A 56,481-nucleotide genomic window follows, 5' to 3' on the forward strand; every position below is an offset into this window, starting at 1 on the left:
TTGACAAGCCCCGGCGGACCACCGCGCGGGAACGAATAGGCGTGTGGGATTCGTAAGAAACTTCCACCCCACTCAATGGAAGGCGCGGCCTCACGATCGACCTCCCATCTACAAGAGCAGGAACGACGAGACGACAGGAGATCAATCAGGCTTGCGAATGCCGTCCGGAGTTGAAGACGTCGACGCCCAGTTCGCGAATTTTCTTGCGCAGAGTGTTTCGATTCAGCCCCAGCAATTCCGCTGCCCGGAGCTGGTTTCCCTGAGTTGCCGTCAGTGCGGCAAGGATCAGCGGATATTCCACTTCCGATACGATTCTCTGGTAGAGGCCCACGGGCGGGAGGTCGTCACCGAAGCCGCGGAAATAGCGCTGGAGATACTGCTCGACCGCTTGCCCCAGCGGCAAATCTTCCGGAAGGGTTGCGGCGTTCGGCTCCAGGTCGGAAAATCCGGAGCCGCTCAGCTCGTTGACGACGATTTCTTCCGAGATTTCTTCCTGCGGATAAAGCGCGGCAAGCCGCCGGACGAGATTTTCCAGCTCGCGCACATTTCCCGGCCACGAATAATGCATCATCGCATCGAGGCCCGCCCTGTTGATGCGCTTGGCCTGAAGGCCTTCCCGCTCCGCCAGACCGAAGAAGTGGCGGACCAGGTCCGGGATATCCTCCGCGCGCTCGCGCAGCGGCGGCAGGCGCAAAGGCACGACGTTGAGCCTGTAAAACAGATCCTCGCGGAAAAGCCCCTGATTGATCAGCGTGCGCAAATCCTTGTTGGTCGCAGCCACGATGCGCACATCAGTCTTGATCGGCGTGCGTCCACCCACGGTGGTGTATTCGCCCTGCTGGAGAACGCGCAGAAGTCGCGTCTGGGCCTCCATCGGCATATCACCGATTTCATCGAGGAACAGCGTGCCGCCATCTGCCTGCTCAAACCGGCCGGAGGAGCGATGCTGAGCGCCGGTGAAAGCACCTTTCTCGTGACCGAAAAGTTCGGACTCGATGAGGTCTCGCGGGATCGCCGCCATATTGATCGCCACGAAAGGACCGTCCTGCCGCCGGCCGAAATCATGCAGTGCCCGCGCCACAAGCTCCTTGCCGGTGCCCGACTCGCCATTGATCATGACGGTCAGATCCGTCTGCATCATGCGCGCAAGCATGCGGTAGATGTCCTGCATGGCGGGCGAACGGCCGATAAGCGGCATGGAGTCGGGAGCGTCCTCCGCCTTCGGCTCGGACTTCCTGGCTTTCTTCGGCTCCGAAAGCGCCCGGCCAACAATGCCCAGAAGCTCAGTCAGGTCGAAGGGTTTGGGGAGATACTCATAGGCCCCGCCCTCCGAGGCGCGGATCGCCGTCATGAACGTGTTCTGCGCGCTCATGACGATCACCGGCAGATCCGGCCGCGTTTTCTGGATGCGCGGCAGCATGTCGAAGGCATTCTCGTCCGGCATCACGACGTCGGTGATGACGAGATCGCCCTCGCCCGCCGCAATCCAGCGCCACAGCGTGGCGGCGTTGGAGGTCACGCGGACGTGATGGCCGACGCGCGAAAGCGCCTGGTTGAGAACCGTGCGAATGGCCGCGTCGTCGTCGGCGACGAGAATGCTGCCCGTTGTGCTCATGACCTGGAATCCGCTCGTTTTCGGTTAGCGGCGCGGGGGCCGGCGGGCTCATGCCAGGCGGGCATCAGAATGCGGAAAGTCGTGCCGCGCGAGGACGAGTCGCATTCCACGATGCCGCCGTGGGCGCCGACGATCTTGGCGACCAATGCCAGGCCAAGGCCCGAGCCGTTCGTCTTGCTGGTGATGAAAGGATCGAAGATGATCGATCGGATATCCTCCGGCACCCCCGGCCCGTTGTCGTGCACGCAAAATTCCAGAGGCAGCGAGACGCGCTCGCTCGTACCAGGCACCGAGAGGCGAATGCCAGGACGGAAAGCGGTGGTGAACCGGATTTCACCATCGCCTTTTCTTCCAATGGCTTCCGCCGCGTTCTTCGCCAGATTCAGGAAGACCTGGATAAGCTGGTCCCGATTGGCAAAGACCGGCGGCAACGAGGGATCGTATTCCTCCACGATCTCGATATCGCGGGCGAAACCGTTCCGCGCGATCGCCTTCACGTGGTCGAGAACGACATGGATGTTGATCGGCTCGCGCTCAACAGGTCGCTCATCCGAGAACACTTCCATGCGGTCGACCATCGCGACGATGCGGTCCGTTTCTTCCGTGATCAGCCGCGCCAGGCCTCGGTCCTCGTCCGAAACCACATTGTCCAAGAGCTGTGCCGCGCCGCGAATCCCCGACAGCGGATTTTTGATCTCATGCGCCAGCATGGCGGCAAGCCCCGTGACCGACCGGGCTGCACCGCGATGGGTCATCTGCCTGTCGATCTTCTCCGCCATCGTGCGCTCCTGCAGCATGATGACGGCTGCATCGGGTTTCTCGGTGACGGGAGCGACATAGATGTCGACGATCCGATCGGGCCCGAGACGCGGAGAGGAAAGGTCGACCCGGTACTCGTTGAAGGCCGAACGCTGTTCGCGCACCTGCTCCAGGAGCGATAGCAGCGGGCTGCCGAAAGGCACGAAATCGGCCAGTCGGCTGCGTGCTAACATCGTCGCCCCGAGTCCAAAAAAGCTCTCGGCCTCCACGTTGGCAAAGACAATATGCCCCTCGCTGTCCACCATGATCACCGGGAGCCCGATTGCGTTGATCACGGCCTGCGCGAGTTCCGTTTTGGCGCTGCCGGCTGCCGGCGTGCCTGCCATCATGCCACCAACCTTTGTTCGCCGGAGATTTCATCAAAGGCCTCCGGCAACTGCCGCAGAACCGCAGCAGGCTCCGTACCGGTCATGATCGCGCGGCGCACTTCGGCATCCGCACGGCCGAAACGGTCCATGTACCAGCCCAGATGCTTGCGCGCGTGGCGCATGCCCTGGCCGGGGCCGTAATGGGAAAGCATGTCCTCGTAATGAGCGGAAATGTAGTCGACCAGCGCGGCGGAATCCTGCGGCACGCCCGGTGCATCGTTGCCGGCGGCAAAATGGGCGAGCATGCCGGCCTTCCACGGCGCGCCATAATGAGCCCTGCCGATCATCACCGCGTCGGCGCCGGACTGGGCCAGCATAGAGGCGGCCTGCTGTGGTCCATCGCCATCGCCGTTGGCGATTACGGGAATGGAGACCGCCTGCTTGACCCGCGCGATCGCCTGCCAATTCGCCCTGCCCTTGTAAAACTGGCAGCGCGTACGTCCATGGATCGTCACCATCTGCACGCCGGCCTCCTCCGCCCTCTGCGCGATCATCGGTGCGTTGAGGCTATCCTCGTCCCAGCCGAGCCGCATCTTGACGGTGACCGGTACCCGAACCGCCTTGACCACCGCCTCGATGAGCGAAAGCGCATGGTCCGGCTCGCGCATGAGTGCCGATCCCGAGTAGCCGCCCGTTACCTTCTTTGCCGGGCAACCCATGTTGATATCGACGATATCTGCGCCGGCATCGACTGCGATCCTCGCCGCTTCGGCCATCCAGCGCGCTTCCCGGCCGGCGACCTGCACCATATGCACGTCGATGTTGGGCCGGCGGATGCGGCGTGCACTGTCCGCCCTGCCCTTCGCCAACTCGCCGCTCGCCACCATCTCGGAGACCACGAGCCCGGCGCCGTGAGCATGTGCCCGCAGGCGAAACGGCAGATCGGTGACGCCCGACATTGGAGCCAGAAAGACGCGATTGCGCAGTGTGACCGGGCCGACCTTGAGCGGCCTCGCGAGCTTTTCCACATTCTGATTAAAAGAAAGGCACCCGTTCATTGTGCCCAATTTCTATACACTATGGATTTGCAACGCAACGTCTTTTCCCGCTGTTCCCTGCCTGTAAGCCCCAGGCGGTGCTTTACGTGGCGCACCCGCTACGCTATTGCGATCACCGCTTCAAACGGAGTCTTGATGTCCAAACAGTCGGAGACCTGCTGAGGCCCTGATCCCGAAGGATCAGGGCGAAAACCGGAGCCCCGCGCAGCCTTGGCTGACGCGGCATCTGTATTGGCGCGCCTGCGCCACGGTTTTCCAGGACTTCGAACGAATGGATATCTCACGCGCGGAACAGCGCATCCTCCACATTCTCGCACAAGGGGGCCGCATCGATGTCGAGAAGGACGAGCGCGGCCGGATAGCCCAACTCCACTGCGTAACGCGTGACGGCTGGTACTTTCCCGGCCTCAATGTGAGGCTCTTTCGTAAAATCAAGCGAAAGAAGGCCATCGTCTCCCAGAACGGCGGGCCTTATCGAATCACGCAACGCGGGCTGAGGCTCGTGCGCTCCCAGCTCGACAACCGCTGAAAACGTGACGAGGTCGCCGCCCAAGCGGCGGCCTCCTTCACTCAGGCGCTGGCTATGTAGGTGCGAATATCCTCGGCCTCGCGTTCCACTTCTTGGATTCGGCGTTTGACCACATCGCCGATCGAAACGAGGCCGGCAAGTCGTCCGTTATCCTCTACCGGGAGATGTCGGAAGCGGCCTGCCGTCATCATCTGCATGACATCGTTCACAGTGTGGCTTTCACGGCAAACCTGCACGTCAGCCGTCATGATCTTTGAGACCGGCTGCTCGAGCACGATAGCGCCTTTCCGGCCGATCGCGCGCACAATATCGCGTTCCGATAGAATGCCGTCGATGCGCATCTTGTCATTCGTGACGACTACGGCGCCAATGCCGTGGTCGGCAAGAAGCGCAGCGGCTTCTGCTAAGGTCTTGTCCGCGGGGATGGTGGTTACCGCGCGGCCCTTTTCATCCAGGATGGCCTTCACCGTCATCGCGATCTCCTATCGCTTCCAATTTCCCGGTGTCCGGGATGACCGATGGTGCGCCGAGCCGACCGGCTTTGCAAGATGTCACACGGGATAGTGGTGTTCGGGCCGTTTACGGTCGAAAGCGTGAATAAAAAAGAAGCCAACGAGAAAACCGCCGATATGGGCCTCCCAAGCGATCCGCGGGCTGTCTCCGATGCCGGAGGTAAGGCCGACAACAAGATTGACCGCCATCCATACGACCAGGAACACCACCGCTATGCGCGAGCGGAACACCATTGGCAGCGGAAGAACCGGGCCTGCGAAGGCTGCTCTCCCCTCTGTGCGGTCGATGCGGAAGCCGAACCGGGCGGCCGCCCCCATCATTCCCGAGATGGCACCGGAAGCGCCCACGAGCGGCAATATATCATACGGATGAAGGATGAAATGAAGAAAGACGGCGGCAAGCACCGTCGCTCCCCAGAAGAGCAGGAACCGTGCCGTGCCGATTCGATTTGCCAACGGAGAGCCAAAGGCGGCAAGCCAGATCATATTGATCGCCAGGTGAGCCACTCCCCCATGCAAAAAGGCGTAAGTAAGCGGGCTGAGAAACGCATAAATATCGAGTGGCAGGCCACTGGTGTAGCGCATGGGTATGAACGCAAACCGCGCCAGCACCTCCACGTTGCCGGACGGGCTCAAGACATAGACACGCACCAGGTGAACGGCCACGCAGACCGCGATCAGGAGCGTCACCACCCCCGGCATGTTGAAGATGGGTTCGCGGCGGCGCGGTTCGGTTTCTAAGTCCGTCTCTTCGTCGTGGGAGGAGTTGGTCTCGGTCATTCGGTCTGCCGCCTGCGGATTTGTCAGAGTGCTGCGGTAACAGAGATAGGGACAAAACAGAAGCCGCCCAGCGTTTCCGCTGGACGGCTTTCGGTCGAGCCCCACTGCTTAACCTTGGAACCGCGGGCGCTGCCGTCGGTTATCGTTTTGTTTACCGTAGTATGTGGCAGCGATTATCCGTTCATGCAACGTCAACCTTTTGTTAACCCTAACAAACCGTTCCCGTGCAAAAGGCGGATCAAGACTGGCACAGAACCTGCTTCTTCGGTCATCTAGAGTGAGTGGGACCTCTCCTGTTCGCTTTTGAAACGGGAACGCAGTCACAATGGACAGGCAGGCATGAATCAGGACGGATCAATGGCTCTGTTCCAATATTGGAACAGGCTACGCGGCAGGCGGCCCGCGCCGCTGCGAACAGAGATCGAACCCGCCGAGATCAAGCAATTGCTCGCAGACACATTTATTCTGGAGCGCGGGGATCATGGCGAGACAGCTTTTCGCCTGGCCGGCACACGCATGTGCGCAATCTATGGCAAAGAGCTAAAAGGGCATCTCTTCCCGTCCTTGTGGGCTCGGAAAGATACACAAGCAATCAATCGGCTTGTCGATCACGTGTCGAAGGACAACGCCGTTTGCGTCATTGCCTACGAGGGTGCGACACGTGACAGCCGGATCAACAACTTTGAAATGATTTTGTTGCCGCTCGCGGGCAAGGGTGAGCGCCCACGCTTTCTGGGCACCGTTCAGCCGCTCATGAAACCGTTCTGGCTCGGCGCCGATCCAATCGTGGAAAACAAGATCGGTAGCTTTCATTTTGTGAACCCGGAAGAGATGGTGGCTGCACCCCTCCGTTCGACCATCAATAGCCCTTCCCTTTCGCCGGATGGCGAATTGATGGCCGCGGAAACTGAACAAGGACGTCGCATTCGGCATCTGGTCGTCTACCAGGGCGGACGAGCCGGATAGATCTCGGCCGAGGTTGAATATCGGATTTCCACGCGACCTTCCTCTCATGAGGCTGGTGCGAACCTCCCGTTCAGACCAGCGCATTACGCGATCTTAACCGTTGTAAAGATAGGCTGCTGCCGATTGCCAGTGGACAGGCTGCGCAATCGGAAAGTGGAACGTTACGGTGAATCCTGCGGTCATGAACCCGATCCCCCCACGCCCGGAAAGGCGCAGATTTCAGCGCGTAGAGGTCACGATTCACGGTCGTTACATGTTGCAGGACCGCTCTGAGTACCCCTGTCGGGTGACGAACATGTCGCCCGGTGACCTCTCAATGACAGCTGAAAAGACCGGTGCCGTAGGTGAGCGCGTGGTAGCCTATCTGGACCATGTCGGGCGTATCGAGGGTGTCATCACGCGTATGACGGATGATGGCTTCGCCATGACCATAAGCGCCTCGGAACGAAAACGGGACAAGCTTGCGGCTCAATTGACCTGGCTTGCCAACCGACATGAGTTGAACCTTCCGGAAGACCGCCGCCACGAGCGTATTATCCCGAACAATCCGCTCACCACTCTTCGACTGCCGGACGATCAGCAATATCGCTGCCGGATCGTCGACCTTTCCGTCTCCGGCGCGGCAATCCAGGTCGATGTCAAACCGGAACTCGAAACCCCTGTGTTTCTCGGGGCCGTGCGCGGCCGGGTGGTCCGACATCTCGATAACGGTATTGCCGTCGAGTTCGCTGTCATCCAGGAACACGACGCGTTGCAGGACGGCATACCCGTCTAATCCAACAGCCCAACACCTCGTTCGACATATTCCTCCCACTTCCATGGCCATCCATGGTGGCAGGCGTCGATCATATCGCGCTTTCCTTAAATTTGATTCCCATATGGGATTCAGGAAAGATTTACCATGGTAATTCGCAATAACTATTGCAGTTAATCCACCGTTTAATCTCGTTTTCCCGAATGGTTATCAACTTGTATAAAATTTGATCTTATTTCTACTTCTGTTTTTTGCGCGGTATAAATTCAGAGATGCCATTGTCGCTTCCGAACGGGGAGACGACAATGAATAAAGCGAAGACCAGTCCGCGAGTGGCGACGTTTGCGTTTCTGCTTTCAGCCTTTGCGGCAAATGCCCAAGCGGGTACGGATTTCATGGCCACAGGCGGAATTACCTCGCAACCTGTAGGCCATTACGAATTTTGTCAGCGTCATCCCGAGGAATGCAGTCGGACTACGTGGCGTGTATCGCCCGTCAACCTGACGCCGGCGCTGTGGGAAACGATTGTCGAGGTCAACAACGCGGTAAACAGATCGGTGATGCCGCGCACGGACATGGAACTTTGGGGTATCGAGGAGTACTGGTCCTATCCCGATATCTACGGCGACTGCGAGGATTATGTTCTGGAGAAACGTCGTCGGCTGATGGAAGCCGGCATTCCAGGCAGCAACCTGCTGGTTACCGTGGTTCTCCAGCCGAATGGCGACGGGCACGCGGTCCTTACCGTCAACACGCATATGGGCGACTATGTGCTCGATAATATGGAGGCGCGCGTCCTGCCATGGTCCGAGACGCCTTACGAGTATCTCAAGCGCCAGTCAGAGCACCATAGCGGCAAATGGGTAAGCATCGAACACGGTCGCGACGTGCTCGTCGGCAGCGTATCCCAATAGGAACATCGGAAAACCCGGTCGAGTCCCCACCTCCCCGTCCCCAACGACCGGGTCAGGAGCCGGCCCTTCCCCGGGCCGGCTCCGCTTATTTCAGGTAAAGGAGCTGTGCTTACGACCTGAGGGCAAGGCCCCGGCGAAAGCGCCGGTCGTTTTCGACATAATGGGTGGCAGAAGCTCGCAGGTTGGCGATTGCCGCATCGTCAAGCTCGCGTATCATTTTGGCAGGTGAACCGACGATAAGAGACCGGTCTGGAAACGTCTTGCCTTCCGTCACCAGTGCGCCCGCACCAACCAGGCTGTCACGGCCGATCCGGGCGCCGTTCAAGACAATGGCGCCCATTCCGATCAGAGAATTGTCTCCGACCGTGCAGCCATGCAGCATTGCGCGGTGCCCGATCGTGCAACCCCGCCCGACCGTAAGCGGGTAACCCATGTCGGTGTGCATGATCGTGTGTTCCTGCACATTGGTTTCATCGCCGATTGTGATCGGCTCATTGTCGCCGCGCAGGACCGAGCCGAACCAGATGCCCACAGCGCGACCGATATGAAGGTGCCCTATGAGCGACGCGTCCGGCGCGATCCAGACCGTTTCCTCATCTGCAAATTCCGGAGCTACATTGTCGAGTGTATAAATCGGCATGGAAACGGCCTCTCCCGAGTGTCAAAGACCAGGATACGGCGCGATGCACAATCGCGGCAAGGCGAACGGACGTTTGATCAGTCGAGATCGATGTCCAGGATCGCCATGGAGAAATTGTAGGAAAGCTCGCCCTCCTCCTCGTCACGAAAGATGATACCAAGGAACTCGTCACCAAGGTAGAGCTCGCAAGAATCGTCCTTGCGCGGGCGCGCCTTGACCATCAGGGAGGCGTTCTGGAACGTGCGTTTGAAATACGCGTCGAGCTTTCTGAGTTCTTCCGGCTTCAACAAACTTCTCCGCTGTTCGGGGGGTGGCCGCAGCGCTTCTGACACGGGGGCGGCGCGGCTGTAAAGTCCGCTGGCTGCCCTGCCCCACGAAAACCCCGGCTTTCCACCGCTAGGTCATTCTCCTCCCTGCAAGAGCTGATCCATCGCGCGTGAGGGTTCCTCGCATCCAGCTTCCCCGATAATGCGCGCCGGCACGCCGGCCACCGTCTTGTTCGCCGGCACCGGTTTGACCACCACTGAGCCGGCGGCCACCTTGGTGCAGTGGCCGATCTCGATATTGCCGAGGATTTTCGCCCCAGCGCCGATAAGCACACCGTGGCGGATCTTGGGATGGCGGTCCCCCATTTCCTTGCCCGTCCCACCCAGGGTCACATCCTGCAGAATGGAAACATTATCCTCCACCACGGCGGTTTCGCCAACCACCAGGCCGGTCGCATGATCGAGGAAGATGCCTTTGCCGATCTTTGCTGCCGGATTGATATCCGTCTGGAACACGGAGGAAGAGCGGCTTTGCAGATAAAATGCGAAGTCGTGCCGGCCCTGCTCCCAAAGCCAATGGGCCAGCCGATACGTCTGGATGGCGTGAAAGCCTTTGAAATACAGAACGGGCATGATGAACCGGTCACAGGCCGGATCGCGGTCGTAGTAAGCCTGGATGTCGACGCGCACCGTCGTGCTCCAGTCCGACGTGTCGTCACGCATGGCCTGGAAAGTCTGCCGGATGAGATCCGCGCTGACATCCTGATGGTCGAGACGCTCGGCCACCCGGTGGATCACCGCATCTTCGAGCGCTTTATGATTGAGGACCGTCGAATACAAAAACGCGGCGAGGAGCGGATCTTTCTCCACTGCCTCCTGAGCCTCGGAGCGGACGGCGGACCAGATGGGATCCATCTGTTGCGGCGCATCGGGGCGAAGGGCGTGTCTGGCCGTCATCAGGCTTCTCCATGCTGCGAACGTACCGGCTCACATGAACATAGAATACCCGGCCGCTCGATTGAACCGCAAATTACTTGAACAATCATCAAGCGAAATTGATTTCAGGCCGCTTTATCGCCCGTGAGAAAATCAAGCACCGCCTCGGAAAAGGCGTCGTTGCGGTCACCGGCGACCATATGGCCGGCGCCGCGAACATCGACATAGGAGGCTGTGGGAGTGCGATCGACAAACTCGCGCGCGTACTCCTCCTGGACCAGCTCCGATTGGACGCCGCGCACCAGCAAGACTGGAAGGGCGAGATTCGGAAGGGCCGCCATGATCCTCTCCATGAACGGGGCTGAGCCCTGATCGATGTTCTGTTCGCCCTTGATGAATGCAGGATCCCAATGCCAGCGGTAGCGCCCGTCCGCATCCAGGCGCAGATTCTTGCGCAGTCCCTCCAAAGAGCGCGGCCGCCGGCGGTGCGGAAGATAGGCGGCAACCGCGTCGGCAGCCTCGTCCAGCGTGGCAAACCCCTCCTCCATTCGGGCCCCCATGAATTCCTGGATGCGCGCAACGCCCTCCGGATCCATGCGAGGCGTGATGTCGACGAGGACGAGAGATTCCAGAAGGTCTGGCGAACCGATCTGTGCCGCAAGGGCGGCAAGCCCGCCAAGGGACGCGCCGACAATCGATGGGCGTACCCTGAAATGCTCCTCTACTTGCAGGGCGACGGCGTTCGCATCTTCTGCAAAATGGGCGAATGTGTAATTACCGCTCACGACCCAGGCGCTTTCGCCGTGGCCGCGCTGATCGACCGTGATGGCGCGCATACCGTGCCCGGCCAGGCGCTGGGCCGTGGTGTCCCATGCGCGGCGGGTCTGGCCGCCGCCGTGGAGGAAGATGACGGGGTGGCCCTTTCCATCCCAGATCGTGCCCACCAGGCTGTTGTCTTCGGCCCCGGTAAACGCGATCGTTTCCGCGGCAATCATAGCGGATTCTCTTCCAGGAACTGGAGTGCCCGTTTCTTGAACGACTTGTCGCCGACCGACAGCATGTGATCGCGGCGCTCTATGGCGAATGCCTCGCCGTGCGGCAGGAGTTCGGCGAGCGTCTCCGGCGCGCCGGCAATGTCGTCCTTCGTGCCGACGGCGACGAGGGCCGGCTGGGTTATGCGACCCATCTGCTCCGGCGTAAGAAGTTCGCGCGAGGTGGATATGCAAGCGGCGAGTGCGCGGCGGTCGCTCTTCGTCTGGTCCGCGAAGTCGCGGAACATGCGGCCGCGCTCATCCGGGATAGTCTCGGGATCTTCCGCCAAGAGCGCGTCGGCGATCGTGTCCCAGGCGCCAACACCCTCGACCATACCCGCCCCCAAGCCGCCAAAGATGGCCGTGGCAACGTTGCCGGGGTATTCCAGTGCGAGAAACGCGGTGATACGCGCGCCCATGGAATAGCCCATGACGTGGGCTCGTTCAATCTTGAGGTGGGCGAGGAGTGCGGCCGCATCACCGGCCATTCTGGATGGGGTGTAGTCGTCGGGTTCGTGGCTTTTCGAGGACTGTCCGTGACCGCGATTATCCAACGCGATCACCCGGTATCCGGCATCCGTCAATGTCTTCACCCAACCGGGCGTGATCCAGTTGACGAGGTGGTTTGAGGCGAAGCCATGGATGAGAAGAATCGGATCGCCCTTGCCCTCATCAATGAAGGCGATGTCGAAGCCCTCGTTCGTAAAAGTCTGCATGCTCGCCGGTGTCCCCTGCCAAAACAGTCAATCAGTCGCCCCGGCAACGGCATCGATCAGCGGATGGCGCAAGCGGGTGCCGACCTCGATGCCGGATTTCTGCGCGGTTCCGGCCTTCAATTCAAGGACAAACTGGGCCTCGACCGGCGGAGCAATAGCATCGGTCGAAAATGGCTCGCCCTGTTCGATCGCCCGGACCATCCCGTCCTCGCCGATAAACAGGAGGTCGAGCGGCATGGGCGTATTCTGCATCCAGAAGCTGCGGCGCCGGCTGTCATCGAAGAAAAACAGCATGCCGCGATCATCGGGCATGTCGCGGCGGAACATCAGCCCCCTTGCTCGCTCAGCCGGTTCCCTTGCGATTTCTATCGAGAACGCCTTTCCGTCATCCGCCGCTTCGGCGACCAAGGGATCGGGATGCACCGGCAGGCGCATTGGCTCTTGCGCCTGCGCGCTCGCCGTCAGCAAGGTGAAGATAGCAACAAGATGAAGGATGTAGCGCATTGCCAGCTCCGATACGGGCAGAGAATGCTTCTGATTACCCGCTGCAGAAGGAATATGCCAGCCCAGCACTGTGCGCGGGGACTTAGTGTGAGACCGGCAATGTTCCCAAGTCAGGATGGACTTCAGCCGCCATGAGACCTTTCTCACCACGCCCATAACGCACGAGCACGACCTGGCCGGGGCGCAACTCGGTGACGCCGAAGCGGCGAAGCGTCTCCATATGGATGAAAATATCTTCCGTCCCTTCACCGCGCGTGAGAAAGCCGAAACCCTTCTCGCGGTTGAACCACTTGACGAGCGCGCGCTCCAAACCGCTTTCAGGAGTCACGCTAACATGGGTGCGCTGTGTCTGGTCCTCGGCGGGGTGCGTTGCCGTGGAATTGTCCATCGACAACACTTTGAACGCCTGCATCCCCTTCTCGCCCTGCTTTGCGAGGCAGACGACGCGGGCGCCGGTCAGCGCAGTCTGATATCCGTCGCGCCGGAGGCAGGATACGTGAAGAAGAACATCCCCTGTTTCCGGCCTATCGGGTAGAACAAACCCGAATCCCTTGGCGACATCGAACCACTTGATGTTGCCGGAGACCTCGATCAGCTCCGACCTATCCTCCGTCTTCCCAGCTCCCCGGGCCAGTTCACCCCCAGCAAGCTCACGCGCTGTCGAGGAATTATCCCCCATCAGATCTTGCCTTCCCTAGTCCGCCGGACTGATTCTATTTCCGAAGGATAGCATCGTAGGTTCATGAGTTAGCAAGACCTGTCCGGGGGGTTTTCAACAATACCCGGATTCATCTCCCGGTTTCGGTCAAGGGAACCGTTGCCGGGAGCGGTATTTGCGCTCTATCTTGCCGCAGACCGAAATGAAGGAGCTGTTATGCGTTATCTGCACACAATGGTCCGTGTCCGCGACATCGACGAATCGCTCGATTTCTACTGCAACAAGCTCGGACTCGTGGAAAAACGGCGGATCGAAAACGAAAAGGGCCGCTTCACACTGATCTTCCTTGCTGCACCAGAGGACGTGGAATCCGCCGAGGCCAACAGGGCTCCCCTGGTCGAGCTAACCTATAACTGGGACCCCGAGGAATATCAGGGCGGACGCAATTTCGGCCATCTCGCCTATGAAGTGGACGACATTTACGAGGCGTGCCAGCGGCTGATGGACGGCGGCGTGACGATCAACCGGCCGCCCCGGGATGGCCACATGGCATTCGTGCGGTCGCCGGATGGCATCTCCATTGAGCTTCTGCAAAAGGGCGAAGCCAAACCCAAGGCGGAACCGTGGGCCTCGATGGAGAATACCGGGGCATGGTAGGGGATTAGGATAAATAAAGGACCAGGCATTAGGGCGTGGGGCCACCCTTTCTCTGTTACCCTACCGCCCTGTTGCCATACTGCCTTAACCCGGGGAGGAACATGAAAGAGGTTCTGAAGGAGCTTGAAAGGCGTCACGCTGCCGCACGCATTGGCGGCGGAGAAAAGCGGATTGAACAGCAGCACGCCAAGGGAAAGCTGACAGCTCGTGAACGGCTGGAGGTTTTTCTTGACGAGGGCTCCTTCGAGGAGTTCGGCATGTTCGTCGAACACCGCTCCAGCGGTTTCGGCATGGAGAAGACCAAGATCTCGGGCGACGGTGTCGTCACCGGTTGGGGAACGGTCAACGGCCGCACCGTCTTTGTCTTCGCGAAGGATTTTACCGTCTTCGGCGGCTCGCTGTCGGAGGCACACGCCGAAAAGATCATGAAAATTCAGGATATGGCGCTGCGAAACCGGTCGCCGATCATTGGGTTCTATGACGCCGGCGGTGCGCGTATCCAGGAGGGCGTGGCCGCGCTCGGCGGCTATGCAGAAATTTTCCAGCGCAATGTGCTTGCCTCGGGCGTGATTCCGCAGATCTCCGTCATCATGGGCCCGTGTGCTGGCGGGGATGTCTACTCTCCGGCCATGACAGACTTCATCTTCATGGTGCGTGACAGGTCCTACATGTTCGTGACCGGACCGGATGTGGTCAAGACGGTCACCAACGAAACAGTGACAGCCGAAGAACTAGGTGGCGCCCGCGTCCACACCACGAAATCTTCCATCGCGGACGGCGCCTATGACAATGATGTCGAGGCGCTTTTGCAGATGCGCCGGTTAATTGATTTCCTGCCTGCCTCGAATACGAGCGAGATTCCGCAAATCGAATCTCACGCTCCCGTCGAGGACATGGACCGGTCCCTCGATCGGCTGGTTCCCCCCAACGCAAACCAGCCCTATGATATCAAGGAAGCGATCCTGAAGACCACGGACGAAGGCGATTTCTTCGAAATTCAGGAAAGCTTCGCCAAAAATATTGTTACCGGTTTTGGCCGGGTGGAAGGCCGGAGCGTGGGGTTCGTTGCAAACCAGCCCATGGTGCTTGCGGGCGTGCTCGACTCGGACGCCTCGCGAAAGGCGGCGCGCTTCGTACGCTTTTGCGATTGCTTCAATATCCCGCTCGTTACCTTTGTGGATGTGCCTGGATTCCTGCCAGGGACCGGCCAGGAATATGGCGGCCTGATCAAGCACGGGGCCAAGCTCCTTTTCGCCTATGCGGAGGCCACCACACCCAAGATTACGGTGATTACGCGCAAAGCGTTCGGCGGTGCGTACGATGTCATGGCATCCAAACACCTGCGCGGCGACGTGAACTATGCCTGGCCGACGGCGCAGATTGCCGTAATGGGCGCCAAGGGCGCGGTTGAAATCATTTTCCGCAAGGACATCAATGATGCGGAAAAGATTGCCGCGCACACACGCGATTATGAATCGCGCTTCCTCTCGCCTTTTGCCGCCGCCGAGCGGGGCTATGTGGATGAAGTGATCATGCCTCGCTCAACCCGCCGCCGTATAGCGCGCGCCCTGCAAATGCTGCGCAACAAGGACCTCCACAACCCCTGGAAGAAGCACGACAATATTCCGCTTTAACGACGGATAGCGCCAAGGCCGCTCCACTTGCGGCTTCACTCAAGTCCATCGGCTTCGAACATTTCTCGGGGCTCGTTTTCTATCCGCTTTTACCGTTCGCGGTGGAATCCGGGCGGTCGAAAACAACCGGGGCATTGAGCGCCAGAGCAGTCGCCAAAACCTGGCCTTCCAGTTCCTTCAGGCTAACACCTTTCTGGCCATGTTGCTCGTGCATCTTCATGGCAATGGCAGACACGTTGACAACGCCTTCGCGTTTCAACGCCTCTTTTACGGTCGCGTGAAGATCGAGCGCCAGTTCGCCCGAATGCCGCCTTGCCATGAAACCTCCATACCCGTGCCGCGAAGAGCATAAGACAACATAACGCGGGGCGCAATTATTTTTCTTTTATTTTCAATTATTTAGCCATTTTCTCACGTCGCGTCGTTTGATGAGCATGAGGCACTTACTCATTTTGATGTCTTGACTAAATATTGAGACATGATCATCTTCTTTCGTTGCTCTTAGCCTGACGGTAGAAAGCGTCTAAAGGAGGGGTAAGTGACCGCACTTGAGCGCGCGGAACGTTTGCAAGTAATGCTCAACGAGGATGAAATGCAGGCTCTAGACGATTTCCGGTTCGAGAATCGGATGCCAAGCAGAGCGGCGGCGGTGCGCGAACTGCTACGTCGCGGTCTCTCGTCCGGGGGCTTTCTTAAGGCGGCCGCCGGCGCGAAATCTCAAGACTTCGGGGTTATAGGGTCAGCAGTTTATACGGAGAGCTCGAACGACTGAAAACAAGCGGGCGCCAATGCCCGCTCGCAGCATTTCCGGCAGCTATATTGCGATAGCTCAATCGGGTTCAGAAGAGACGCGGCGGCACGAAGAGACAGATCGTACGCGAGTCGTCTTCTCCGGCTATCGAACACCAATGATAGATGCCATCCGGCGAAATCCGAACACGGCGGTCATCATAGTCTACCACTTCACCAGTTGGACCAATCTCATATCCCTCTGGGCCCTCTTTCACCATACTCGCCGGAACCTCCCGGCAATCCTGATTGGAGCAACAGGCGTGAGGGTACACCCAGCCGGATGCCGCCTGGTGCGCGCCTGCCACGGACGATATGGCAGGAATGACAAACGGTATAAGAAAAACCACGGCGACGCCGCGGGACGACCGTGTTGAGCAGGAGCCTCGCATGGCTATCCCTCAAGGTTGTCCTCCCATCGTGATCTTGTCCGACGATCTATAGAGAATCCGGACCGCGCGGCAATTTAACGCACCCTGGTCCGCTTTGTTCCACTGCCCGCGGGAATGCCGTCCGGTTGTTCATTGACATTTTGCGTCGGCGGGTGTGGGTTTCACCAGCAGAGAGCCGATGGCTACAGCCGGTCCGGTTTCTACTGGCCGGAGCGGATCAACAAGCCGGATGAGTCATGACAAAAACAGACATTGCCCGCCGGGTTTATAACCACACCTGGAAGCTGGACCCGATCATCCGTAGCCTTCTGGACACGGATTTTTACAAGTTCCTGATGCTGCAGATGGTCTGGGGGCTTTATCCTGACGTCAACGCGACATTCTCGTTGACGAACCGCAATAAGCAGGTCCGGCTGGCCGACGAGATCGATGAGGGAGAGCTGCGCGAACAGCTCGACCATGCGCGGAACCTGCGATTTACCAAGAAGGAGATGATCTGGCTGGCCGGTAACAGCTTCTATGGCCGCAAACAGATCTTTCAGCCCGAGTTCCTGAAGTGGCTTGCTGATTTCCGCTTGCCCGAATATGAGCTTCGCCGGCGCGACGGTCAGCTCGAGCTGAGCTTTCACGGAAGGTGGATGGAAACCACAATGTGGGAGATTCCGGCGCTGGCCATCATCAACGAATTGCGTTCACGCGCCGCGATGCGCCATCTCGGACCGTTCGCGCTGGATGTTCTTTACGCGCGCGCCAAGGCCAAGGTCTGGTCGAAGGTGGAGCGGCTGAAGGAATACCCTGATCTCAGGATTTCCGACTTCGGCACCCGCCGCCGGCATTCATTCCTATGGCAACGCTGGTGCGTGGAGGCGCTGAAGGAGGGCATCGGTGCCTCTTTCACCGGCACCTCGAATGTGCTGCTCGCCATGGACTCGGACCTGGATGCTCTGGGTACCAATGCGCACGAGTTGCCCATGGTTCTCGGTGCATTGGCAGAGAATGACGATGAACTGAAGGAGGCCCCGTATCGGGTACTGGAGGATTGGCAGAGCTACTATGGCGGCAATCTGCTGATCGTTTTGCCGGATACCTTTGGGACCGACGCCTTCCTGCACAAGGCGCCGGATTGGGTGGCCGACTGGACCGGCTTTCGCCCGGATAGCGCCCCCCCGATCGAGGGCGGAGAGCGCATTATCGAATGGTGGAAGGAGCGCGGCCGCGATCCCCGGGAAAAACTGCTGATCTTTTCCGATGCCCTGGATGTCGAGACCATCATCAAAGCATTTCAGCATTTTCAAGGGCAGGTGCGCATGGCCTTCGGGTGGGGCACCAATCTCACCAACGATTTCGAGGATTGTGCGCCGGAGAAAATCGACCGGCTGAAGGCAATTTCACTGGTCTGCAAGGTCAGCGATGCGAATGGCCGGCCGGCGGTGAAACTTTCCGACAATCCCGAGAAGGCAATCGGACAGCCCAAAGACATCAAGCGTTATCTCGATGTGTTCGGCCAGCAAAATCGTGTGCGTCATCCGGTAGAGGTGTAGCACGGGCGGCCGGCTCACCCCTCTTTTTCAAGCATCTCTTTTACAACGGTTGCGAGCTGCTTGAGCGAGAACGGCTTTGGCAGGAAGCCGAAGATCGCGTCTGAAGGCAAGTTCTTGGCAAAGGCGTCTTCCGCATACCCGGAAACGAAGATGAATTTGATGTTCGGCTGGACCTTGCGCAACTCCCCGAGAAGCGTGGGACCGTCCATCTCCGGCATGACCACGTCGGAGACCACGATATCGACTTTGCCATCGAGCTCATTGAAAATTTCCAGCGCTTCCGTGCCGGAGCTCGCCTCGTGCACCTCATAACCGCGGGAGGACAGCGCTCGCACGCCACCCATGCGCACTGCATCCTCGTCTTCCACCAGCAAGACGCGGGCCGAGCCGGACAGATCCCGGTTGGGGCCGGCAAGCTTCTGACCGTTCTCCGCCTCCTGGTTCGCCGCCTCCTGCTCGGCCTCGGTGGGAATATAACGCGGCAGGAAAATGCGGAATGTCGTCCCCTCGCCCATTGCGGAGTCGCAATAGATGAAACCGCCGGTCTGCTTCACGATGCCGTAAACCATTGAAAGACCGAGGCCGGTTCCCTTTCCGATCTCCTTTGTGGTGAAGAAGGGTTCGAAGATTTTCTTCTGCGTCTCCGCATCCATGCCCGTGCCGGTGTCTTCCACCTCCACGACCGCGTAATCGGTCGGTGCCAACCCAGGATAATCCAGCTGCACGGCCTCGTCAGCCGTCACGTTGCGCGTGCGGATTGTCAGCGCACCACCTTCCGGCATGGCGTCGCGGGCGTTGACAGCCAGATTGACGATCACCTGCTCGAATTGGCCGAGATCCACTTTCACCGGCCATAGGTCACGGCCGTGCTCGACCTGGAGCTTCACCTCGTTGCCGACCAGGCGTGAAAGCAGCATGCGCAGATCGGCAAGCACGTCCGTCAGGTTGAGCACTTCCGGCCGCAACGTCTGTCGCCGCGAGAAAGCCAGAAGCTGGCGTACGAGCGAAGCCGCGCGATTGGCATTCTGCTTGATGTTCATGATGTCCGGGAAAGACGGATCGGACGGCCGATGATTGGTGAGCAACAGGTCCGAGGCCATGATGATGGCCGTCAGCACGTTGTTGAAATCGTGCGCAATCCCGCCGGCGAGTTGACCGACCGCCTGCATTTTCTGACTCTGCGCCATCTGCGCTTCGAGCGCTTTCTGCTCCGTCGTCTCAACGGCGTAGACGATCGCGGCTTCCTCAGCGCCCTCGCTCGCTCCACCGCTGTGGTCGGCCACGGCGTTGACGTAAAAGCGCATGTGGCGCTCTTCGTTGTCCGGCAGAACAGTGTCTATCGGCGCAATCTCGGCCTGGTGCTGCTTGGCCTTCTCCAGGGCAACGGCAAAGCCTTCGCGGTCACGCTCATGCATGACGGAATCGAGGCGGATGCGACGGTCGAGCGCGTCGCGGTCGACGACGCTGGAAAACAAGGAGAGGAACGGCGCGTTAGTGCGCAGGATGCGGCCATTGCTGTCCACGCTCGCAATCGCCATGGGGGTTGAGTTGAAGAAGCGTGTGAAGCGGACCTCGGAGGCGCGCAGATCGGCCGAGGCATCCTCGCCCTCCGTGCGGTTGAGCACGATGGTGCGCGTCGGGCCCGGCGTGCCGTCGCGGGTTGCCGTGACCCGGTGCATGAAGCGCACCGGCAAGATCTCGCCGTTGATCGTGGCGAGATCGAGATCGATGACAGCGTTGCGTGTCGTGCCCTCTTCCGCCTTGACCGACTGGATCAACGCCATGCCGTCGCCAGCGATGATATCGGGGAGCTTCAGCGCGCCCGGCACGAAACTGGCAAGGTCGACCCCAAGCCACTCTGCAAGCGTTGCGTTGATGTATGTGACACGGCCATCGGCATCGGCCGCGAAAAAGCCGGCGGGCGCATGATCAAGGTGATCGATCGCCTTCTGCAGGTCGAGAAAGAAGCGCTCCTGCTCGGCACGCTCGTCTGATATATCCGTGATTGACCAGGCGGAAAGCGGCTTGCGTCGGCCCGGTACCTTGAAGCTGCGCGCCCAGGCGCGATACCAGCGCGCGCCCGGCTCCGCGCCGGGGCGGATGGGGCGGGAAAGGCGAAATTCACCGTCGCCGGAGCGCCCGTCGCGCAAACCGGCGGCCAGCCGTTCGATTGTGGGTGCTGCTTCGGAATTGTCGGACAGCATTGACTCGACCGTCTTCACGTCCGCAGCGGAGGTCGCACCGGTCAATTCCGCATAGGCGCGATTCGCATAGAGCGGCCGGCCCTTCCTATCCGTGACCAGAAGCCCCTCGTCCATCGAATCGATGAACGCCCTGGAGAGTTCGTCGCCGGTGGAGCGCGGGGCAATCTGTATGAAACCGATTGCGCTGGCGAAAAGATACCCGACCCCGATCATTGCCAGAACACCGAGAATCCCGAGCAGGAAGTCCTCACCCAGCCTGTCGTGGAAAAGCGCGAACACGAGTGCCGAGCCGGTAAGTACCGCGATGAAGATGATCAGCCGTGTGATAACACCGGGCCGCGTCCCCTGATCGATGACGGGTGCAGAGTCCATTTCGCCGCCATTTTGATTGGCCATTCGCTTTCTGCCTGTCATGCCACCGCAAGGAGGCCCCAACTCTCTTCCCGCATATATCAGGGCTGTCACAGTGTGCAAGTTCGCGAGACCGGCCGGCCACAGCTCATCCGCGCGATGCCTTTTTATTTCCGTCTTGCCGTGTAACAAGCCGCTCCGTACTCTTTTATACAGCTGTTTGGAGAACCGCGATGAGTGAACTGTTGGCGGGTGAAGGATATCTGACCGCGCTGCTTTGGACATTTGGCGCCCTTGCCCTTCTCGTCATCCTTCTTGTTGCGGTGCGCAGGATGCGCGGGTTCAACACAGGTTCGTTGATCTCCGGCGGGCGCGGGCGGTTGCCCCGCCTCGGTGTCGTCGAGGCCGCAGCCGTCGACAATCAGCGCCGCCTTGTACTCGTGCGGCGCGATAACGTGGAGCATCTGATTCTGATCGGTGGGCCGAGCGACATAGTCGTCGAGCCACAGATACAGCAGCCGCAGCCATCCCGGCAGGCGCCCAAAGCTGCCGCACAAGTTGCACCTCCGGTTCAGCGGAGCGACCCCGCACCCGCTCGGCCGGCGCAGCCCCCCGCCCAGCAGTCTCCAGCTGCGCCTGCAGCCACTGCGAATAGTCCCGAGCGACGGGAGCCGAGCTTTACGGGTCAAACGCAACAGCGCGAGGCGCCCGTTACCCGCTCATCGACCGCCGCCCAGGCGGCGACACCCTCACAAGCACAAAAACGGGTCGGCATGGAGCAAGAGCCTGCCGCTCCCGAGAGCAAAGAGGAGGTTTTGTTGAGGCACGTCGACTTGTCGGTTGACGAGATCAAGAGCGTCGCGTCGAACGGAGGCACAGAGCCTTCGGTCGACGACGAAATGAGCCGGCTTCTGGACGAGATCTCGGAGCTGAAGGACAGAGGCTGACGCCCTGCCCTACTTCCCGGCTTTCTTTGCTGCCTCGAGTTTCTCGCGCATTTCGCGGCCGCGCCCTTCCTTTGTCGCCTGGCGCGCCCGGCCAAAAACGAGCGCGTCGTCCGGAACATCGTCGGTAACGACGCTGCCCGATGCCACGTAGGCCCCTGCGCCGATCGTCAACGGCGCGACCAGAGATGAATTCGTGCCAATAAAGGCTCCGGCTCCGATTTCCGTGCGATGTTTGTTGAAGCCGTCATAATTGCAGGTGATCGTGCCGGCGCCGATATTCGCTTTCTCGCCCACCACGGCGTCACCGATATAGGCTAGGTGGGGCACCTTCGCGCCCGGCTCGATTCGCGACTTTTTCACCTCGCAGAAATTGCCGATCTTGGCGTTCTCCATGATCCGGGCCTGCGGCCGCAGCCGCGCGAACGGACCGATTTCCGCGCCCGCTTCGATCACCGCACCTTCGAAATGGCAAAATGCGTGGATCTGCGCACCTTCGCCGACGCGAACGCCCGGCCCGAACCAAACGTTCGGCTCGACAACGGTATCGGCGCCGATGTCTGTGTCATAGGAAAGATATACGGTTTCCGGCGCGATCAGCGTCACGCCATCGAGCATCAATTGGAAGCGCCTTCTTGACTGCCAGATGGCTTCGGCCTCGGCCAATTCGGCGCGGTTATTGATGCCTAGCGCATCCTCGAAGGAGGCTTCCACCGCAGCGACCGACAGCCCCTTCTGATTCGCGACTTCCACAATATCCGTGAGATAATATTCACCCTTGGCGTTCTGATTGCCGATGCTATCCAGCAGGTCGATCGCATGCCTGCCGGCAATAGCCATCATGCCTGCATTGCAGAATGTGATCCGCCGCTCTTCTTCCGAGCAATCCTTGTCCTCCCGAATCGCCGCCAACACACCCTTATTCTCGATCAAGCGCCCATAGCCATTCGGCCGGTCTGTGCGGAATCCCATAATGGCAACATCCACGCCGCCGGAAAGACGCGCACGCAAGGCGGAAAGCGCTTCCGGCGCAACCAGAGGCGTGTCCCCGAACATGACCAACACATCATCATAGCCGCGTTCGATGGCGGGCCGTGTGGCAAGTACCGCATGCGCGGTGCCAAGGCGCTCTTCCTGGGTAAACGCTTCAGGTATTTCATCACCGTCCGAGAAAGCCGCCACGGCCGCGCGGACGTGCTCAGCGCCGCTGCCGATTACAACGGCCAGCGCGTCGGCGCCCGCCGCCCTTGCGGTGTTCATCACATGGCCTACCATCTCCAGCCCGGCGATTTTATGCAGCACCTTCGGCAGGTTGCTTTTCATGCGGGTGCCCTCGCCGGCGGCGAGAATGACGGCGAGGCAGCTACGTGTCGTCATGAGTATCTGGTCCGTACGTCTCTTGCAGAATCAAGTTGATCTGTAGCACTGCGCCGCGCAGGCTCCAATCAGCCAAGCCGGCCGAGAGCGGGAAATGCCTCCAAAAGCCAGAACGCCATACTCTCCATTCCTCCAGTCAGGAACAGGACACCGGCGAGGACCAGAAGGCCGCCCATTACTTTTTCCACCCGGCCCAGGTGCACCCGGAAACGCTTCAAAAACCGCATGAACGCGTCGGAAAACATTGCCGCAATGAGGAAGGGTATGCCTAGCCCCGCTGAATAGACACCCAGCATCAACGCCCCCTCACCCACTGTGTCGCGCCCGCCCGCCAGCGTCAGAATCGGGCCAAGGACCGGGCCGATGCAGGGCGTCCATCCGAAAGCAAAGGCAAGCCCCATGACATAAGCCGCTCCCAGACTGGCTGGATGGCCGCCAGCTTGAAAGCGTGCTTCGCGCGACAGGAACGGGATTCGTATGATCCCCAGGAAGTTAAGCCCCATCAAGATGATAACGACACCGGCAACCATCGCAAGCTCGCGCTGCCAAGCGCGCAAGATCGCACCCATTGTGGAAGCCCCTGCCCCCAAAGCGATAAAGACGGTCGAAAACCCGATCACGAACGCAAGTGCTGCGGCCAGAAGGGCCAACCGCGTGTTGCCCGGTGTCTCGGCCTTGCGGAAATCATCCACCGAAACGCCCGCCATATAGCAAAGGTATGGCGGGACCAGAGGCAACACACATGGGGATAGAAATGAAATCGCACCCGCAAACAGCGCGCTCGTATAGCCGATATCAATCGCCATATACCCTTTTCCTGCCGTCGTACTCTCGGCTCACATATAACCGCGGGGCGGCACATGCTCCAATCACCATCTCGTGGCATACCGCCGCAGCGCCATCGTCCTCCCAAAAAACCTCAACCGACCGACAATCCGCGCCTTTTCCAGTTGACCAAAGAAATCCACCTCACTATGTTCCGCCGCACTTCAAGAGGCCGACACGCCTTGCTCGAGCGCGTAGCTCAGTTGGTAGAGCAACTGACTTTTAATCAGTAGGTCCAGGGTTCGAGCCCCTGCGCGCTCACCAGAAGATCGAGAAATACAACATTTTGGCTTTGGGAGCGGCGGAGACAATCTGCCCGCTGCTCATCCGTGCTAAGCCCGCCATTGCGAGCGCCTGGGCACGGTCGCCCATTGCCTCCGCCTAGCACAACCAATCTCTCTCCCATGACCCTAGTCGCTGTTTGCGATCGGAACTCTGCCTTTCAGGAGCCGTTTTCATTCCTTTAGCAAAGGGGCTCATGATGACGGATCCACTCTTCTTCGACAGTTGGATGGGGCTTCTGCGAACGCTGATTGTCGGTTCGGCCGCCTATTTCCTGCTCATCCTGTTGCTCAGGGCTTCGGGCAAGCGCACCTTGAGCAAGATGAACGCGTTCGATTTTGTAATCACCGTGGCATTGGGCTCGACGCTTGCGACGGTGCTTCTCAACAAGAGCGTTCCCCTCGCGGAGGGTGTCATAGCACTTGCGCTGCTTATCTATCTGCAGTGGGCCATCACGTGGAGCTCGGTGCGTTTCGATCGAATCCAGGGAGTGGTGAAGGCTGAGCCAACTCTACTGGTCAGGGATGGAGAATACCTGGAAAATGCAATGCAGCGTCAACGCGTGACACGAGAAGAGATATTGGCCGCGGTGAGGCAAAGCGGCAAAGCTGAAATTTCCGCAGTCGATTTGGTCGTGCTTGAGACCGACGGGTCGTTGAGCGTCATTCCGCGTTAGCCGCTGCGCCAGATGCTCGCCTCGTATTATCGATGTACAGCCAGCCCAGCGAGAGCGACGGGACGGCCACTTTCAGTCAGCAAGGTTCAGAGGCGAGCCCCTGCGCGTTTTCGAGAGCTTCGGGCTGGGTTTCTTCTGAACTCCCCAGTATCGCTGGAACATATGCATGGACCCGACGTTCGCTTCGTGGAGCCGGCGGCGCCGGTTATAAATCGGAGATTGGGATGATACGCGGACTGATTCTTTGGCTTCTGGGTGTGCCACTGGTGGTCATTATCTTGCTTTATCTGTTTGTATTTTAGGCCCGTGGACGGCGGGTAGAGCTTCACGGCTCGCCGAGACAGCGCCTGATCGCTTCCGGCAATTTTTCCGGCAAATCCTCTGCAATGAGTCCCGGACCGACAGTTCCTCCGGCATCAGCGTGCAGAAAAACTGCGGCGCAGGCGGCCTCGAATGCCGGCATGCCCTGACCGAGCAGACCGGCGATCATGCCTGATAGAACGTCGCCGGAACCGGCGGTCGCGAGATAAGGCGTGGCGTTGGCGTTGATAGCGGCGTGTGCGTCCGGCGCGGCAATGACGGTATCGCTGCCCTTCAGCACTACGATAGCCTTCGTGCGCACGGCAGCCTGACGCGCCTTGTCCAACTTTGAGAGCTGTTCGTCGGCCGCAAGATCCGGAAACAGCCGTGCAAACTCGCCCATATGCGGCGTCAGAACCAGTTTTGCCGTGCTGTTTTCAGCGGCCGCCGTCAGCTGCTCGGGTGCGGCGGCGTAGGCCGTAATTCCATCGGCATCGAGCACGAGATGCGCAGGCTTATTCTCTCCGCCGGGTTTCAGTGTCATCTCGGCAAAGACGCGCACCTTTTCGACCACGCCAAAACCGGGGCCAAGTACAATCGCGGCGGGGTGGCGCTCGCGCAGGAAAGCCGAAAAGTCGTTTTGGTCCTCCGTTCGGTGCAACATGATTGAGGTGAGATGCATCGCATTCACCGCAAGCGCAGCGGATGGGGAAAGCAGGGTGACAGCCCCGGCGCCGATCCGTGCCGCGCCAAGTGCGGCAAGGCGAGCCGCTCCGGTTGTCGTCGGGCCTCCCGAAAATACGGCGACATGCCCACGCTGATATTTGTGCGTATCGGCCGCGGGGCGCGGAAAGGATGAGCTCCAGAGCGCCGGTGTGTTTTCAAAGCAGGTCGGGCGGGCCGACGTCAGAACCTCCGCGCGGATTCCGATATCAGATACAACCGTTTCGCCACAGAAGTGCCTGCCAGGCTGAAGGAGGTGACCGGGTTTCTTGCGGAAAAAGGTAATCGTAAGCGTGCAGGGTGCGGCGATGCCGAGCACGGCCCCGCTCTCCCCCGAAATGCCGGATGGAAGATCGACCGCCACGATCGGGTCTTTGCTCGCACCCGCCTTCTCCAACGCCTGCGCGTACCCCCCCTCCACAGACCGGGACAACCCGGCGCCGAAGAGCGCGTCGACAATAACTCGGCCTGCTTCCGGTTCGAAGGTTTCAAGCGCGCGAGGTTCAACCGGGCAAGCAGCGGCGGCGCGCCCGGCGTCTGTGCCCTGGCGGGGTTCTGCCTGACGCCAAAGGCGAACATTCACGCCGCGCTCGTGCAGCATGCGCGCGACCACGTAGCCGTCACCGCCATTATTTCCAGGACCACACAGAATATCGCAGCCTGCCGCCTCGGGATAACGGGCGAGAATCTCCGCTGTCACCTCGGCGCCGGCGTTGTGCATCAGCCCGTAACTGTCGAAAGGGCCCGTTTGCGCGGCGAAGCGATCGGCCCAGCCCATTTCCCGAGGGGTCAATATCTCGTGCATGGTCATCTCCCGAGCACCATATTGCCGGCTAGATGGGCGGCCGTAAATGCGAACGCCACTCTGCCTATTATTTTTGCATGATGCACATATTATGATCAGGCGTTAGACTGCGCTGTCCGCTACCGGTGCCATCCAGGCATCCAAGAACCAAACCGGTTGCCCCGCCGGCGCGGAAAGAGAACGGGACAATGCGCTCAACCGGCCAGTGAGCCGGTTGGCATGGTTCCTGCATAGGAATGAACGAAGCGGGATCGAACCCGCTTTTCTAGCAATCGGAGGCCGCCGGAAACATGAAGAAGATCGAGGCGATCATCAAACCGTTTAAGCTCGACGAGGTGAAGGAAGCCCTGCAAGACGTTGGCCTGCAGGGTATCACGGTTACCGAGGCGAAGGGTTTCGGACGCCAAAAGGGCCACACGGAGCTCTATCGCGGCGCCGAATACGTCGTCGACTTCCTGCCGAAGGTGAAGATTGAGGTGGTTCTGTCGGATGATATGGCCGAAGCCGCAATCGAAGCCATCCGCAAGGCCGCACAGACGGGGCGGATCGGTGACGGCAAGATCTTCGTCACCAATATCGAGGAAGTCATTCGCATCCGGACCGGAGAAACCGGTCCCGACGCAGTTTAACCCGGCCAACCGACCGATTGCCGAAAGAATATCAGCGACAGGGGTTTTTAATACATGACCACAGCACAGGACCTGATCGAGAAGATCAAGGATGAAGAGATCAAGTTCGTCGATCTGCGTTTTACCGATCCCAAGGGGAAGATGCAGCACGTGACAATGGACGCCGGTGAGGTTGACGAGGACATGTTCGCCGACGGCGTCATGTTTGATGGTTCCTCAATCGCCGGCTGGAAAGCTATTAACGAGTCCGACATGGTCCTGATGCCGGACACGGAAACAGCGCATGTGGACCCGTTTTATGCGCAGTCCACATTGGCCATCGTCTGCGATATCCTCGATCCCGTCTCGGGCGAGGCCTACAACCGCGACCCGCGCGGCACGGCCAAGAAGGCGGAAGCCTATCTGAAGGCCGAAGGAATTGGCGATACGGCCTTTTTCGGACCAGAGGCCGAATTCTTCATCTTCGATGACGTCCGCTACAAAGCAGATCCTTACAACACGGGCTTCAAGCTCGATTCCACCGAGCTTCCCTCCAATGACGATACGTCTTACGAAACAGGCAATCTGGGCCACCGCCCGCGGATAAAGGGCGGATATTTTCCGGTTCCGCCGGTCGACTCCGCTCAGGATATGCGTTCCGAAATGCTTTCCGTCCTGACCGAAATGGGCGTGACGGTCGAGAAGCACCACCACGAGGTGGCGGCCGCGCAGCACGAGCTAGGCATCAAGTTCGATACTTTGACGCGCAACGCCGACAAGATGCAGATCTACAAGTATGTGGTTCACCAGGTCGCGAACGCCTACGGCAAAACGGCCACCTTCATGCCCAAGCCGGTCTTTGGGGACAACGGATCGGGCATGCATGTGCACCAGTCGATCTGGAAAGAGGGCAAGCCGACTTTTGCCGGCAACGAGTATGCCGGGTTGTCCGAGTCCTGCCTTTACTATATCGGCGGCATCATCAAACATGCCCGGGCACTCAATGCCTTCACGAACCCGACCACCAACTCCTACAAGCGTCTGGTGCCCGGCTTCGAGGCGCCGGTGCTGCTCGCCTATTCGGGGCGGAACCGCTCGGCTTCCTGCCGCATTCCGTTCGGTTCTTCGCCGAAGGCCAAGCGCATGGAGGTCCGCTTCCCCGATGCCACCGCGAATCCCTACCTTGCTTTCGCAGCCATGCTGATGGCCGGCCTCGACGGCATCAAGAACAAGATCCATCCGGGCGATGCCATGGACAAGGATCTTTACGATCTGCCACCCAAGGAACTGAAGGACATTCCGACGGTTTGCGGCTCGTTGCGCGAAGCGATGGTAAATCTCGACCAGGATCGCGGCTTCCTGAAAGCCGGCGGCGTATTCGACGATGACCAGATCGACGCATATATCGAGCTCAAGATGGCCGAGGTGCTGCGCTTCGAGATGACACCGCATCCGGTCGAGTTCGATATGTACTATTCCGCGTAAGCGATCCGAACTCGATTTGAAAGCAAAGGAGAACCCCGGGGCTGTCCCCGGGGTTTTCTCTTGGATGACCTGTTGCTGCAGGACGCAGATGCGCTTGGGGCTCAGAGCCGAGAAACCGTGGCCGGGCCTTACATCACCTCAATCGACCAATTGACGATTTGCGCCGCGGCGATCCTAAAAGCCCGGTCAAGCGCCATGATGAAGGCCTGATCGCCGTTTCCGGTGACCGGCGCGGTGGCAACAAAATCACGAGAAGCGCGCAGGACACCGTTGCGGTCGTTCAGGACTCGCGCAAAGAGTTCGACATGGGCGTATCCACTCTCGACCTGGATTTCGAACGCGCGGATATCGATGATGACCTGGTAGTCGATCGCCAAGCCCTCGCCGGGTCTGCCGACGCCGCCGAGACGATTCGAGCGTTGATAGGTCTCGATAAGGCTGCTCTGCACCAGGTTCGGCAGCCTGTCCGACCAGCGCGCCCCTCTGAGAAGTTGAATAGACCCACTCGCGGTGCGTATCGCGATGTCCTGGCCGTCTAGAATTTGCAGGGCCTCGGGCTCCCGCACGAGAATCTGCGTGCGGGTGAGCCGCCTGCCCTCCTTTGAGGGCGTCGCGGCTGTGATGTCGTATGCGTCAACCGGCGGCGGCCCAAAGCCTGGGATGGCGGCGCATCCGCTGAGCAACAGTCCCGCGAGCATCAATCCGCAACTTGTACTCTTCAGACTCAAACTTCAGATCCCCCAGGAAACGGATCGTCGCCCAACGTGCCCCACATCTTCTTGCGAGGCTGATGCGACCTTGTCAACGCCGGTTCCGGCCGTCGTAACGGCGGACATCGCCTTCCCCACCCGTAATAATTCTTTGCGGATTTTGCTCGAATTCAGTAATTGCGCGTTCAATACGCATGATCGATCGGCGACTCTGGTTCACCAAAGCCTCAACATCGCCCAGGCCCTGGCCGGAGAAGCGCTCGAGATTGTCTGCGATCGTCCCCACCCTTGCGTTCAGCGTCTCAGCGACATTGCGAAAAGCAGTCAATGTCTCGCGCGCCTCGGTCATCAGGTCGCCACCGTCACCCGAATCCATCATGTTGTCTACCTTCGCGATCACGTCGTTAACGCGAACGGAAGCGCGGTTAAGCTGCTCCGCGAGTTGCTCCGCATTGGTGATGAACTGATCAATATCTTCGGATCGCCCGCTCACTGTCTGGCTGACTTTGGCAATATCTGTCGAGGCGCGATTGATCTCCGCACTCGCCTGCTCGAAATTGCGCACGGCCGTCGAGACGCTTTCCGGGTCCACCTCCCCGATCAACGTATCAACCCGGTTAAGCGTCTGGTTGGCGTTCTGCGAGAATGAATTGATGGAGGTTACGGTCTCCTCCACGCCGGTCATGACCGCTTCCAAACGTTCGCTTGTCGTGGACATTTGCCGGGTAAAATTATCCACGTTATCCACAATCTCCGAAACCTTATCGCGATCGACAGCGCTTACCAACTCCTCTGCCACCTGGAGTGTCGAATCAAGCCGGTTCGAAACTCCGGTGATCGTGTCGGAGAGGTCCCCCACGCTTTTAAGGAAGTCATCGATGCCGTCGGAGTTATCCGCCAGCGCCTTGGTGACCTGCTCGACGTTGTCGAGCGTGGCCGTGAGCGGACCCCGGGCAGTTGAGACAAAACCCTCCAAGTTTCCGATAAGCGAATCCGCACGTGTCAACAAGCTCTGCGCTGTCTGCAGCAGATTGGAAACAGCGGAAGGGCTGGCGTTGATAACCGGGATGGTATCGTTCTGCTCCGCCTGCTCGAGGAGATTTTGCTCTTGGGGGTTTCCCCCGCTCATCTCAATGTTGGCCTGTCCGGTGAGCCCCGCCAGCCCGACATCGGCCTTTGTGGAATGCGTGATCGGGGTTTGCCTGTTGACCTCGGCATCGGCGATTGCAACGCCGGGGTTGTTGACGTCGAGATAAACGCGTTGGATGTTGCCGACGTTCACTCCATTGAACAGTACGGCGCTGCCCCGCCCGAGGCCCGAGGCCGAGCCGGGAATGCGGAAACGCACCTGCGCCATTTCTCCACGCTCACCAATTCCCGCTGTCCAGTAGATAAAACCGAACGCCGCAAGAACGGTGAGGATCGTGAAAAGTCCAACAAGGACGTAATTGGCTCTGGTTTCCATGAGTTATCTTTCACTCGCCCCCAGGTTGCACGATTTGGCGCGCTCGCTTGCCCCGGAAATAAGATTTAACCCAAGGTTCTTCACTATGCATCATGTCCTCGACCGTTCCTTCCACGAGAACCCGCTTCTTGCCAAGCACAGCTATGCGGTCGCACACACTGAGCAAGCTGTCGAGGTCATGCGTCACCATATAGACCGTCAAGCCCATGGTATCGCGCATTTTTCCGACAAGTTCATCGAATTCGGCGGCACTAATGGGGTCGAGGCCTGAAGTTGGCTCGTCCAGAAACACGATATCCGGATCGAGGGCGAGCGCTCGCGCCAGCGCGGCGCGCTTGATCATGCCACCGGAGAGCTCCGACGGGTATTTGTGCGCGGCCTCGCGCGGCAGGCCCACAAGCTCGATCTTCAGAAGCGCTAACTCGTTCATGAGTTCGCGTGGCAGATCGGTGTATTCGCGCATGGGCACCTGCACGTTCTCCAGCACGGTAAGCGCGGAAAAAAGTGCGCCGTGCTGAAAAAGCACCCCTTGGCGCATGTCGATGCGGATACGTTCTGCATCGCTCAGGTCGGAAAGCTCCTCGCCGAACATGCGGATCGAACCGCTCGCCTTGGGAACAAGGCCAAGCACGGTGCGTAAAAGTACCGACTTGCCAGCGCCTGACGCCCCGACAAAACCGAGTATCTCGCCGTGATAGACATCGAGCGACAGATTCTCCAGCACCGTCGTCGTGCCGAAACGCACCGTGACATCGCGCGCGCGCAGGATCACCTCCGCGGCATCGCGCCCGGTCGTCTCGTGCTCTCGCGTGTCCATTTCGTTCTGTATGCCTCCCCCGATGCCGTTGGTCATCAGAAGTCGATCGCCGCATAGAACATCGCAAAGAGTCCGTCGACGACAATCACCACGAAAATTGCCTTCACGACCGACGCTGTTACCCGGTTGCCGAGGGACTCGGCGCTTCCGCCCACCTTCATCCCCTCCACCGACGCAATGATGCCGATAATCATCGCCATGAATGGTGCCTTGATCAGACCGGCGAAAACCGAAGTTAGGTCGATCGCGTCGTGCAACCGGCCGATAAACGCGCTGGGAGGTATTCCGGAATAACTCCAGGCGACCCCCATGGCGCCGGCAAGTGCTGCAAAGTTGGCAATGATCGTCAGGCAGGGTAGCGCCACCACCAACGCCACAAGGCGCGGAAACACGAGCACGCCGATGGGATTGAGTCCGATCACCGTGAGCGCATCGACTTCCTCGCGCATTTTCATCGAGCCGATCTCGGCCGTGATCGCGCTACCCGAACGACCGGCGATCATGATCGCCGTCATCAGGACGCCGAGTTCGCGCATGATGAGAATGCCGACAAGATCGACGACGAAAATTTCCGCACCGAAATAGCGTAGCTGGAACGCACCCTGCTGGGCGATAATGGCGCCCACAATGGCCGACATCAGCACGATAATCGGTATTGCCCCGACGCCCATGCGATCGATCTGGTTCGTGATCGCTGCGGGGTTGACCGCCTGCTTGTGTCCGAGCTTCATCTGCGCGCCGCTGATCGTCGCACCGAGAATATGAAGCCCGTAGAACAGATCGTCGCGAAGATCATACATCGAGCGACCGAGCGTCTCCAGAAAACGCGTCAAGCTGAAACGCCCGCTGGTGGCAGGTGGGGGCTTCGGCTCCTCGGCAGTCGGCGCGACGGCATCGAGCAGTATGGACGTTGCTTCGGACTGGCCAACGATGTCGACCGATGCGCCGCGTTGCTTCTGGGCGGTGACCAGACGCGCTACAAGCCACGCACCGGCCGTGTCCAACTGTTTCACAGCTCCAAGATCAAGACGCAGGTCGCTGATATTGCGGCGCGTCAGAAGATCGCGCATCGCATCATCGATGTGACCCACCGTTCGCGTTGTCCAGACTCCGGAAAGCTGGCAGTTCAACGCGCCTTCCTCCTCCCGCACCTCCAGGTGCGGAGCATTCGGATCCTCGGGCGTGGCCTTACGGCCTCTCTTTTTGTGCGCCTTGAACACCATAACCAACATCCTTAAAGCGGAGCGTGTAAGAAGAAAACCAGCTTCCTGTCGAAAGCTTTGCATAGCCGCCGGCATTTGCTGACGGCGCCAAGTCGAGGATCCATCATGCCGCGCACAATATCCGTCGAGATCGAGCGTTTCCCCATTGCCGGCGTGTTCAGGATTTCACGCGGTTCGCGCACCCAGGCCGAAGTTGTAACCTGCACGATTCTCGAAGGGGCGACTGCCGGGCGCGGAGAATGCGTGCCCTATCCGCGCTATGGAGAAACCCTTGAGAGCGTGACGGAGCAAATCGAGGCGATGCGCAGCTCCATCACTGAAGGTATTACCCGGCAATCCCTGCGCGAGACCATGGCGCCGGGTGCGGCTCGTAACGCGATCGACTGTGCGCTGTGGGATCTGGAAGCCAAGCTGAGTGGTAAGCGGGTGCAGGCGATGATCGGGGGTGGCGAGCCTGCGGCACTGATTACCGCCCAGACTCTTTCGATTGGCTCACCTGAGGAAATGGCCGAAGAAGCGCGCAAGCATGCCGCACGAAAACTCCTGAAGATCAAAGTCGGCGTGGGAGATGAAGATGCCGCTCGAATCGCGGCCGTCGCCAAAGCGGCACCGAACAGCCGCCTCATCGTGGACGCCAACGAGGCCTGGAACGTGGAAAACTTGGAAGAGAACCTGAAAATCGCGGCCGAACTCGGCATCGCGCTCGTCGAGCAGCCCCTCCCTGCAGGTGAGGACGCCATTTTGCGCGAGATCACGCACTCGGTGCCGATCTGCGCCGACGAGAGCCTGCATACGGCGGAGGACCTTTCCTCGATGCGCGGCCTCTATGACGCGGTCAACATCAAGCTGGATAAGACAGGTGGTCTGACAGAAGCGCTCATTTTGCGAGACCGAGCACGCGAGATGGGATTTTCGGTCATGGTTGGCTGCATGGTCGGGACCTCATTGGCCATGGCGCCGGCGGTGCTGCTCGCCCAAAACGCCGATTTTGTCGATCTCGACGGCCCACTCCTGCTGGCGCGCGACCGCACACCCGGCCTCGCCTATGCGGATTCGTTCGTTTCCCCGCCGGACGCTGAGCTTTGGGGGTGATGAATCGGCTTCCGCAGGGCAGCCGTGCTCAGGCAGTGGCCGCCTCGCCTACCAGCGCCAGGCCGAAACCCGAAACCAGGCGGCGAAGGCTCGCCGGCGGCTTCCGCGACGTGAAGTAAGCGACATCCGGCGCTTTACGCGGCCCCGGAGCCGACAGCGATTCGGCCAGGGTCAGCGCGCGGCGGGCGATCGCCTCGGAGGTGTCGATCCAGTCCACCGGCCATGGCGCAGTCTTGCGCAAGCGGTTTACGAGAAAGGGATAGTGTGTGCAGGCCAGCACCACTATGTCCGTGCGCCGGCGCCCCTCCTCCACGAAGCAGGGGGCGATTTCAGCCCGTACCGCGTCCTCATCCACAAAGCCTTCGCGCATGTACTGCTCGGCCAGACGAGCAAGATTCTCGCTGCCGACCAGGCGAACGTCGCATTTCGCGGCATACGTATCGATGAGATCCCGCGTATATTGCCGCTTCACCGTGCCGGGTGTGGCGAGCACCGAGACCAGTCCGGAGCATGTACGCTCGGCCGCCGGTTTCACGGCAGGGACGGTGCCGACGAATGGCTGTCCGGGGAAAGCATTGCGCAGGTCGCCAATCGCCAGCGTGGACGCCGTATTGCATGCGATAACGATCAGCGAAGGTGAGAAACGGGCAATCAGATCTCCGAAGAGCGAGATGAGCCGCGTACGCAGCGCCCCTTCTTCCCATGCCCCATATGGAAAGGCCGCGTCATCGGCCACATAAACATAGGAATGTTCGGGCAAGAGTATGCGCGCCTCTTTGACCACGGAAAGGCCGCCAATGCCTGAGTCAAAGAAGAGGATCGGGCGTACCAAAGGGCTCGGCACAGCAATCATTATCTCTCTCCGCCCTTCGGCCTCTTCGGCGAAAACTTTTCCAGCGACGTCAAAACACCCCGCAACACGGCAAGTTCTTCCACGGTGAAGCCCGGCCGGGTGAACAACGCGCGCAGATTGTCCATCATCTTCGGCTTTTTGTCGTCGGTGCGGAAGTAACCGCGCTCTGAAAGAACCCGGTCCAAATAATCCATCAAATTGTTGAGATGCTCCTTCGTGGCCGGTGTCTGCCGGGGCAGCGTGGGTGCTGCGCCCTTCTCTCCCGTCTTCAACCATTCATAAGACATAAGCAGCACCGCCTGTGCGATGTTGAGCGAAGCAAAGGCCGGATTGACCGGGAAGGTGACGATCTCGTCGGCCATCGCCACTTCCTCGTTGGTCAGCCCCCAGCGCTCGCGCCCGAACAGGATCCCGGTCTTCTGCCCGCCGGTGTGGCGTGCGCGAAGCTCCGCCGCTGATTCGACCGGCTCCCGCACGGGCTTGAAATTGTCCCGCGGGCGCGCGGTCGTCGCATAGATGAAATTGAGATCCGAGACAGCGGTTTCCAGATCGTCATGGACCGTGACGGCATCGATAATGTGGTCGGCGCGGCTGGCGGCCGCCCTCGCCTTTTCATTGGGCCATCCATCGCGCGGATTGACGAGCCGCAGCTCGGCTAGGCCGAAATTGGCCATGGCGCGCGCAACCATACCAATGTTTTCGCCTAATTGCGGCTCGACGAGGATGACCGTCGGCCCCTCGGCGAGCATTTCGCGCTCTTTGTCCGTGCCTGCCATGGGCTGCTGTTAGCGCTTTCCACGATTCCGGTAAAGCACCGGACCGTCGCCTTTGCCAATGCGTTGGGTAGTGCTATAGGGGCGCCACTTCCACAGTCAGGTTTGGCGGCGCGGCCGCCTTTGTGTCGAGAAAGAGGTAGATAATGGCTAAAATCAAGGTGGATAATCCTGTCGTCGAGCTCGACGGCGATGAGATGACTCGCATCATCTGGCAGTTCATCAAGGAAAAGCTGATCCATCCTTATCTCGACATCGACCTGAAGTATTTCGATCTCGGGATCGAATCGCGCGATGCCACGGACGACCAGATCACGGTCGATGCCGCGAATGCCATCAAGGAGCACGGCGTCGGCGTGAAATGCGCCACGATCACGCCCGACGAGGGCCGCGTCGAAGAATTCGGCCTTAAGCGCATGTATCGCTCGCCCAACGGCACGATCCGCAATATCCTGGGTGGCGTTATTTTCCGCGAGCCCATCATCTGCAAAAACGTGCCGCGGCTCGTGCCGGGCTGGACGCAACCGATCATCGTCGGCCGTCATGCCTTCGGCGACCAGTACCGCGCGACCGACTTCAAGTTCCCGGGCAAGGGCAAGCTGACGATCAAGTTCATCGGCGAGGACGGGCAAACGATCGAGCACGAAGTGTTCGACGCACCTGGCTCCGGCGTGGCCATGGCCATGTACAATCTCGACGAATCCATCCGAGACTTTGCGCGGGCCTCGTTCAATTACGGCCTGCAGCGCGGATATCCGGTTTATCTCTCCACCAAGAATACGATCTTGAAGGCCTATGACGGTCGCTTCAAGGACCTCTTCCAGGAGGTTTACGAGCAGGAGTTCGAGGACAAGTTCAAGGAAGAAAAGATCTGGTACGAGCATCGGCTGATCGACGACATGGTCGCCTCCAGCCTGAAATGGTCGGGCGGTTATGTCTGGGCCTGTAAGAACTATGACGGCGACGTTCAGTCTGACACCGTTGCCCAGGGCTTTGGCTCCCTCGGTCTTATGACCTCCGTCTTGATGTCGCCGGATGGCAAGACTGTCGAGGCCGAGGCGGCGCATGGGACTGTGACGCGCCACTACCGCCAGCACCAGAACGGTCAGGAGACCTCCACAAACTCGATCGCCTCGATCTTCGCGTGGACGCGCGGGCTTGCCCATCGCGCCAAGCTCGACGACAACGAGGCGCTTGCAAAATTCGCCGACACTATGGAGCGGGTGTGCATCGATACGGTGGAATCCGGCTTCATGACGAAGGATTTGGCGCTGCTCATCGGCCCGGACCAGCCCTGGCTCTCCACCACCGGCTTCCTCGACAAGGTGGATGAGAACCTTCAGAAGGCGATGGCCTAATTAAAAAGTGACTTGCGAGCCGTCTCTTCGGAGTCAACTAAAGTGCCCATGCCCGCATTGCGCGGCTTGCCTCATCGAGAAGGACGTCGACCGCTAACAGGGTCGACGTCTTCGCAAAAACGGCGTTTGAGAGGTCTATGTCGAAGGTATCTCAAAGCCGAAGAATGGAGAGCCCCCAATAAAGGACAGAGTGACCTCGGGCCTCGTTCAAGCAAACGTTGTCTCCAAACGCTTTCCGAGATTAAGGCCGGGCGCACGATGCCTGCCGGTGAAGCATTGAGCCTGCCGACCCGCACGCCGCGTCGACGTTCGCTTACTTCCTCAAGTCAGAGGAAGGGCGACGTACAGCTGTGAAACAGAATCCTGGACCTTGCCGCCCGGTGGGATGGCATGTCCGGCGCGGCCCGGCTTTATAGCGACTGAGCAAAGTTCCTGATTTTCTTCAGGACATCATTGCCGATTTGGCCGCCTCCACGGCGGCAGCAGCCTTTTCGGCATCTGGACCGCCGGCCTGAGCCATATCAGGACGGCCGCCACCGCCCTTGCCGCCAATGGCAGCGGACGCAGCCCGCACGAGGTCGACCGCATTGAAGCGGTCGGTGAGATCGTCGGTCACACCGACAACAACGCTGGCCTTGCCCTCCGACGTGCCCACGAAAACGACTACACCTGAGCCCAGCGAGCGTTTACCCTCGTCGGCAAGCGGCTTGAGTTCCTTCGGCGATATTCCTTCGACCACGCGGCCGATGAAACCGACACCGCCGACTTCTTCCTTCTCGTCGCCGGCTGCTTCGGCTCCTGTGCCGCCACCGAGCGCCAGCTTCTTGCGAGCCTCGGAAAGCTCGCGTTCCAGCTTGCGGCGTTCGTCCATCAGCGCCTCAAGGCGCGGAAGCACCTCGCTTGGCGAGACCTTGAGCAGTGAGGCAACCGTTTTAAAGCGATCCTCCTGCTCGTCCAGATAGCGGTGCGCGGCCGCACCTGTCAGTGCTTCCAGACGGCGCACACCGGCTGAAACCGCGCCTTCCGAGACGATGTGCACAAGGCCGATATCGCCAGTAGCGCCAACATGCGTGCCGCCACACAGCTCTAGAGAATAGGTCTTGCCGGTCTTCTCCCCCTGTGTCGCCGTGCCCATGGAGACGACGCGCACCTCGTCGCCATACTTTTCACCGAAGAGCGCCATCGCGCCCTCGGCAATGGCGTCTTCAACGGCCATCAGCCGCGTGTTCACCAGCGTGTTCTGGAGGATGATTTCGTTCGCCAGTTCCTCGATCCGCCGGAGTTCATCCGCCGAGATGGGCTTGGGATGAGAGAAGTCGAAACGCAGCCGCTCCGGCGCGACGAGAGAGCCCTTCTGCGCCACGTGCGGGCCCAGAACCTCGCGCAGCGCTTCGTGGACCAGATGGGTTGCCGAATGGTTCGCACGAACGCGCGTGCGGCGCTCGTGGTCCACCCGCAGCGCGACCTCCGAGCCGGTCTCGATCGTGCCCTTCGTCACCTTGCCGAAATGCACATGCAGGCCCTCGCCCTTCTTCTGCGTGTCGCGCACTTCGACCGTGAACCCTTCGCCCTCGATCACGCCGCTGTCGCCCACCTGGCCGCCGGCCTCAGCGTAAAAGGGCGTTTGATTGGTAATGAGGGCGATGTCCTCGCCTTCCGTGGCCTTGTCCACCAGAGCGCCGCCATTCACCAGGGCCGTGATGAGGCCCTCGGCTTCTTCCGTTTCATAGCCGAGAAAGTCGGTGGCGCCGGCCTTGTCCTTGGCCGCGAACCAGACGGCCTCGGTCGCGGCTTCGCCTGAACCGGCCCAATTGGCGCGTGCTTCGGCCTTCTGCCGTTCCATGGCGGCGTTGAAGCCATCGAGGTCCACCGCAATGCCGCGCTGGCGCAGCGCATCCTGCGTCAGGTCGAGTGGGAATCCATAGGTATCGTAAAGCTTGAACGCCGTCTCACCGTTGAGTTGATCGCCCTCGCCCATGTTCTCCGTGGCATCGGAAAGCAGATTCAGACCGCGCGCCAGCGTTTTGCGGAAACGCGCCTCCTCAAGCTCAAGAGTCTCGGTGATCAGCGACTCGCCGCGGATAAGCTCTGGATAGGCCTGTCCCATTTCGCGCACGAGCGCGGGCACGAGCCGCCACATCAGCGGCTCCTTGGCTCCCAAAAGCTGGGCGTGACGCATGGCGCGGCGCATGATGCGGCGCAGCACGTAACCGCGCCCCTCATTGGACGGCAGGATACCGTCGGCAATCAAAAAACAGGTCGCCCGCAGATGATCGGCAATCACCTTGTGGCTGGCCTGGTTGGCGCCTTCGGCCTTGACGCCGAGCGCATCCTCGGACGCATGAATGAGCGCCTGGAAAAGATCGATCTCATAATTGTCGTGCACGCCTTGCAAAACGGCGGCAATGCGCTCCAGCCCCATGCCGGTGTCGATCGACGGTCGCGGCAGGTCGACGCGCTCCTGCGGCGTGACCTGCTCATATTGCATGAAGACGAGATTCCAGATTTCGATGAAGCGATCGCCATCCTCATCCGGGCTCCCCGGAGGCCCGCCGGGGATGTGCTCGCCATGATCGTAGAAAATTTCCGAGCATGGGCCACACGGGCCGGTATCGCCCATGGCCCAGAAATTATCGCTGGTGGGAATGCGGATAATGCGATCTTCCGGCAGGCCGGCGATCTTCCTCCAATGGCCCGCCGCCTCGTCATCCGTGTGATAGACGGTCACGAGCAGGCGCTTGGGGTCGAGCCCGAACTCCTTCGTGATCAGGTTCCAGGCAAGCTCAATGGCGACATCCTTGAAGTAGTCACCAAAGGAAAAATTTCCCAGCATCTCGAAGAAGGTGTGATGCCGGGCGGTGTAGCCGACATTGTCCAGGTCATTGTGCTTGCCACCGGCGCGCACGCATTTCTGGGAAGTTACCGCGCGGTCATAGGGACGCTTCTCGATGCCCGTAAAGACGTTCTTGAACTGCACCATCCCGGCGTTGGTGAACATGAGGGTCGGGTCGTTGCGCGGGACGAGCGGCCCCGAGGACACGATCTCATGCCCGTTCTTCTGAAAGTAGTCGAGAAAGGTCGACCGGATCTCGTTGACGCCACTCATATCCAACCTTTGCGAGAAGCCTGCTTTCTGGCATGCCGAATTCAGGCGGTTCGGATTCTTCTGATCACCCTGCGCGGGCCGGTTTCCAGACATCCGTGATGGATGGAAACCAGCGGCGTTTTAGCGCCGACGCCCGACCCTGTCCAGAAAAGGCATCCCGGAACCGCATAATGCACCGAACGGCAATAGGCAAAGGCTCTGACGGACCACCGGCAGCGCGATCCGCTAAAGGTCAGGTGTCCGGTCAGGAGCCGTTTGTCCCATCGGCTGCCGGATCCTCTTCCCTACTGGCTTCCTCAAGAAACCGGTCCGCGATCAGACCCGCATTCTGACGCAAGGTCGTCTCGATCTCACGGGCGGTCTCCGGGTTATCCCGCAGGAACTGTTTAGCGTTCTCGCGCCCCTGCCCCATCCGCTGGGAATTGTAGGAAAACCAGGCACCGGACTTCTCGACCGTGCCGGCCTTCACGCCCAAATCGATGAGTTCACCGATCTTGGACACCCCCTCGCCATACATTATGTCGAACTCGACCTGCTTGAATGGCGGGGCCAGCTTGTTCTTGACCACCTTGACACGGGTCTGGTTACCGACCACCTCATCGCGATCCTTCACCGATCCGATCCGACGAATATCAAGCCGCACGGAAGCATAAAACTTCAGAGCATTGCCGCCCGTCGTCGTTTCCGGCGAGCCGAACATGACGCCGATCTTCATACGGATCTGGTTGATGAAGATCACCATGGTGTTGGAGCGCGAAATGGAAGCGGTCAGCTTCCTAAGCGCCTGGCTCATAAGGCGCGCCTGCATGCCTGGCAGGGAATCGCCCATCTCGCCCTCGATCTCCGCGCGCGGCGTCAGGGCCGCGACCGAATCGACCACGATAACGTCCATCGCGCCGGAGCGAACCAGCGTATCGCAAATTTCAAGTGATTGTTCGCCCGTGTCGGGCTGAGAGATCAAAAGGTTCTCCAGATCCACGCCCAGCTTGCGGGCATAGATCGGGTCGAGCGCATGCTCGGCATCGATAAAGCCGCAGATGCCCCCCTTCTTTTGCGCCTCGGCCACAACATGGAGCGCCAGCGTGGTCTTGCCCGAACTTTCCGGCCCGTAAATTTCGACGATGCGCCCGCGCGGCAAGCCTCCCACGCCAAGAGCGATATCGAGTCCCAAAGATCCGGTCGGGATCGTCTCAATCTCGACCACCTGATCCTTTCCGCCGAGGCGCATGATCGAACCCTTGCCGAAGGAGCGTTCGATCTGCGACAGCGCCGCGTCCAGTGCCTTGGACTTGTCCACCGAGTTTTCCTCTATAAGCCGCAATGAATTCTGAGCCATCATACATTACCCCTGCTCGTCAATGGAGGCAGCTTTCGCAATCCGCCGATATTTTTATGTACCTCTTTTGTTCCGTTTTGGCAATAGACTTCATGTTATTGATTTACAAATGTAAAGTTCCTCACGTTCCAGTTTCGTTCGAACGGCGTCATTTCCACAAGAATGCGAGCCTCTCGCTGTGGTAAAGCATTTTTGGAACTTCCAAGGCCGAAGATGACGGTGCTCCTGAATCAAAAACGCCGGCTCTCGGGAGAACCGGCGTCTCAACACAGTGCTGTGTCCATTCAGCGTTTGGCGATCGGCACATAGTCTCGCTGGGTTGCACCCGTGTAGAGCTGGCGCGGGCGGCCGATCTTTTGATTCGGATCTTCGATCATCTCCTTCCACTGGGCGATCCAGCCGACGGTGCGTGCTAGGGCGAACAGCACCGTGAACATGGTGGTCGGGAAACCCAGCGCCTTCAGCGTGATGCCTGAATAGAAATCGACATTCGGATAGAGCTTCTTCTCGATGAAATACTCGTCCGTCAGCGCGATGCGTTCCAGTTCCATCGCGATGTCCAGTTGCGGATCGTCCTTGATCCCAAGCTCGCCGAGTACCTCGTGACAAGTCTTCTGCATGATCTTGGCACGCGGATCGTAGTTCTTGTAGACGCGATGCCCGAAGCCCATCAGGCGGAAGGGATCATTCTTGTCCTTGGCGCGCTCGATGAATTCAGGGATGCGCTCGACCGAGCCGATCTCCGACAGCATGTTGAGCGCAGCCTCGTTTGCCCCTCCATGGGCCGGGCCCCAGAGGCAGGCAATGCCGGCGGCGATGCAAGCGAAGGGATTGGCACCGGAGGAGCCGGCCAGCCGCACCGTCGAGGTCGAAGCGTTCTGCTCGTGATCCGCGTGCAGGATAAAGATGCGGTCCATGGCGCGCGCCAACACCGGATTGACCTTGTATTCCTCACATGGCACCGCAAAACACATATGCAGAAAGTTCGCCGCATAGGACAGCTCGTTGCGCGGATAAACGAAGGGCTGGCCGATGTGATATTTGTAGGCCATGGCCGCAATGGTCGGCATCTTGGCGATCATGCGGATAGAGGCCACCATGCGCTGGTGCGGGTCGGAAATGTCCGTGGAGTCGTGATAGAATGCCGACAGCGCGCCGGCCACACCGCACATGATAGCCATGGGGTGGGCATCACGACGGAAGCCAGTAAAGAACCGCGACATCTGCTCGTGCAGCATAGTGTGTCGCGTCACGCGGTGATCAAAGTCCTCTTTCTGGGTCTTGGTCGGCAGTTCGCCGTAAAGAAGCAGATAGCAGATCTCTAGAAAATCGCCGTGCTCCGACAACTGCTCGATGGGATAGCCCCGGTGCAGGAGAGTGCCCTCGTCACCGTCTATATAAGTGATTTTCGATTCGCAGCTTGCGGTCGATGTAAAACCCGGATCGTATGTAAACGCTCCCGTATCCTTGTAGAGCGAAGCAATGTTGATGACGTCGGGGCCGACGGTTCCCCTCAGAACTTCGTATTCGTGATTTTCGCCGCCAAGTTCCAGTTTTGCAGTTGAATCGGCCATCGCAAATCACCTCTCTGTCTTGAAACTCGGGGGGCGGAGTACCCTCGCCACGGGGAACGTGGCGGCCAGCCGCAATGTGGCACCTAGCTAGCGCATTTGGACAGTCGTGCCAAGCTTGTCAGGCACGGGCGTTGCATCAAACACCCAAGTTTGAGCGGGAGGAATCCGATTTTGTTCGCATCTGCGCTGACAAATCAAAGCCTTGCGGGGCGTCACCTTCCGGCAACGCCCAATTTCTTCTGCAAGCTGGTGGAAGATGTCGTGTATTGAAAAACAACACGCTCGTCGGGATGAACGATGCGCTTTGCCGCCTGAGCCATAAGCGCGGCCTCGTGGAAACCGGAGAGGATGAGCTTCAGCTTCCCAGGATAGTGGTTGATGTCGCCAATGGCGAATATGCCCGGTTCGGATGTCTCGAATTTCTCCGTATCCACCGGGATGAGATTTTCGTGAAGGTTCAAGCCCCATTCGGAGATGGGTCCCAGCTTCATCGTCAACCCGAAGAATGGCAGAAGCCGCGTGCACGCGATCTCGACATCCCTGTCCACGCCCTTGATCGTGGCACTCTCCAGTTGCCCGCCCGTACCCGACAACGCCTTGATCTGGCCCACCTGAAAATCAACCTTCTCCTGATCTTTCAGCGCCATCATCTTGTTGACACTATCGGGAGCGGCGCGAAATTGCGAGCGCCGGTGGACAAGGGTCAAGCTGCGCGCGATCGGTTGCAGGTTGAGCGTCCAGTCCAGCGCGGAATCGCCCCCGCCAACGATCAGCAGATCCTCATCGCGGAAATCTTCCATGCGGCGGACCGCATAGTGGACCGACCGGTCTTCATACTCCTCGATCCCCGGAATCGGTGGACGCTTCGGCTGGAAGGAGCCGCCTCCGGCGGCGATGACCACCACTTTGGCCTCGAAGATCTCGCCTTCGTCCGTTGTCACCCGGAAGCTGCCGTCCTCCTGGCGTTCCAGGGCGCTGATCATGCGATTAAAGGTGAATTGCGGCTCGAACGGCTCGATCTGTTCGAGCAACCGATCGACCAGCCCTTGTGCCGAGATCGTCGGGTAAGCGGGAATGTCGTAGATGGGCTTTTCCGGATAGAGCTCCGCGCACTGACCACCAGGCCGGTCCAGAATGTCGACGAGGTGGCATTTGAGGTCCAGGAGCCCGAGTTCGAAAACGGCGAAGAGGCCGACCGGCCCCGCCCCGACTATCAACACATCCGTCCTGGTCACCTCGCCCATACCGCCGTCCCTCCTATGCCTGGCGCTCCGGAATCCGGACAACCAGCCCGTCCAGCTCGTCGGTTACCTGAATCTGGCACGAGAGTCTCGAATTCGGCTGCACCTCATAAGCAAAGTCGAGCATGTCCTCTTCCATTGCCTGCGGCTCGCCCACCGTCGGCGACCATCCCTCGTCAACATAGACATGGCACGTGGCGCAGGCGCAGGCGCCGCCGCATTCCGCTTCAATTCCCGGAACGCCGTTGCGGATCGCGTTCTCCATCACCGTGGAGCCGTTCTCGGCTTCCACGTCGAAGCGCGTGCCGTCAGGAACAATGTATGTCAGCTTGGTCATGTGCAGTCCTGAAAGAGAAATGCCGTAAAAGCACCGAAAATTCGTTGGGGCGGAGATAATGGCTGGTCACAAGCTGTCAACGGGACAAAAGGAAACATCTGTTTAGCGCAGGCCCCCGGATATGAACGCGCATACGGCCTCGCTTCGCGCGATCAGGCGCTCCAGTGCCGCTGCCGATCCAGGCGATGTTTCGACCGCGGCTGCCGCGTCAGCGAGAGCGAATGCGCCGATCGCCCGACTCGCACCGACCAGGGAATGCGCCATCCGTAAACGCTCCCCTTCGGACGAGTCGGTCAGGGTTTCGCGCACGGCACGCACCTGCTCGGCGAACAATCCAAGAACCTCCCGCTCGAGCGCGGTATCGCCTTGCGTCTGTCGCGCGAGCTGCGCGAGATCGATCGGCAGTGCGCTTTCCACTGCTTTCAAGCCGCTGTTTACGTCGGTTGTCATGATCTTCCTCTACCCTGCCGCTTTCGCCCCGCGCTCCTCGCCGCCTGTGGACAACGCGTTAACACGGATATTCCAATTTCAGCCTTCTAACCAGCTAGACGTTAACCTTATGTTTAAACTTCTGGACATCGCGCTGCACACCTGTTTCCATGCAATGCCTGTGCCACTACGATACGGTTAGCGAGGTGTGGGCATAATCGGGTCACGATGATCCTGTTTCGGTATGGCCCCGAATGTAATGGGTGACGGCGGCATGGCGCGTAATACAGTAAAGAAAAAAGAGCCTCAGGACGATTTTGCGAAAGAACTCGAAGAAGCCCTGATGGAGGATCCCGTCTCGAGCAGCGGCGGGGACTTGGATATTGCGGCTTCCATCGAAGACCTGGAGATTCAGATTTCAGCGGCGGCAGAGGAACTCGCCCGTGAGGGACAGGGCGAGACCTATGACACCGACGCCTCGGCCGTGCCGGATGCGTGGGCGGAAACCAGTGATGCGCCAGCTGAGTCCCACATACCGGAGACCGCGAAAAAAGCCGAAACCGCGGAGCAGAACCTTCAGCCCGTCGACACGACATCCGAGACCTCGTTCACCTTCCCCCCGCCCGCCAATGACGACAGCCAGGGTAATCTTCATCGTTTCGCGCATACGATAGACCAGCGCGCGCCGCGCACCGCGTATTGGGTGGCAGCCGGTGTGTCTGCACTCTGGATTGCGGCTGGCCTCGGCCTTGCGCATCTACTTTACGGTCCTGAAATCTGGCAGATCAGTTCGTTGGGTGAGCTTGCGGCTGCGCCTTATGCGCTCGGTATGGCAGTCGGGATTTTCGTGCCCGTAATCCTCTTCTGGGGTTTTGCCGTTATGGTGCGCCGCGCGCAGGAAATGCGCCAGACTGCACAGCACATGGCGCAAATGGCCATTCGTCTGGCCGAGCCGGAAAATCTCGCGCAGGACCGGGTCATGACCGTTGGACAGGCGGTCCGCCGCGAGGTCCAGGCCATGGGCGACGGAATCGAGCGTACCTTGGCGCGCGCAGTCGAGTTGGAGACGCTCGTCCATACGGAAGTGAACGAGCTCGAGCGCGCCTACTCGGAAAACGCGTCCCGGATCCGCATTCTCGTGGACAGTCTTGGCGCGGAGCGTGAAGGCATCGTAAGCCATGCCGAGCGCGTGCGCGCGTCGATCACCGGTGCCCACGAGGTCCTGAAGGAAGAGCTTGATTCGGCCGGCGAGCAAATCCGCGTGAACGTGGACGACGCCGCCCAGCGGCTTTCAGGCTCGTTGAGCCAGTCCGGCGATTCACTTGCCAGGCTTCTGGACACTCGCATTGCTTCGCTCGGCGAGACCGGAGATTCATTCGTCGAGCGGATCGACACCTCCAGTGAGAAAATCAGCCGGGCACTGGACGAGAAAGCCGAAAGCCTTTCGCAGCGAATCACCACCTCGGGTGACGGAATCGCCTCCCTCCTGGATACTCGCATTACCGCACTGACAGACCGGACTGACGAAGCGAGTCGCACGCTGACGGATGTGTTCGATGCACGGGTCTCCTACCTCACGACATCTGTCGATCAGGCATCCGAGAAGGTGAATTCCTTGTTCGAGACGCGCCTGACGCAGCTGGAACATTCCCTATCGGAGCGCGGTCAGGCACTTATTTCTGAATTCTCAACTCGTGCTGAAGCTCTCGACACCGGAATCGAGAAGCTTGAGAGCGCGCTCGAAGCCCGTGCGCGCAGCATCAATGACTCACTGGTCGAGCGCACCCGCGAAATCGCCGAAAGTTTCGTTCGCGGCCGCCAGGAAATTTCGTCGGCCATCGATCTGGGCAAGAGCACGATCGAGAACGATCTCTCCGCCCTCGTCTCCTCCACTTCCAACATACTTGAGGGCAAGGCGGACGAGTTCGCCGGCCGTCTGCGTGAGAGCCAGATCGAGCTTGGCAATCGCCTGAACGAAAACCTGGAGAACTTCGAGACCATGCAGACGCGCATGGAGAATGCCGTCGAGCGCCAGGCGGAAAGCTTCGCGCATAGCCGCGAACGCCTCTCTGGTTTTCTCGAGAACGACATTCAAAAGCTCGAAGAAATCCATCACAAGTTCGAGGGCCGAGTCGAAGGACAGCTCGAGCAGCTGGCGCAGACGCGCAACCGCTTCGGCGAGGCAATCGAGGCTGATATCGCGCGCCTCAACGAGGCCTTTGACGCCCAGTCCGGAGTTATCGAGGAACGCACCCGCACAATGGAGCAGGCCCTGGCCCTGGGCGTAGATAATGTGCGTCAGACGCTGGAAAACAGCGCCGGCGTCGTCGCCGGGGCCCTGCGCGACAAGGTCCTGGAGGCAACCACCTCCCTCAGCACCGAAACCGAAAAAGTTCTGGATGGCGTGGACCAACGCATTATCGGCCGGGTCGAGAACACTGCCAGGACACTTGGCGAGCAAGTGGAGTCCATCGACATCACCTTCGAAACGGCGGCACAGCGCATTGCTGAGCGCGCGGACGGCTTCCGCCAGGATTTCTCCGATATCGATCAGCGCATGGCGGCCCGGCTTACCGAAGCCTCGGAAATGCTCAACAGCCGCGCCGAAGGTGTCGCACGGGTCTTCGAGGATGCCGACCAGCGGATCGCGGCGCGTGCGAGCCAGACATCGGCCGAGCTCGATTCACGGACATCGGCAATTGCGGACACGCTTGCGGAGATCGAAACACGTCTGCGGTCCACCACCGAATCCAGCACCCTGGCCGTTGCCGAGCAATTGGCCGATATCGAGAGCCGGCTGCGCTCCGGTACCGAGTTCACCACGGCGGCACTCGCCGAAAAGCTTACCGAAATCGAAGCGCAGCTGCATTCTGCCGCGCGGTCCAGCACATCGGCGATCGTAGAAGGCGTGCAGGAAGTGGAAAAGCGTCTGGAGGCCAGTGTCGGCCAGACCCGGGCCACACTGGATCGGGGCCTGGGCGAAGCCGAGGCACGCCTCAAGACCGGCGCCGAGCAGGCGGCACAGCAGATCGGCCAACAGCTCGCCCGCAGCCAAGCGGATCTGGTGTCTACAGCCGACACGGTCGGGCAGACGTTCGCCGCCATCAACGACCATATCTCCAGGCGCACCACCGAATCCATGCAGACGGTTGAGGAGCGGACCCGCGAGTTCAACGAGGTTCTGGCCGGCCGCACCTCGGAGATCGGGCGCATTCTCGACGAGACCGCCCGCCCGCTCGTGGAGCGTTTCGAGGCCAGCGGCGGCGAGCTTCAGCAGAACATCGAAGCCATCACGCAACGAACCGAAGAACGCTTGCGCAAGGAAAACGCCGCGCTCATCAACGCCTTGAACAGCCGCACGAGCGAGACGATCAAGGCGGTAGAGCAGGCCCGCGAAACCGTGGCAACCGACATCAACCAGTTGCTGGTTCAACTCAACGAGTCCGGTGACAATCTGGGCCAGATGGTCGAAAGCGCTGCGGGCAACCTGCGGCAGGTGGAAGAAAACCTCACCAAGACGACCCAATCCTTCGCCCAGAATGCGGGTAAGGCCGCGGAGACTTTCGCTAATTCTGCGAACCTCATCAATGCGAATTCCGGCCGGCTTTCCGAATTCTCCGAGAAAACACTGCGGGAGATCTCATCGATCTCCAGCCGCTTCGAAGACCACAGCCGGCTTCTCGAAAGCGCGTCGGACCTATTGGAGAAGGCGCAGTCGAGCCTTACCGAGACGCTGGATGGGCGCCAGGAATCGCTCGAAAAGCTTGCCAATGGACTAGTGGCAAAATCCGAGCAGATCGAGCAGGTCATGCAGTCATTCGAGGGGCTTCTAGAAGGCGCGTTCGAGACGGCGGAGGACCGCACTCGCAAGTCGGCGCATACGATTCGCGAGGCGATCAGTCAGGTCGTGGATACGGCGACCAACCGCTTTGCGGGCGCGACCGACGACATCCGTCGTAGCGCGGCGGAAATTCGCTCCGAGCTGGAGAAAACTCGAACCGACGTCACACGCGGCATCGTCGAACTGCCGGAAGAAGCTAAGCAGTCGACCAGCGCCATGCGGCACGCGATCACCGAGCAGATCAACGCGTTGAAGGAACTCTCGGATATCGTGGCCAAGTCCGGGCGCCTGCACGACGTGGGAACCAGCATCCATCCTGCTGAACCGACCATGACCGGAGAAACCCGCCCCGCAATGGCTGTCGGCGAGACGGTTGCGCCGGCGCCGGCGGCCCCCGCTCCCAATGCCGGACAAGGGAAGCCGGTGCCCGCCGCCAACTACGCGAATCAGCAGCCAGCGCCGGCCCGGAACAGTGCGCAGCAACCGGTGGATAAGTCTGGTTCGGTTGGGGGCCCGGCCGGCGGCGGCTGGATTCGCGACCTCCTGCGCAGTGCATCGCGCGAGGAAGGAAATGACCAGCACGAAACCCCTGGGGCCGTTGCGAACGATCGCTCCGCTCTGCACGTCGTCGAGTCGCTCAATTCGCTCTCGGTCGATATCGCTCGCGCTATTGATCACGACGCATCAATCGAGTTGTGGGAGCGTTACCGCCGCGGCGAGCGCAACGTCTTTACGCGTAGACTCTATACGCTCAAAGGGCAGCAGACGTTCGATGAGATTGAGCGTAAATACCGGGAAGACGGCGAGTTCCGCAAAGCCGTCGATCAGTATTGTCGCGACTTCGAAAAGTTGCTTTCAGATGTTTCGAAATCCGATCGCGACAACATTATGAGCCAGACGTATCTCTCCTCTGATACCGGCAAAGTCTACACAATGCTGGCACACGCGAGCGGCAGATTAACTTAGGCTTAGGAAAACTCAGCCGATACAAGGGCGCGTTCCTGAGGCGACTAAGGATCCCCGGCATCTCGCCGGGGATTTTCATTCTAGTACAACAACTAGGGTGAGACGCTCTTGAAAATTGTCGCGTTGCCGCGCATTCTCAAAATAGAACAATGGGGGACAAGATGCAGTGGGGTCATATGCTTGTCCGGCCGGACTTCCCGGACGTAATTGACACCGTCTCACGTATGCCAACCAGCGAGAGCGCCATCCTCTTCATTCGTGACACACTCGGCTTCGATCACGTCACCTATCAACTCGCCCTTAGTCGTCCGCGCAATGCGCCCTTCATTCGCAGCAGCTACCCGGCTCAGTGGATCTCGACATATCTGCTTCGCGGCTATGTGGACGTCGATCCGATCGTGAAAAAAGCATTCTCCTCCACCCAGCCGTTCGCGTGGCACGAGTTGAAGTTAAGCCCGAGCGAGTTGGAGTTTATGGCCGATGCGCGGTCCCATGGTGTCGGCGACAAAGGCTATACGATTCCGATCACGGATCGTTTCTCTCGCCGCGCCGCACTCACGCTGGCAACAAGCACGACAATCGAGGACCTGACGGCATTTATCGCCTCAAGCGCGACGAGCCTGGCCCAAATTGCCCACATTGTTCACCACAAGGCTCTGCAGGAGTTTTCGCCGGATGCATCAGCTCAGGCGCCCGTTTTGGCGCCGCGTGAAGCGGAGTGCCTACTGTGGACCGCACGAGGCAAGGAAGCAAAAGCCATCGCAGCCATTCTCAATCTCTCAGAATATACGGTGCGCAGCTACCTGAGAACTGCACGCCAGAAGCTTGAATGCAAAACGCTTTCTCAGGCGGTCGCGAAAGCGATTCAGCGTGAAATAATCAACCCGTAGCCCTGCTCAGCGTCCGGCTGACGGCATCGCGCCACCCCTTCATCTTCTGCTCCCGCTCGGTCTCGGCCATGTTCGGCATAAATTGCCGATCGAGCGCCCAGCTTTTCGAAAATTCTTCCGCTCCCGGCCAGGCCCCCACGCGAGACCCGGCGAGCCAGGCAGCACCCATGGCGGTTGTCTCGAGGATTTTTGGCCGGTCGACCGGCGCGCCCAGAATGTCGGCCAGGCATTGCATGGTCCAGTCGCTCGCCACCATGCCGCCATCCACGCGCAAAACCTTGGTCTCCTCACCGTCCGGCCAGTCCTTGCGCATTGCGTCCAGCAGATCGCGGGTCTGAAAGGCTACCGATTCCAACGTGGCGCGGGCGAACTCTGCAGGTCCCGTGTTGCGTGTCAGCCCGAAGATCGCCCCGCGGGCCGCCGTATCCCAATGCGGCGCTCCCAGTCCGACGAAAGCCGGGACAAGGTAGATATCCTGGCTTGGATCCGCCTTTTCCGCGAGAACGCCCGAATCCGAAGCCTTCCCGATGATCTGCAGCCCGTCGCGCAGCCACTGCACCGCAGCGCCCGCCACGAAGATGGAGCCTTCGAGTGCATAGGTATTCTTGCCGTTCAGGCGATAGGCGATGGTCGTCAGCAGCCGGTTATTCGAGCGAACCAAAGTCTCACCCGTATTCAGCACGGCGAAACATCCTGTGCCATAGGTAGATTTGAGCATGCCGGGCTCGAAACATGCCTGTCCTATCGTCGCCGCCTGCTGGTCGCCTGCAACGCCGAGGATGGGGATTCCGGCGCCGAAGAGCTCCGGATCGGTAACGCCAAAGTCATCGGCTGTATCCTTGACCTCCGGGAGAACCCGCCGGGGCACCCGGAGGATGGACAGCAACTCGTCGTCCCATTCGTTCGTTGCGATGTTGTAGAGCAAGGTCCGTGATGCATTCGTCGCGTCGGTCACGTGCGAGCGGCCACCCGTCAGGCGCCAGATCAGATAACTGTCGATGGTGCCGGCCAGAAGCTTGCCAGCTTGTGCCCGCTCGCGCACGCCCTCCACATTGTCTAGAAGCCAGGAAAACTTGGTTCCGGAGAAATAGGGGTCGAGAAGCAGGCCGGTCTTGGCTGTAAAAGTTTCTTCCAGGCCGTCACGCTGCAGATCTTCACAGAGCGCGGCTGTGCGCCGGTCCTGCCAGACGATGGCGTTGTGCACCGCCCTGCCCGTCTCCTTGTCCCAGAGCACGACGGTCTCGCGTTGGTTGGTAATCCCAATGGCGGCAATATCACGCGCTCCCAGCTTCGCCTTGGCGAGTGCGGCGTTCACGGTGGAGACAACACCGTTCCAGATGTCTTCGGGATCGTGCTCAACCCATCCGGATGCGGGAAAATGCTGGGGAAATTCCTCCTGGCCGCTTCCGACCGCCCGCAGATTCTCGTCGAAAATAATGGCGCGAGTCGATGTCGTTCCCTGATCGATAGCCAATACAAAGCCGCTCATGATCCCTCTCCCCAGAAATGAACCTCAGAAGACACCGGCGAAGCGCCCCCGTAATCTCAGGACGCGCCGGCCCGGCGTTTCGCCGTCGTAGCCGAATTGCCGCCACGCTTCCCGCCCGCTTGCGGTCGCAGTTCACGCATGAATTCCTCCACCGTCGCTGCTTGGTCAGTCGTCAGCCGCAGGCCGCGCTTTGTGCGCCGCCAAAGGATATCCTCGCCCGTGCGCGCCCATTCGCCTTCGGCAAGATAACGCAGCTCCGCCTCATATACATCTGCACCGAAGTGCCGGCCCAGATCCTCCAGACCAGTTGCATCTCCAAGAATGTCCCGCGCACGTGTCCCGTAGAGACGGACGAGACGGCGCGCGTATTTCTCTTCGAGGAAAGGGTAACTGCGCCGTGTCCTGGAAACCGCCGCTTCGAATTCCCCTGGCGCAAAGTCGCCGCCGGGCAGAGGTTCACGCGCCGTCCAGGGCTCGCCACGAACGCCAAGTTGCTCGCCGACCATCTCCAGGGCGGATTCGGCCAGGCGGCGAAACGTCGTGATCTTACCGCCGAAGACGTGGAGCACGGGGGCTCCGGCTTCAGCGTCGACCGTCAGAACATAATCCCGGGTGGCTTCCTGCGCCTTACAGGCGCCGTCGTCGAACAGCGGTCGCAAACCGGAATAACTCCAGACCACGTCCTCGATCCGCACGGGCTCCGCGAAATATTCACTGGCGCAGGTGCAAAGATACTCGATCTCCTCCCGGTCGATCCGCACCTCGGCCGGATCGCCCTTAAAATCCTTGTCGGTCGTGCCTATGAGTGTGAAGTCTTCCTCATAGGGAATCGCGAAAATGATGCGCCCATCCGCGTTCTGAAAGAAATACGCGCGCGGATCGTCGAACTTTTTGCGAATGACGATATGGCTTCCCTTCACCAGCCGTACATTGTGTATGTCCTTGTGTCCGAGCGCCTCCGCGATCACATGGTCCACCCACGGGCCGGCGGCATTGACCACCATCCGGGAGCGCAATTCGCTCTCGTCTCCGGTTTCCAGATCGCGAAGCGTCAACACCCAAGTGCCCTCCTCGACGCGCGCGCCAACGACCTTCGTTCGGGTACGGATATCCGCACCCTTGTTGGCGGCACTCATGGCATTCAGCACCACCAGACGCGCATCCTCAACCCAACAGTCGGAATATTCAAACGCGCGCCGATATACCGGCTTCAGCGGCTTTCCCGCAGGATCGCTGCGCATGTCGAGCGTGCGCGTGGGCGGAAGAAGCTCGCGACCTCCGATGTGGTCGTACAAGAACAGCCCGAGGCGAATGAGCCAGCCGGGCCGCAACCCCTTGTGCAACGGTAGAATAAAGCGCATCGGGCGGATGATGTGCGGCGCGTTGTGCCACAGCACCTCCCGCTCCATTAGCGCTTCGCGGACAAGCCGGAACTCGTAATATTCCAGATACCGAAGACCGCCGTGAATGAGCTTGGTCGAAGCCGAGGATGTGCCGCTGCCCAAGTCGTTCATCTCCGCCAACGCCACAGTGTAGCCGCGTCCGGCAGCGTCGCGCGCAATACCGCACCCGTTGATACCCCCGCCGATAACGAACAGATCGTAGATGCGGTCGTTGGCCAATCATTCCTCCTGGAGCTGCTCCGAACTACAAAACGAAACTAAAACGAATGTAATTCGAATGCAAACGAACAGGAAGTCGCACCCCTGTCACCGGGCTTCGATGAGATTGACGCCCGCCTCACGGCATACGGCCTTGAAATCATCCGCCGGGCAACGATCGGTGATGAATGTATGCACCTGGGAAACGTGGCCGATGCGCACTGGCGCACTGCGCTCGAACTTCGTGGAATCAGAGACGAGGATCACGTGCCGCGCGTTGGCGATGATGGCTTGCGCGACCTTCACCTCGCGGAAGTCGAAGTCGAAAAGCGCGCCGTCCTCATCTATCGCGGACACCCCGATGACGGCGTAATCCACCTTGAACTGTCGGATGAAATCGACCGCTGCTTCCCCGACAATCCCGCCATCGGAGCCGCGCACCATGCCCCCCGCGATTATAACCTCAAATGCAGGGAAGACGCGCATCCTGTTGGCAACATTGATGTTATTCGTAATCACCAAGAGATCGTTGTGATTGAGCAGCGCATCACTCACCGCCTCGGTAGTGGTTCCGATATTGATGAACAGGGAAGCCTGATCGGGAATTATGCCAGCAGCGGCACGCCCGATGGCCCGCTTTTCCTCCGCGGCCAATTCGCGGCGGGCCTCATATTCCATGTTCTCAACACCGGAAGGCAGCAACGCGCCACCGTGAATACGCGTCAGCAGACGCTGCTCGCATAAGTCATTGAGGTCCTTGCGAATTGTCTGCGGCGTCACCTGAAAGCGCTCAGCCAAGTCATCGACCGCCACCCGGCCGGTTTCCTTGGCGATCTGCAGAATTTCTTCGTGGCGTGGTGATAGAAGCACGGCCGACCCCCGACTTTCGTTTCTCCTGCGTTATAGCAGAAACGAAAACCTCGGAAAGCAGGAACGGATGGGCACTCTCCCCAACTCGTATCGTATCGAGTGCTGTCTTCGGACAAGCTAATGAGTAGCGTCGGTCAAACCGCGGGAACACGATCCACCCCTGCTTTACTCATCACTCCGCAACGGACGGCGGGGAGCCGCCGTCGGCTCCGGTTGAACGCCGAACCTGCCCGCACTCGGCTCATAAGAGCGCTTGAGAAGGCTTTCTGCCGATTCGCAGGAGACGATCCCGTCAAGGAGCTTCAAAGCGCGTTCGGCGACTCGGGCACGCCCAATCTCGCCACCCGCGGGCACGGGGCAAGGCAAACGCACCGATACCGATTCTCCACGATCTCCGACAAAGACCACGTTGGCCCAGGCACTGTTTCCGCCTTCGCGGGATATGATCGTGTCAACGACGCGCAATTCCCTTCCTCCGTCCTTAAGAGTAAAACGGGGAAGATCGGCAGTCGTTCCGACGATTGTTCATTCTGTGGGAGTTGTTGGTTGGGTCTCTTCGGGTCCCGGTGGCGCGGAAAAATTGGCATCCGGCCCACCGGATGTGGTTTCCGGTGCGGTGGGGTATCCGAGGTCGAAAAGAAGGAATAGCACGAGCACTATTGCTGCCAGAGCCATCGAAATGATCAGCACGCGTCTGTCCGTCCGCTTGCCTTTTGGCTCCCGATTATCGTCCGTCATACTGCCCCTTCTCAAGATGGTCGCTGCGCGACGTTCACTTCCGGGCGGTCTTCACCCGACTCCATCTCCTCGTGCCAGCGGCCTTGCGGGTCCTGATACTGGATGTGCTCGTCGGCACCGGCGCTCTCATGCGCTTCCGCGGCTTGTTCAGCAGCCCGCAGAGCTTCCTCGCGTGAAGCATAGCTTTCCGAGAATGCACCGCCCATCTTGTAGGCCCAGCCGCCATCGTGCTCGACCACTTCATAAGTCACCCGGGGCACCGGATTTCCTCTCCTGCCTCTGTAGGCGCGACCGCCCGAGGACGATTCCCTCCGGTATATATGCCAAACGCCGTAAGCGGCCAGCGCAACCCAAAACAGGCGCATTGTTATTCTCCTTGCGGCTGTGAACGAAGCCTTCTCGCACCAACGGTTGTCAAAGCCGCATGTTCCGGCGCGTTCTGCCGATTTTCGATGCCAACGGCCACCGCCGGGCCGTTGACGCAATCGTTACGAATGACGGTTATCGAGAGGGTCCTGGAAATGCTGGTTCTTTGATGATTTCACGACACACCGCGAAACGTGTTTTGCGCACATCTGCCATCCGCGCGGGCATGGAAACAATCGCATTGAGCGGAGCGGGCACGTTCTGGCGGCGCACGGCCGGGCGTGGCATTATTTTCACGCTTCATCACGTGCGGCCGGCAGGTGACCACGCGCACGGTCCGAACGCCTTGCTCTCGGTTACGCCTCGCTTTCTGGAGCAGACCATCGCGACCTGCCTTGATCGGGGACTCCTTCCCCTACCCCTGGAAAAGCTGCCGGAACGCCTTGCCGATCCGCGGGATGAGCAGCGCTATTTCTGCATGACGCTGGACGATGGCTATCGCGACAATGCCACGTTCGCAGCGCCGATTTTCCGCCGCTATGAAGTGCCTTACACGATCTTTCTCACACGAGGATTCATCGAGCGGAGCCGCTCAATGTGGTGGGAAACCGTCGAGGCTCTGCTGGGGAAGGAGACGGCTTTGACCTTCGACTTCGGTGATGGCGAGCAGACGGTGAGAGCCGAAACGAAAGCACAGAAGTTTGCCCTGTTCGACCGCTTCAGCCGCTTCGTCAGCGGGACGGAGGAGGACGAGGCGGTCGAGCGAATCGACGGCCTGGCGCGGGGTTGCGGGATCGATCCCCTCGC

51 protein-coding genes and 1 tRNA gene (1 of these 52 only partly in view) are annotated in these 56,481 nt (G+C 59.8%); 18 read left to right on the forward strand and 34 right to left on the reverse strand.

The genetic code is table 11. The features are described from left to right. Positions 1 to 145 precede the first annotated feature (145 nt). From ntrC to dusB, 3 genes are read right to left on the reverse strand one after another with little or no spacing between them, the layout of a single operon-like run. Positions 146 to 1,615 (reverse strand): nitrogen regulation protein NR(I), encoded by a 1,470-nt coding sequence (ntrC, locus tag LY631_RS18390; protein WP_274427054.1) that lies wholly within the window; start codon positions 1,613 to 1,615, stop codon positions 146 to 148. Continuing rightward, on the reverse strand, positions 1,612 to 2,760 hold the full coding sequence (locus tag LY631_RS18395; RefSeq protein ID WP_274427178.1) for a two-component system sensor histidine kinase NtrB: 1,149 nt from the start codon (positions 2,758 to 2,760) through the stop codon (positions 1,612 to 1,614). Before LY631_RS18395 ends, ntrC begins: the two co-directional genes overlap by 4 nt. Next, positions 2,760 to 3,800, reverse strand: coding sequence for a tRNA dihydrouridine synthase DusB (gene dusB / locus LY631_RS18400; RefSeq protein ID WP_274427055.1), 1,041 nt, complete (start codon positions 3,798 to 3,800; stop codon positions 2,760 to 2,762). Before dusB ends, LY631_RS18395 begins: the two co-directional genes overlap by 1 nt. Positions 3,801 to 4,071: 271 nt before the next feature. Here dusB and LY631_RS18405 point away from each other — a divergent pair, with 271 nt between their 5' ends. Then, on the forward strand, positions 4,072 to 4,329 hold the full coding sequence (locus LY631_RS18405; protein ID WP_274427056.1) for a YjhX family toxin: 258 nt from the start codon (positions 4,072 to 4,074) through the stop codon (positions 4,327 to 4,329). Positions 4,330 to 4,370: 41 nt separating this feature from the next. On the opposite strand, the gene LY631_RS18410 is transcribed toward LY631_RS18405, so the two are convergent. Both LY631_RS18410 and LY631_RS18415 read right to left on the reverse strand, forming a co-directional pair. Continuing rightward, on the reverse strand, positions 4,371 to 4,802 hold the full coding sequence (locus tag LY631_RS18410) for a CBS domain-containing protein (protein ID WP_274427057.1): 432 nt from the start codon (positions 4,800 to 4,802) through the stop codon (positions 4,371 to 4,373). Positions 4,803 to 4,880: 78 nt separating this feature from the next. Beyond that, complete coding sequence (locus tag LY631_RS18415; protein ID WP_274427058.1) at positions 4,881 to 5,621, reverse strand: rhomboid family intramembrane serine protease; 741 nt, start codon at positions 5,619 to 5,621, stop codon at positions 4,881 to 4,883. Between the two features lie 339 nt (positions 5,622 to 5,960). Here LY631_RS18415 and LY631_RS18420 point away from each other — a divergent pair, with 339 nt between their 5' ends. The 3 genes from LY631_RS18420 to LY631_RS18430 all read left to right on the forward strand — a co-directional run bounded on the left by LY631_RS18420 (position 5,961) and on the right by LY631_RS18430 (position 8,255). After that, the gene (locus LY631_RS18420) at positions 5,961 to 6,587 is read left to right on the forward strand and encodes a PAS domain-containing protein (protein ID WP_274427060.1); all 627 of its coding nucleotides are present in this window, start codon (positions 5,961 to 5,963) and stop codon (positions 6,585 to 6,587) included. A 181-nt stretch (positions 6,588 to 6,768) separates the two neighbouring features. Beyond that, entirely contained in the window at positions 6,769 to 7,362 is a 594-nt protein-coding gene (locus LY631_RS18425; protein WP_445082910.1) for a PilZ domain-containing protein, read from the forward strand. A 284-nt stretch (positions 7,363 to 7,646) separates the two neighbouring features. Further along, complete coding sequence (locus LY631_RS18430) at positions 7,647 to 8,255, forward strand: transglutaminase-like cysteine peptidase (protein ID WP_274427062.1); 609 nt, start codon at positions 7,647 to 7,649, stop codon at positions 8,253 to 8,255. Positions 8,256 to 8,364: 109 nt separating this feature from the next. Here the strand turns inward: LY631_RS18430 and LY631_RS18435 are convergent, their stop codons facing one another. The 7 genes from LY631_RS18435 to LY631_RS18465 form a co-directional block, all read right to left on the reverse strand. After that, on the reverse strand, positions 8,365 to 8,895 hold the full coding sequence (locus LY631_RS18435; protein WP_274427063.1) for a gamma carbonic anhydrase family protein: 531 nt from the start codon (positions 8,893 to 8,895) through the stop codon (positions 8,365 to 8,367). A gap of 77 nt (positions 8,896 to 8,972) precedes the next feature. After that, positions 8,973 to 9,182 (reverse strand): DUF3126 family protein, encoded by a 210-nt coding sequence (locus LY631_RS18440; protein ID WP_274427064.1) that lies wholly within the window; start codon positions 9,180 to 9,182, stop codon positions 8,973 to 8,975. Positions 9,183 to 9,296: 114 nt separating this feature from the next. Next, positions 9,297 to 10,118: a serine O-acetyltransferase gene (gene cysE, locus LY631_RS18445; protein ID WP_274427065.1), complete on the reverse strand. Its 822-nt coding sequence runs from the start codon at positions 10,116 to 10,118 to the stop codon at positions 9,297 to 9,299. A 104-nt stretch (positions 10,119 to 10,222) separates the two neighbouring features. Then, entirely contained in the window at positions 10,223 to 11,092 is an 870-nt protein-coding gene (locus LY631_RS18450) for an alpha/beta fold hydrolase (RefSeq protein ID WP_274427066.1), read from the reverse strand. Then, complete coding sequence (locus LY631_RS18455; protein WP_274427067.1) at positions 11,089 to 11,844, reverse strand: alpha/beta fold hydrolase; 756 nt, start codon at positions 11,842 to 11,844, stop codon at positions 11,089 to 11,091. Before LY631_RS18455 ends, LY631_RS18450 begins: the two co-directional genes overlap by 4 nt. Before the next feature lie 27 nt (positions 11,845 to 11,871). Continuing rightward, positions 11,872 to 12,348, reverse strand: coding sequence for a DUF192 domain-containing protein (locus tag LY631_RS18460; protein WP_274427068.1), 477 nt, complete (start codon positions 12,346 to 12,348; stop codon positions 11,872 to 11,874). An 82-nt stretch (positions 12,349 to 12,430) separates the two neighbouring features. Further along, complete coding sequence (locus tag LY631_RS18465) at positions 12,431 to 13,027, reverse strand: cold-shock protein (protein WP_274427069.1); 597 nt, start codon at positions 13,025 to 13,027, stop codon at positions 12,431 to 12,433. A gap of 195 nt (positions 13,028 to 13,222) precedes the next feature. On the opposite strand from LY631_RS18465, the gene LY631_RS18470 reads away from it, so the two are divergent. Both LY631_RS18470 and LY631_RS18475 read left to right on the forward strand, forming a co-directional pair. Further along, positions 13,223 to 13,663, forward strand: a complete 441-nt coding sequence (locus LY631_RS18470; protein ID WP_274427070.1) for a VOC family protein — start codon at positions 13,223 to 13,225, stop codon at positions 13,661 to 13,663. A gap of 101 nt (positions 13,664 to 13,764) precedes the next feature. Next, on the forward strand, positions 13,765 to 15,297 hold the full coding sequence (locus LY631_RS18475; RefSeq protein ID WP_274427071.1) for an acyl-CoA carboxylase subunit beta: 1,533 nt from the start codon (positions 13,765 to 13,767) through the stop codon (positions 15,295 to 15,297). Between the two features lie 79 nt (positions 15,298 to 15,376). On the opposite strand, the gene LY631_RS18480 is transcribed toward LY631_RS18475, so the two are convergent. Then, entirely contained in the window at positions 15,377 to 15,616 is a 240-nt protein-coding gene (locus LY631_RS18480; protein WP_274427072.1) for a hypothetical protein, read from the reverse strand. A gap of 219 nt (positions 15,617 to 15,835) precedes the next feature. Here LY631_RS18480 and LY631_RS18485 point away from each other — a divergent pair, with 219 nt between their 5' ends. Then, positions 15,836 to 16,069, forward strand: coding sequence for a hypothetical protein (locus LY631_RS18485; protein WP_274427073.1), 234 nt, complete (start codon positions 15,836 to 15,838; stop codon positions 16,067 to 16,069). Positions 16,070 to 16,136: 67 nt separating this feature from the next. Here LY631_RS18485 and LY631_RS18490 read toward each other — a convergent pair whose 3' ends face one another. Continuing rightward, positions 16,137 to 16,478: a hypothetical protein gene (locus tag LY631_RS18490; RefSeq protein WP_274427074.1), complete on the reverse strand. Its 342-nt coding sequence runs from the start codon at positions 16,476 to 16,478 to the stop codon at positions 16,137 to 16,139. A gap of 236 nt (positions 16,479 to 16,714) precedes the next feature. On the opposite strand from LY631_RS18490, the gene pncB reads away from it, so the two are divergent. Then, the gene (gene pncB, locus LY631_RS18495; RefSeq protein ID WP_274427075.1) at positions 16,715 to 18,019 is read left to right on the forward strand and encodes a nicotinate phosphoribosyltransferase; all 1,305 of its coding nucleotides are present in this window, start codon (positions 16,715 to 16,717) and stop codon (positions 18,017 to 18,019) included. Positions 18,020 to 18,033: 14 nt separating this feature from the next. Here the strand turns inward: pncB and cckA are convergent, their stop codons facing one another. Beyond that, positions 18,034 to 20,619, reverse strand: coding sequence for a cell cycle histidine kinase CckA (gene cckA / locus LY631_RS18500; RefSeq protein WP_274427076.1), 2,586 nt, complete (start codon positions 20,617 to 20,619; stop codon positions 18,034 to 18,036). A 188-nt stretch (positions 20,620 to 20,807) separates the two neighbouring features. On the opposite strand from cckA, the gene LY631_RS18505 reads away from it, so the two are divergent. Next, positions 20,808 to 21,521 carry a flagellar biosynthetic protein FliO gene (locus LY631_RS18505; protein WP_274427077.1) on the forward strand — a complete coding sequence of 238 codons (714 nt, stop codon included), beginning with the start codon at positions 20,808 to 20,810 and terminating at the stop codon, positions 21,519 to 21,521. Positions 21,522 to 21,530: 9 nt separating this feature from the next. Here LY631_RS18505 and glmU read toward each other — a convergent pair whose 3' ends face one another. Next, positions 21,531 to 22,895, reverse strand: coding sequence for a bifunctional UDP-N-acetylglucosamine diphosphorylase/glucosamine-1-phosphate N-acetyltransferase GlmU (gene glmU / locus LY631_RS18510; RefSeq protein ID WP_274427078.1), 1,365 nt, complete (start codon positions 22,893 to 22,895; stop codon positions 21,531 to 21,533). 68 nt (positions 22,896 to 22,963) lie between these two features. Then, positions 22,964 to 23,701: a cytochrome c biogenesis CcdA family protein gene (locus LY631_RS18515; protein WP_274427079.1), complete on the reverse strand. Its 738-nt coding sequence runs from the start codon at positions 23,699 to 23,701 to the stop codon at positions 22,964 to 22,966. Positions 23,702 to 23,908: 207 nt separating this feature from the next. On the opposite strand from LY631_RS18515, the gene LY631_RS18520 reads away from it, so the two are divergent. Further along, positions 23,909 to 23,984: transfer RNA gene (locus LY631_RS18520), tRNA-Lys, on the forward strand. A gap of 217 nt (positions 23,985 to 24,201) precedes the next feature. Beyond that, complete coding sequence (locus tag LY631_RS18525; protein ID WP_274427080.1) at positions 24,202 to 24,678, forward strand: DUF421 domain-containing protein; 477 nt, start codon at positions 24,202 to 24,204, stop codon at positions 24,676 to 24,678. Positions 24,679 to 25,003: 325 nt separating this feature from the next. Here the strand turns inward: LY631_RS18525 and LY631_RS18530 are convergent, their stop codons facing one another. Next, entirely contained in the window at positions 25,004 to 26,506 is a 1,503-nt protein-coding gene (locus LY631_RS18530) for an NAD(P)H-hydrate dehydratase (protein ID WP_274427081.1), read from the reverse strand. Between the two features lie 290 nt (positions 26,507 to 26,796). Here LY631_RS18530 and LY631_RS18535 point away from each other — a divergent pair, with 290 nt between their 5' ends. Next, on the forward strand, positions 26,797 to 27,135 hold the full coding sequence (locus LY631_RS18535) for a P-II family nitrogen regulator (protein ID WP_274427082.1): 339 nt from the start codon (positions 26,797 to 26,799) through the stop codon (positions 27,133 to 27,135). A 54-nt stretch (positions 27,136 to 27,189) separates the two neighbouring features. Then, a complete protein-coding gene (gene glnA, locus LY631_RS18540) occupies positions 27,190 to 28,599 on the forward strand; it encodes a type I glutamate--ammonia ligase (RefSeq protein ID WP_274427083.1) in 1,410 nt (469 codons plus the stop codon). Positions 28,600 to 28,727: 128 nt separating this feature from the next. Here the strand turns inward: glnA and LY631_RS18545 are convergent, their stop codons facing one another. The 4 genes from LY631_RS18545 to LY631_RS18560 form a co-directional block, all read right to left on the reverse strand. Beyond that, positions 28,728 to 29,327 (reverse strand): ABC-type transport auxiliary lipoprotein family protein, encoded by a 600-nt coding sequence (locus LY631_RS18545; protein WP_274427084.1) that lies wholly within the window; start codon positions 29,325 to 29,327, stop codon positions 28,728 to 28,730. Between the two features lie 73 nt (positions 29,328 to 29,400). Next, entirely contained in the window at positions 29,401 to 30,774 is a 1,374-nt protein-coding gene (locus tag LY631_RS18550) for an MlaD family protein (protein ID WP_274427085.1), read from the reverse strand. A gap of 10 nt (positions 30,775 to 30,784) precedes the next feature. Further along, a complete protein-coding gene (locus tag LY631_RS18555) occupies positions 30,785 to 31,591 on the reverse strand; it encodes an ABC transporter ATP-binding protein (protein WP_274427179.1) in 807 nt (268 codons plus the stop codon). A 35-nt stretch (positions 31,592 to 31,626) separates the two neighbouring features. Then, positions 31,627 to 32,814, reverse strand: a complete 1,188-nt coding sequence (locus LY631_RS18560) for an ABC transporter permease (protein WP_274427086.1) — start codon at positions 32,812 to 32,814, stop codon at positions 31,627 to 31,629. A gap of 105 nt (positions 32,815 to 32,919) precedes the next feature. Here LY631_RS18560 and dgcA point away from each other — a divergent pair, with 105 nt between their 5' ends. Continuing rightward, a complete protein-coding gene (gene dgcA, locus LY631_RS18565) occupies positions 32,920 to 33,906 on the forward strand; it encodes an N-acetyl-D-Glu racemase DgcA (RefSeq protein WP_274427087.1) in 987 nt (328 codons plus the stop codon). Between the two features lie 28 nt (positions 33,907 to 33,934). On the opposite strand, the gene murI is transcribed toward dgcA, so the two are convergent. Both murI and LY631_RS18575 read right to left on the reverse strand, forming a co-directional pair. Beyond that, the gene (gene murI, locus LY631_RS18570) at positions 33,935 to 34,759 is read right to left on the reverse strand and encodes a glutamate racemase (RefSeq protein ID WP_274427088.1); all 825 of its coding nucleotides are present in this window, start codon (positions 34,757 to 34,759) and stop codon (positions 33,935 to 33,937) included. Then, positions 34,759 to 35,535: an RNA methyltransferase gene (locus LY631_RS18575; RefSeq protein WP_274427089.1), complete on the reverse strand. Its 777-nt coding sequence runs from the start codon at positions 35,533 to 35,535 to the stop codon at positions 34,759 to 34,761. Before LY631_RS18575 ends, murI begins: the two co-directional genes overlap by 1 nt. A gap of 143 nt (positions 35,536 to 35,678) precedes the next feature. On the opposite strand from LY631_RS18575, the gene LY631_RS18580 reads away from it, so the two are divergent. Further along, a complete protein-coding gene (locus LY631_RS18580; RefSeq protein WP_274427090.1) occupies positions 35,679 to 36,890 on the forward strand; it encodes an NADP-dependent isocitrate dehydrogenase in 1,212 nt (403 codons plus the stop codon). Between the two features lie 442 nt (positions 36,891 to 37,332). Here the strand turns inward: LY631_RS18580 and alaS are convergent, their stop codons facing one another. From alaS to LY631_RS18610, 6 genes are all read right to left on the reverse strand, one after another. Continuing rightward, positions 37,333 to 39,996: an alanine--tRNA ligase gene (gene alaS, locus LY631_RS18585; RefSeq protein ID WP_274427091.1), complete on the reverse strand. Its 2,664-nt coding sequence runs from the start codon at positions 39,994 to 39,996 to the stop codon at positions 37,333 to 37,335. A gap of 244 nt (positions 39,997 to 40,240) precedes the next feature. Beyond that, positions 40,241 to 41,332, reverse strand: a complete 1,092-nt coding sequence (gene recA / locus LY631_RS18590; protein WP_274427180.1) for a recombinase RecA — start codon at positions 41,330 to 41,332, stop codon at positions 40,241 to 40,243. Between the two features lie 284 nt (positions 41,333 to 41,616). Beyond that, positions 41,617 to 42,906 (reverse strand): citrate synthase, encoded by a 1,290-nt coding sequence (gene gltA / locus LY631_RS18595; RefSeq protein ID WP_274427092.1) that lies wholly within the window; start codon positions 42,904 to 42,906, stop codon positions 41,617 to 41,619. Positions 42,907 to 43,118: 212 nt separating this feature from the next. Then, complete coding sequence (locus LY631_RS18600) at positions 43,119 to 44,150, reverse strand: NAD(P)/FAD-dependent oxidoreductase (protein WP_274427093.1); 1,032 nt, start codon at positions 44,148 to 44,150, stop codon at positions 43,119 to 43,121. A 13-nt stretch (positions 44,151 to 44,163) separates the two neighbouring features. Next, positions 44,164 to 44,484 (reverse strand): 2Fe-2S iron-sulfur cluster-binding protein, encoded by a 321-nt coding sequence (locus LY631_RS18605; RefSeq protein WP_274427094.1) that lies wholly within the window; start codon positions 44,482 to 44,484, stop codon positions 44,164 to 44,166. Positions 44,485 to 44,586: 102 nt separating this feature from the next. After that, positions 44,587 to 44,934 carry a histidine kinase gene (locus LY631_RS18610; protein WP_274427095.1) on the reverse strand — a complete coding sequence of 116 codons (348 nt, stop codon included), beginning with the start codon at positions 44,932 to 44,934 and terminating at the stop codon, positions 44,587 to 44,589. Positions 44,935 to 45,187: 253 nt separating this feature from the next. On the opposite strand from LY631_RS18610, the gene LY631_RS18615 reads away from it, so the two are divergent. Beyond that, complete coding sequence (locus LY631_RS18615; protein ID WP_274427096.1) at positions 45,188 to 49,720, forward strand: apolipoprotein A-IV repeat region-like domain-containing protein; 4,533 nt, start codon at positions 45,188 to 45,190, stop codon at positions 49,718 to 49,720. 149 nt (positions 49,721 to 49,869) lie between these two features. After that, positions 49,870 to 50,610 carry a LuxR family transcriptional regulator gene (locus LY631_RS18620; protein WP_274427097.1) on the forward strand — a complete coding sequence of 247 codons (741 nt, stop codon included), beginning with the start codon at positions 49,870 to 49,872 and terminating at the stop codon, positions 50,608 to 50,610. Here LY631_RS18620 and glpK read toward each other — a convergent pair. From glpK to LY631_RS18640, 4 genes are all read right to left on the reverse strand, one after another. Next, complete coding sequence (gene glpK / locus LY631_RS18625) at positions 50,600 to 52,099, reverse strand: glycerol kinase GlpK (protein ID WP_274427098.1); 1,500 nt, start codon at positions 52,097 to 52,099, stop codon at positions 50,600 to 50,602. The genes LY631_RS18620 and glpK overlap by 11 nt on opposite strands. A 56-nt stretch (positions 52,100 to 52,155) precedes the next feature. Further along, a complete protein-coding gene (gene glpD / locus LY631_RS18630; protein WP_274427099.1) occupies positions 52,156 to 53,721 on the reverse strand; it encodes a glycerol-3-phosphate dehydrogenase in 1,566 nt (521 codons plus the stop codon). A gap of 87 nt (positions 53,722 to 53,808) precedes the next feature. Further along, a complete protein-coding gene (locus LY631_RS18635) occupies positions 53,809 to 54,570 on the reverse strand; it encodes a DeoR/GlpR family DNA-binding transcription regulator (RefSeq protein ID WP_274427100.1) in 762 nt (253 codons plus the stop codon). A 749-nt stretch (positions 54,571 to 55,319) separates the two neighbouring features. Then, on the reverse strand, positions 55,320 to 55,568 hold the full coding sequence (locus LY631_RS18640) for a DUF2188 domain-containing protein (protein WP_274427101.1): 249 nt from the start codon (positions 55,566 to 55,568) through the stop codon (positions 55,320 to 55,322). Between the two features lie 275 nt (positions 55,569 to 55,843). Between LY631_RS18640 and LY631_RS18645 the strand changes: the two genes are divergently transcribed. After that, on the forward strand, positions 55,844 to 56,481 hold the 5' portion of the coding sequence (locus tag LY631_RS18645; RefSeq protein WP_274427102.1) for a polysaccharide deacetylase family protein. 421 nt of this gene lie beyond the right edge of the window; 638 of the gene's 1,059 nt are visible here — the first part of the coding sequence; it begins with the start codon at positions 55,844 to 55,846; its stop codon lies beyond the right edge, outside the window.

The organism is Chelativorans sp. YIM 93263 (genome assembly GCF_028767125.1).
Taxonomy (GTDB): domain Bacteria; phylum Pseudomonadota; class Alphaproteobacteria; order Rhizobiales; family Rhizobiaceae; genus Chelativorans.

What these genes read in the sequence shown, in the direction of transcription:
- glmU (WP_274427078.1), bottom strand. Translation starts at nt 22,895, where the DNA reads ATGACGACACGTAGCTGCCTCGCCGTCATTCTCGCCGCCGGCGAGGGC.
- LY631_RS18460 (WP_274427068.1), bottom strand. Translation starts at nt 12,348, where the DNA reads ATGCGCTACATCCTTCATCTTGTTGCTATCTTCACCTTGCTGACGGCG.
- LY631_RS18550 (WP_274427085.1), bottom strand. Translation starts at nt 30,774, where the DNA reads ATGGAAACCAGAGCCAATTACGTCCTTGTTGGACTTTTCACGATCCTC.
- glpK (WP_274427098.1), bottom strand. Translation starts at nt 52,099, where the DNA reads ATGAGCGGCTTTGTATTGGCTATCGATCAGGGAACGACATCGACTCGC.
- LY631_RS18560 (WP_274427086.1), bottom strand. Translation starts at nt 32,814, where the DNA reads ATGGTGTTCAAGGCGCACAAAAAGAGAGGCCGTAAGGCCACGCCCGAG.
- LY631_RS18455 (WP_274427067.1), bottom strand. Translation starts at nt 11,844, where the DNA reads ATGCAGACTTTTACGAACGAGGGCTTCGACATCGCCTTCATTGATGAG.
- alaS (WP_274427091.1), bottom strand. Translation starts at nt 39,996, where the DNA reads ATGAGTGGCGTCAACGAGATCCGGTCGACCTTTCTCGACTACTTTCAG.
- cckA (WP_274427076.1), bottom strand. Translation starts at nt 20,619, where the DNA reads ATGGCCAATCAAAATGGCGGCGAAATGGACTCTGCACCCGTCATCGAT.
- LY631_RS18600 (WP_274427093.1), bottom strand. Translation starts at nt 44,150, where the DNA reads ATGGGCGAGGTGACCAGGACGGATGTGTTGATAGTCGGGGCGGGGCCG.
- murI (WP_274427088.1), bottom strand. Translation starts at nt 34,759, where the DNA reads ATGATTGCTGTGCCGAGCCCTTTGGTACGCCCGATCCTCTTCTTTGAC.
- LY631_RS18480 (WP_274427072.1), bottom strand. Translation starts at nt 15,616, where the DNA reads ATGGCAAGGCGGCATTCGGGCGAACTGGCGCTCGATCTTCACGCGACC.
- LY631_RS18575 (WP_274427089.1), bottom strand. Translation starts at nt 35,535, where the DNA reads ATGGCAGGCACGGACAAAGAGCGCGAAATGCTCGCCGAGGGGCCGACG.
- gltA (WP_274427092.1), bottom strand. Translation starts at nt 42,906, where the DNA reads ATGGCCGATTCAACTGCAAAACTGGAACTTGGCGGCGAAAATCACGAA.
- LY631_RS18620 (WP_274427097.1), top strand. Translation starts at nt 49,870, where the DNA reads ATGGGGGACAAGATGCAGTGGGGTCATATGCTTGTCCGGCCGGACTTC.
- recA (WP_274427180.1), bottom strand. Translation starts at nt 41,332, where the DNA reads ATGGCTCAGAATTCATTGCGGCTTATAGAGGAAAACTCGGTGGACAAG.
- LY631_RS18405 (WP_274427056.1), top strand. Translation starts at nt 4,072, where the DNA reads ATGGATATCTCACGCGCGGAACAGCGCATCCTCCACATTCTCGCACAA.
- LY631_RS18610 (WP_274427095.1), bottom strand. Translation starts at nt 44,934, where the DNA reads ATGACAACCGACGTAAACAGCGGCTTGAAAGCAGTGGAAAGCGCACTG.
- LY631_RS18505 (WP_274427077.1), top strand. Translation starts at nt 20,808, where the DNA reads ATGAGTGAACTGTTGGCGGGTGAAGGATATCTGACCGCGCTGCTTTGG.
- LY631_RS18615 (WP_274427096.1), top strand. Translation starts at nt 45,188, where the DNA reads ATGGCGCGTAATACAGTAAAGAAAAAAGAGCCTCAGGACGATTTTGCG.
- LY631_RS18535 (WP_274427082.1), top strand. Translation starts at nt 26,797, where the DNA reads ATGAAGAAGATCGAGGCGATCATCAAACCGTTTAAGCTCGACGAGGTG.
- LY631_RS18470 (WP_274427070.1), top strand. Translation starts at nt 13,223, where the DNA reads ATGCGTTATCTGCACACAATGGTCCGTGTCCGCGACATCGACGAATCG.
- LY631_RS18515 (WP_274427079.1), bottom strand. Translation starts at nt 23,701, where the DNA reads ATGGCGATTGATATCGGCTATACGAGCGCGCTGTTTGCGGGTGCGATT.
- LY631_RS18430 (WP_274427062.1), top strand. Translation starts at nt 7,647, where the DNA reads ATGAATAAAGCGAAGACCAGTCCGCGAGTGGCGACGTTTGCGTTTCTG.
- LY631_RS18435 (WP_274427063.1), bottom strand. Translation starts at nt 8,895, where the DNA reads ATGCCGATTTATACACTCGACAATGTAGCTCCGGAATTTGCAGATGAG.
- ntrC (WP_274427054.1), bottom strand. Translation starts at nt 1,615, where the DNA reads ATGAGCACAACGGGCAGCATTCTCGTCGCCGACGACGACGCGGCCATT.
- pncB (WP_274427075.1), top strand. Translation starts at nt 16,715, where the DNA reads ATGACAAAAACAGACATTGCCCGCCGGGTTTATAACCACACCTGGAAG.
- LY631_RS18580 (WP_274427090.1), top strand. Translation starts at nt 35,679, where the DNA reads ATGGCTAAAATCAAGGTGGATAATCCTGTCGTCGAGCTCGACGGCGAT.
- LY631_RS18605 (WP_274427094.1), bottom strand. Translation starts at nt 44,484, where the DNA reads ATGACCAAGCTGACATACATTGTTCCTGACGGCACGCGCTTCGACGTG.
- LY631_RS18415 (WP_274427058.1), bottom strand. Translation starts at nt 5,621, where the DNA reads ATGACCGAGACCAACTCCTCCCACGACGAAGAGACGGACTTAGAAACC.
- cysE (WP_274427065.1), bottom strand. Translation starts at nt 10,118, where the DNA reads ATGACGGCCAGACACGCCCTTCGCCCCGATGCGCCGCAACAGATGGAT.
- LY631_RS18410 (WP_274427057.1), bottom strand. Translation starts at nt 4,802, where the DNA reads ATGACGGTGAAGGCCATCCTGGATGAAAAGGGCCGCGCGGTAACCACC.
- LY631_RS18450 (WP_274427066.1), bottom strand. Translation starts at nt 11,092, where the DNA reads ATGATTGCCGCGGAAACGATCGCGTTTACCGGGGCCGAAGACAACAGC.
- LY631_RS18395 (WP_274427178.1), bottom strand. Translation starts at nt 2,760, where the DNA reads ATGGCAGGCACGCCGGCAGCCGGCAGCGCCAAAACGGAACTCGCGCAG.
- LY631_RS18465 (WP_274427069.1), bottom strand. Translation starts at nt 13,027, where the DNA reads ATGGGGGATAATTCCTCGACAGCGCGTGAGCTTGCTGGGGGTGAACTG.
- LY631_RS18530 (WP_274427081.1), bottom strand. Translation starts at nt 26,506, where the DNA reads ATGCACGAGATATTGACCCCTCGGGAAATGGGCTGGGCCGATCGCTTC.
- LY631_RS18525 (WP_274427080.1), top strand. Translation starts at nt 24,202, where the DNA reads ATGACGGATCCACTCTTCTTCGACAGTTGGATGGGGCTTCTGCGAACG.
- LY631_RS18475 (WP_274427071.1), top strand. Translation starts at nt 13,765, where the DNA reads ATGAAAGAGGTTCTGAAGGAGCTTGAAAGGCGTCACGCTGCCGCACGC.
- LY631_RS18425 (WP_445082910.1), top strand. Translation starts at nt 6,769, where the DNA reads ATGAACCCGATCCCCCCACGCCCGGAAAGGCGCAGATTTCAGCGCGTA.
- LY631_RS18420 (WP_274427060.1), top strand. Translation starts at nt 5,961, where the DNA reads ATGAATCAGGACGGATCAATGGCTCTGTTCCAATATTGGAACAGGCTA.
- LY631_RS18555 (WP_274427179.1), bottom strand. Translation starts at nt 31,591, where the DNA reads ATGGACACGCGAGAGCACGAGACGACCGGGCGCGATGCCGCGGAGGTG.
- LY631_RS18490 (WP_274427074.1), bottom strand. Translation starts at nt 16,478, where the DNA reads ATGCGAGGCTCCTGCTCAACACGGTCGTCCCGCGGCGTCGCCGTGGTT.
- dgcA (WP_274427087.1), top strand. Translation starts at nt 32,920, where the DNA reads ATGCCGCGCACAATATCCGTCGAGATCGAGCGTTTCCCCATTGCCGGC.
- glnA (WP_274427083.1), top strand. Translation starts at nt 27,190, where the DNA reads ATGACCACAGCACAGGACCTGATCGAGAAGATCAAGGATGAAGAGATC.
- dusB (WP_274427055.1), bottom strand. Translation starts at nt 3,800, where the DNA reads ATGAACGGGTGCCTTTCTTTTAATCAGAATGTGGAAAAGCTCGCGAGG.